The organism is Streptomyces sp. NPDC088747 (assembly GCF_044751025.1).
Classification (GTDB): domain Bacteria; phylum Actinomycetota; class Actinomycetes; order Streptomycetales; family Streptomycetaceae; genus Streptomyces.
In genome coordinates this window covers 1-56,632 of sequence record NZ_JBIVKZ010000003.1, presented here as the reverse complement: position 1 = coordinate 56,632, position 56,632 = coordinate 1, and the positions used below count along the sequence as shown (strand labels likewise).

Sequence of the window (56,632 nt, the reverse complement as noted above, 5' to 3'; positions counted from 1 at the left end):
CGACCCGCTTGCGCGCGGAGGCGAGCAGTTCCTCGCTCTGCTCGCGGGCCCGCTCCCGCTCCTGGTCGGCTTCCTGGCGCGCCGAACCGAGCAGTTCCTCGGCCTCGCGGCGGCGCCGGAGCGCCTCCTCCTGCGCGGCGGCCAGCGCCTCGGCACCCTCGGCCGCCAGCCGCTCGGCCGCGGCCTGTGCCTCCGCCCGTACCCGGTCCGCGCTGTCCTGCGCCTCCGACTTCAGCCGCTCGGCCTCCGCCGCGGCCTCCGAACGCAGCCGTACGGCGATGTTCTCGCCCTCGGCCCGTGACGTGGACGCGTCCGCCGCGGCCTCGTCACGCAGCCGCTCCGCCTCCGCCTCGGCCTGTGCCCGGAGCGTACGGATCCGCTCGGCGGCCTCCGAACGCAGCCGGTCCGTCTCCTCCGCGGCCTCGCGGCGCAGCCGCTCGGCCTCCTCGCGGGCCTCGCCCAGCGCCTGCTCCGCCGTGGCGAGCCGCTGCTCGGCCTCGGTGTGCAGCCGGGTCAGCCCCTCGGCCGCCTCCTCGCGGCGGGCCGCTATGGCACGTTCGGTCTCCTCGCGCAGCGCCTCCGCGGCCCGCTCGGCGTCCGCCCTGACGCCCTCGACCTGCTCCTCGGCCTCGGCGCGGTGCCGCTCCGCCTCCGTGCGGGTGCGCTCAAGGGTCTCCTCGGCCTGCCGGCGCAGCGTCGTGGCGCGCTCGATGGCCTCGGTGCGGACCCGCTCGCTGTCGGTCGTGGCCAGGGAGCGCAGCTCGTCGGCGTCGACCTTGGCCTTGGCGAGCAGTTCCTCGGCGGTCTTGGCCGCTTCCTCGATCTGCTGGACGGCCTCGCGCCGGGCCTCGCTGCGGATGCGCTCGCCCTCGGCGTTCGCCTCGCCACGCAGCTGCTCGGCCTCGCCGCGCAGCCGGCGCGCCTCCTCCTGGAGCTCGACCGTCTTGGCGCGGTACTCCTTGGTGTCGTCCTTCGCCGTGCCCTTGAGCTGCTCGGCGATGTCGTGCGCCTCGGCGCGCAGCCGGTCCGCCTCGGCCTCGGCCTTGCTGCGGATCCGCTCGGCCTCCTCGGCGGCGGCCTTGGTGGTCGTCTTGGCTTCCTCGGACGCCCTGTTCAGCACGTCCTCGGCGGTACGGGCCGCCTTGGCGAGCTGGGACGCGGTCTCCTCGGCGGTGAGACTCCGGGCGTTCTCCTCGGCCTCCGAGACGATCTTCTCGGCCTTGGCCTTGGCCTCCGCGACGACCTGTTCGGCGTCCGCCTTGGTGGTCTCGGCCTCCTGGTTGGCCTCGCTGACCAGCCGGGCGACCTGCTCCTTGGCCGTACGCATGCGCTGTTCGTTCGCCGACTCGGCGCCGGCCAGCGTCTTGGCCGCGGTCTCCTTCGCCTCGGCGAGGGTCTTCTCCGCCTCGGCCCGCGCCTCGCGCAGGGCAGCCTCGGCCTCCGCCGCGCGCTGCTCGGCGGTCCGGCTCAGCTCGGTGGCCTGGCGGCGGGCGGAGTCCGACTCGGTCGCCGTGGAGCTGCGCAGCCGCTCGGCGTGGTCGGTGGCCTCCTGGGCCTGGGTGGACGCCGCGTTCAGCAGCCGCTCGGCGTCCGTGCGGGCCCGGCGCAGCAGCGCCTCGGCCTCGGCGCGGGCCGCCTCGGCGTCCGCGTTCAGCCGCTGGCGTGCCTCGGTGGCGACCCGCTCGGCCTCCGCACGGGCGGCGGCCAGCGCCTGCTCGGCCTCGGTACGCGACTCCTCAAGGAGCCGGCGGGCCTGCTGCTCGGTGCGGGCGCGCAACTGCTCGGCCCACGCCACGTTCTCGTTGACGTGCGACTCGACGGTCTGGCGGCGCTCGCTCAGCTCCTGGTCGAGCTGCTGGCGACGGGTGACCGCCTCCTGATGGAGCTCCGCCTGGAGGCGGGCGGCCTGCTCGGCGTGCTCCTGGAGGATGCGCTGAGTCTGCGCGCGGGCCTGGCTCATCTCGCGCTCGGCGTCGGCGCGCAGCTGGTCGGCCTGGATCTGCGCATTACGAAGGAGCTGCTCGGCCTGGTAGCCGAGGTCACCGCCGTCGTAGGCAGGCCGGGTCGCCAGACTGCGGCGCGCCTCGTGCAGCTTGGCGCGCAGCACCTCGACTTGATAGCCGAGGTCCTCGGCGTGCTGGACGGCCTTCTCCCGCTCGGTCTTCAGCCGCTCCATCTCGGCCTCGAACCGAGAGAGGTGGTCGACGTCAGCCGCCGGCTCTCGCTCCTGGCGTTCGTAGCCCCGCACTGCGCGGTCCCATCCGTCCCCTGGTCGCAAGTCTCTCCAAACGAACCCCGTCCATCCGCCGGACGGGGCCCCCGGGGAATGGTGTCAGATCACCGGCGGAGCGCGGGCCGCTGCCCCGACGCTCGTCCCGCCCGTCCCCCGAAAACCTGGACCCCGGCCCTCGAATCCCGTTCACAAGGACCCGGGCCGCCCCGAAGAGGCGGCGGCCGTCACCAACCCTACCGGCCCATATGTACGAGGGTCAGTGCTCAGGTGACTCAACTGGCGCCGAAGTGACCAGTTCTGTCAGGACACCATGGCAATCCTTTGGGTGCAGGAACGTGATCCGGGAGCCCATCGAGCCGCGCCGGGGCTCGTCGTACAACACTCGTACCCCTTTGTCCCTGATGTCCGCCGCGTCGGTGTCGACGTCCGCCGTGCCGAAGGCGATGTGATGGACCCCCTCACCGTTCTTGGCCAGCCACTTCCCGACGGCGGAATCCTCGCGGGTGGGTTCGAGCAGCTGGAGATAGGAGGCGCCGCCGTCGGACGTCTCGTTGATCTTGAGCATGGCCTCCCGGACGCCCTGCTCCTCGTTGACCTCGGAGTGGAAGACCTCGAAGCCGTACGTGGCCCGGTAGAACTCGACGGTCCGGTCGAGGTCGAAACAGGCGATCCCGATGTGGTCGATTCGCGTCAGCATGGAGTCAGTGCAGCGCTCCTGAGGTGGTTACGCAACGTGCGCGCGATCACACTCCGGGCCGGATGACGGGTGGCCTACCGCTCAGTACATTCAGGTAAACCCTCGTTCACTCCTCAGCTGTGCAGCTGAAAGGGGATCGCACCTCATGTCTGGAACGAACAGCAGTACCTCGGTGATCGTCGCGGGCGCCAGGACGCCCATGGGACGGTTGCTGGGCTCGCTGAAGTCCTTCTCCGGGGCCGACCTCGGCGGCTTCGCGATCAAGGCCGCCCTCGACCGTGCGGGTATCGGTGGCGACCAGGTGCAGTACGTGATCATGGGCCAGGTGCTCCAGGCCGGGGCAGGGCAGATCCCGGCACGCCAGGCCGCGGTCAAGGCGGGCATCCCGATGAGCGTCCCGGCGCTCACCATCAACAAGGTGTGCCTCTCGGGCCTCGACGCCATCGCGCTCGCCGATCAGCTCATCCGTGCAGGTGAGTTCGAGATCGTCGTCGCGGGCGGCCAGGAGTCCATGACGAACGCCCCCCACCTCCTCCCGAAGTCCCGCGAGGGCCACAAGTACGGCGCGATCGAGATGCTCGACGCCATGGCGTACGACGGCCTGACCGACGCCTTCGAGAACATCGCCATGGGCGAGTCGACGGAGAAGCACAACACCCGGCTCGGCATCGCCCGTCCCGAGCAGGACGAGATCGCCGCCCTCTCGCACCAGCGCGCGGCGGCCGCCCAGAAGGACGGCATCTTCGAGGCGGAGATCACGCCGGTGGAGATCCCGCAGCGCAAGGGCGAGCCCGTCGTCTTCAGCCAGGACGAGGGCATCCGCGCCGAGACGACCGCCCAGTCGCTGGGCAAGCTGCGTCCCGCCTTCACCAAGGAGGGCACGATCACGGCCGGCTCGGCGTCCCAGATCTCGGACGGGGCCGCCGCCGTCGTCGTCATGAGCAAGGCGAAGGCGCAGGAGCTGGGCCTTGAGTGGATCGCCGAGATCGGCGCCCACGGGAACGTCGCCGGGCCGGACAACTCGCTCCAGTCGCAGCCGTCCAACGCCATCCGGCACGCCCTCACCAAGGAGGGCCTGGAGGTCTCCGACCTCGACCTCATCGAGATCAACGAGGCCTTCGCCGCGGTCGCCGTGCAGTCAATGAAGGACCTCGGCGTGTCCACCGACAAGGTGAACGTCAACGGCGGGGCCATCGCGCTGGGTCACCCGATCGGGATGTCCGGCGCCCGGCTCGTACTCCACCTGGCCCTGGAGCTGAAGCGGCGGGGCGGCGGTGTCGGCGCCGCCGCGCTGTGCGGTGGCGGCGGGCAGGGTGACGCGCTGATCGTGCGGGTACCCAAGGGCTGACACCTTCCGGCCTTCTCGTACGACCCGAACGGAGCTGTGATGCAGGACGTCCCCACGCTGGTGGCCCAGGCCAGGGAAGGCCGGCCGCGGGCCGTGGCCCGGCTGATCTCCCTGGTGGAGGGGGCGTCCGAGCAGCTCCGTGAGGTCATGGCCGCGCTGGCACCGCTCGCCGGCAACGCGTACGTCGTTGGCCTCACCGGGTCGCCCGGCGTGGGCAAGTCGACGTCCACGTCGGCGCTCGTGACGGCCTACCGGCGGCAGGGCAGGCGGGTCGGCGTCCTCGCCGTCGACCCGTCCTCGCCGTTCTCCGGAGGCGCCCTGCTCGGCGACCGCGTGCGGATGTCCGAGCACGCCTCCGACCCCGGCGTCTACATCCGCTCCATGGCGACCCGGGGCCACCTCGGCGGACTCGCCTGGGCGGCACCCCAGGCGATCCGCGTCCTGGACGCGGCGGGCATCGACGTGATCCTGGTCGAGACGGTCGGCGTCGGGCAGTCCGAGGTCGAGATCGCCTCGCAGGCCGACACGTCCGTGGTGCTCCTCGCCCCCGGCATGGGGGACGGGATCCAGGCGGCGAAGGCGGGCATCCTGGAGATCGGCGACGTGTACGTCGTCAACAAGGCCGACCGGGACGGCGCCGACGCGACCGCCCGCGAGCTGAACCACATGCTCGGGCTCGGGGAGTCCCGTGGGCCCGGGGACTGGCGGCCGCCGATCGTCAAGACCGTCGCCGCGCGCGGGGAGGGCATCGACGAGGTCGTCGAGGCGCTGGAGAAGCACCGGGCGTGGATGGAGGAGCACGGGGTGCTCGCCGAGCGGCGGCGCGCCCGCGCGTCCCGCGAGGTCGAGACCATCGCCGTCACCACCCTGCGCCGGCGCATCGGCGACCTCCACGGCGACCGCCGCCTCAGCGCCCTCGCCGACCGCATCGTCGCCGGCGAACTCGACCCCTACCGCGCGGCGGACTCCCTGGTGGAGGGGCTTACGGAGGCGTAGGACAGGCCTTTCTCGCCCCCTCCGCCCCTTCCCGTCCCGTTCCTGGGGGCTGCCGCCCCCAGACCCCCGCTTCGCGCTGGCGCGCTCGTCCTCAATCGCCGGACGGGCTAGGAAATAGCCCCTCCGGCGTTTGAGGAGCGGGGGTTCGGGGGCGGAGCCCCCGAGTACGGGACGGGAAGGGGCGGAGGGGGCGAAGAACGCCTTCTGGTCAACCGTCAGCACCCGCTGGTAAGTTGGGCCGCATGTTCCTCCTCATGGCATAGGGCGGGCCAAGACCCGCGACAGCGTCGCGGCACCCCGCGCCCCCTACCGCCCTCTCACCGAGGAACATCCTCATGCCCGCGAAAACCTCGCGGCGGCCCTCCTACGCCGCCGTCCTCCGCATCCCCCATGCCCGCCGCACCTTCACCGCCGCCCTCGTCGGCAGACTGTCGTACGGCATGGTCTCCCTGGCCATCCTGCTGACCGTGACCCGGGCGACCGGGTCGTACGCCGTGGCCGGCACGGTCCTCGCGCTGTTCGGCGCCATGAGCGTGTTCCTGTCGCCCGCGAGGGCGGCCCTGATCGACCGGCACGGCCCCCGCCGTGCCCTGATCCCCATGGCGTCGCTGTACGCGGCGCTCCTCGCCGGCTTCGCCGCGGCCGCCTGGCGCCCGGGAGCACCGGCGGTGGTACTCGGCGCGCTGGCCGTGGCCGCGGGAGCCTGTACGCCCCCACTGGGCCCGACGATGCGCGCCGTCTGGGGCGAGGTCGTCGAGGACCGGCTGCTGTTGCAGCGGGCGTACAGCCTGGACGGCGTGGCGGAGGAGATCCTCTTCGTCTCCGGGCCGCTGCTGGTGGGCGGCGTGCTGAAGTTCGCGTCCCCGGCCGCCGCGGTCGCGCTCAGCGCGGCGCTGGTGTGGACGGGCACCCTCGCGTTCGTCCTGTCGCCGGTCGTGGCGGGCGTACGGCCCGCCGAGGTGAAGCCCCGGCGCTCCCGGGGCAGGCTGCGCGGCGGACGCGCCCTCGCGCAGCCGGTCGCCGTCGCGGCGGGCGTCGGACTGGCGCTCGGCGCCGTGGACCTGCTGGTGATCGCCTTCGCCGAACAGCGCCATCACGGCGACGACGTGGTGGCCTGGGTACTCGCCGCCCTGTCCGCGGGCAGCGCGCTCGGCGGTCTGCTGAACGGCGCCGTCGACTGGCGTACGTCCGCCCGGCGACGGCTGCCGCTGATGGCGGGCGGCGTGGGACTCGCCCTGCTGGCCGCCGCACTGGCGCCCGGCCTCGGCACCCTGACGGTCGCCGTGGCCTGCGCCGGCTTCTTCGTGGCGCCGGCGCTGACCACGTCCTACCTGATCGCGGACGAGTCGGCGCTCCCCGGTTTCCGCACCCAGGCGGGCGCCTGGGTCAACACCGCCGTGAACGCCGGGAGTTCGGCCGGCGCCGCGGGGGTGGGCCTGCTGGTGGGCCAACTGTCCCTGGGCTGGTGCTTCGCGGGCGCGGGCGCCGCGGCACTCCTCGTGGCGCTGGTCTCCGCGGGCGGCGTGGGCCGCCCGGACACCGTGCCGGAGACCCCTGCCCGAGCGGAGGTCCCCGACCGGGTCTGACGGCCCGCGGCGCGGTGGTCCCTCACTCGTCGTCCGACGAGCGGTCCGCGGTGACCTGGGCGGTACGGACGTCGACCAGCCAGTCCTGGTCCGTGCCGCCGGCCGTCCGGGTCTCCGCCTCCCAGGCGGGGGAGCCGTCGTCGTCCAGTTCGACGGAGGTGACCGTGCCTCGCGCCGCGGCGGCCTTCGCGGCCTCGACGGCGGAGACGAAGCCGTCCTTGAGGGCGGCCCGCACCCGGGCGGCGTCGTCGGCGTCGTCGGCGTCGTCGTCCTCGCGCTCCGTGCCGGAGGACAGGACCTTGCCCGTGCCCGCGTCCACCCGCACGCTGTGCCAGACGCCGGTGCCACCGAGGATGTCGGCGTCCCAGGTCAGGGTGTCGCCGCGGCCGTCATCGCCGTCATCGCCGTCATCGCTGTCATCGTCTTCCAGTTCGGCCGAGGTGGCGGTGCCCGGTGTGTGCCGCAGGGCGGCGGCGAGCGCGTCGGCGGCCGTCACCTTCGCGGACTCCGCCGCGCGGTCGTCGTCCCGGCCGTCCGCACGCACGTCGTCGTCCTCGCCGTCCTCGTGCGTGTCGTCACCGTCGCGTACGTCCTCGGTCTCGCTGCCGGAGGCCGCGCCCACCGCCGGGTGCCGTGACGGCGCCCCGCCGTCGTCCGCGACCGCGAGGGCCGTCGCGGTACCGCCGCCGACCAGTGCGGCGGCCGTGACGGTGGCGATGACGAGATTGCGCTTCATGGGGTTTCCTCCCGGGTCGGATCCGTACGGCGCGATGCGGCGCCGTTCGACGCGGTCCAATCTGGACGAGGGACACTGAAGCGGGGCTGAAGCCGCCTGAAGCCTTCTTCAGGTTCGGTTTGCGACGCTGGGTCCATGCGTCTGCTGATCGTGGAGGACGAGAGACGGCTGGCGCTGTCGCTCGCCAAGGGCCTGGAGGCCGAGGGTTTCGCCGTGGACGTCGTCCACGACGGGCTGGAAGGGCTGCACCGAGCGGCCGAGGGGACGTACGACCTCGTGATCCTCGACATCATGCTGCCCGGGATGAACGGCTACCGGGTCTGTGCCGCCCTCCGCGCGGCCGGCCACGACGTGCCGATCCTGATGCTCACCGCGAAGGACGGCGAGTACGACGAGGCCGAGGGGCTCGACACCGGCGCCGACGACTACCTGACCAAGCCGTTCTCCTACGTGGTGCTGGTGGCGCGGGTGAAGGCGCTGCTGCGGCGGCGCGGGCAGGCCGGGGCCGCGCCCGTGCGGGTCGTCGGTGACCTGCGCGTCGACACCGCCGCCCGGCGCGTCTTCCGCGCCGAGGACGAAGTCGTCCTCACGGCCAAGGAGTTCGCGGTCCTCGAACAACTGGTGGTGCGCGCCGGCGAGGTGGTCTCCAAGGCCGAGATCCTCGACCACGTCTGGGACTTCGCGTACGACGGAGACCCGAACATCGTCGAGGTGTACGTCAGCACACTGCGCCGGAAGCTGGGCGCCGCCCGTATCCATACGGTTCGCGGAGCCGGTTACCGCCTGGAGTCGCGATGAGGCGCCTCCTCGGCTCCGTGCGGGCGCGGGCCACGCTGGGGGCGACCCTGGTCGTCGCCGTCGCGCTGCTCGCCGCCGGGACCGCCGTGACGCTCTCCCTGCGGTCCAACCTGAGCGGGGAGGCCGGTACGCAGGCCGAGCGGGCCGCCCGCTCGGTCGCCGCCGACCTCGCGGGCGGGCAGGCCTTCGACGGGCTGTCGCTGGACGACGACGACCGTCCCGTCCAGGTCGTCGACGAGAAGGGGACGCTGGTCGCCGCGAGCGAGGACCTGGAGCGGATCAGCGGCACGGGCGTCGCCGCCGTACGTCCACAGGCCTCAGCCGCCGCACGCGGTGACGAGGACGACGAGGGTGAGGACGAGGGCGACGACGACTCCCTCGAACCCGGTGAGATCGGCGAGGAGACCGCCTTCGGCGACGGCTCCGCCACCATCGACGGCGAGACGCGGGACTACCGGTTCGCCGCGGTGACGGTGGAGGTGCCGGGCAGGGGCACGCTCACCGTGCACGCCGGTGCGCCGCTGGCCGCCGAACAGAGCGCCGTGCGCACCGCGCTGACCGTCATGCTGATCGGGTTCCCGCTGCTTCTCGCCGTGGTGGCCGCCGTGACCTGGCGGGTGACCCGGCGCGCGCTGCGGCCCGTCGAGGGCATCCGGGGCGAGATGGCCGCCATCACGGCGTCGGAGGATCTGGGCCGGCGCGTGCCGGTGCCGGACACGCACGACGAGGTCGCCGGACTGGCGCGCACCACCAACGAGACGCTGGCCGCGCTGGAGCGGTCCGTCGAACGGCAGCGGCGGTTCGTCGCCGACGCCTCGCACGAACTCCGCAGCCCCATCGCCTCGCTCCGCACCCAGCTCGAAGTGGGCGCCGCGCACCCGGAGTTGCTCGACGTGGCGGGGGCGGTCGAGGACACCGTCAGGCTCCAGCGCCTCGCCGCCGACCTCCTGTTGCTCGCCCGGCTGGACGCGGGGGAGCGGCCGGCGGACACCCGCTTCGACCTCGGGGCGGTCGTACGGGAGGAGGCGGCGGGCCGGTCCGGGGTGACGGTCGATGCCCCGGTGGTCGAAGTGAGCGGTTCCCGTGGGCAGTTGGCGCGCGTGCTGGCCAACCTGCTGGACAACGGCCGACGGCACGCGCGGGAGAGTGTCGTGGTGAGCGTGCGGGCGGAGGGAGAGTGGGCCGTCGTCAGGGTGGCCGACGACGGGGCGGGTGTCCCGCCCAAGGAGCGCGAGCGCGTCTTCGAGCGGTTCGTGCGCCTCGACGACGCCCGCAGCCGGGACGACGGCGGGGCCGGTCTCGGCCTCGCCATCGCCCGCGACGTGGCGGTACGGCACGGCGGAACACTCACGGTCGGAGAAGCACCTGGAGGGGGCGCACTCTTCGAACTCAGGCTGCCTGGTGCCCCCTGAGGGACGCGGGGAACTACACGACCAGCTACAGCGGAGCGCTACGGCTTGCCCCGCTGCCCTCGCAGGTGGTCCGCGATCGGCGTCAGCGTCTTGTGGAGTTCCTCCAGCGCCTCCGGCGACAGCAGGTCCATGAAGTGCCGGCGCACGGACGCCACATGGTGCGGTGCGACCTTCCGCATCGTCTCCATGCCGTGGTCGGTGAGGACCGCGAACAGTCCCCGGCGGTCGGACTCGCAGTTCTCCCGGCGCACCAGCTCCGCGTTCTCCATGCGGGTGATCTGGTGCGAGAGGCGGCTCTTGGACTGAAGGGTGGCGGCGGCGAGATCGCTCATTCGCATGCGTACACCCTCCGACTCGGAGAGGTTCACGAGGATCTCGTAGTCGTTCATGGTCAGGCCGAACGGTTGCAGGTCCCTCTCGAGCTGGTACGTCAACAGCCTGTTGACCTCCAGGTGGGTGCGCCAGGCACACTGCTCCGCATTGGTCAGCCAGCGCGTGGCCGTCTCGGTCTCCATAAGTGAAGTCTACCTAAAATGTTGAAAGGCGAACTAGTGAGGGTGTGTGACTACGCGCACGCGTTCGATGTCACACTCCGCAGACTACCGCTCACAGCCCGAAGCGACGCTGGAGATCTCCGAGCTGTCCGGGAAGGCGTGGTGCCCCGGGCTGCTGTCCGTGCTGGCCCGGCACCCCGCCGCCGCCGGGCACTCCGGCCTGCTGCGGGACCGCCCCCGTGGCCTGCTCGGCCATGAGGGTCTCGGTGGACTGGAGCAGCACCGTGCCGGCCCCCACGAACTCGAACTGGTGCTCCTCGCCGGAGGCCCCGCCGATGCCCGTCATCGCACGTAGACCGCCCATGACACCTGTCATGTACCCGTGGTCGTAGTGGTGGCAGGGGGAGGGGCAGTCGGCCCAGCCCACCAGGGCCTGCGGGTCCACCCGGATTGGGGGTTCCATGAACACCACCGGGCCGTTGGAGGCGGCCACGAACTTGCCCGTTCCGATAAGGGTCAGAAAACCCGGCACGATCGACTGCTTGAGGGCGAGAGTTGGCTGAAAAGCGAGGAGGTTGCCTGAGCGAATGGTCAGGTTGCCGTTCTCCAGATCGTACGAATTCACGTCGAAGGCCCGGTCGGCGAGCAGCATCTTGCCCGAGCCCTCCGCCACGACCCAGTCGCTCGCGTGCAGAGGCGAATGGAACGACGTACGGACAAGTCGGTCGAGCCGGCCGTGTCCGATGCCGTTGAAGTCGATCGACCCGTAGTAGGCGATCATCTTGCCCTTCTGGAGGAACCACTGGCTCCCCTTGAGCTCCACGCAGAAGGTGTAGTTGTTGACGTTGTCGTCGACCGGCAGCGTCATCGGGTCGTGGACGACCGGTCCCGAAGCCCCGTATCCGCTCACAGCTTCTCCTCCGAGGCCTGGACGTACACCGCGCCGTTGCCGCTCAGCTCCAGCTGGAAGGCCTCGCCCGAGCCGCGGCCCACCATGTCGCGCCAGCCGAGCGCGGTGGACAGTTTGTTGCGGACGTCGCCGTGGTGGGCGACGTACGCCTGCGGGTCGACGTGGACCGGGCGCTGCGGGGTGATCGGGATCTCGAAAACGCCCCCGTGGGCCATCACGGCGACCGCGCCGTGCCCCTTCAGGGTGGTCGTGAAGAGTCCCTGGCCGCTCACCTGACCGCGCACCATGCCCATCACCCCGCCCTGCGAGCCCAGGAACATCGTGCCCTGCTGGAGGGCGCCGTCGAAGGCGAGCAGTCGGTCCGCCTCCACGTACAGGGTGTCGCCGGTGAGGCCGATCACCTGGATGTGGTGGCCCCCGTGCCCGAAGAGGACCGTGCCGGAGCCCTCGACGGTCATCAGCGGGGTGGTCTCGTTCGCCAGGCGGCGGCCCAGCATGGACATCACGCCGCCCTGGCCGCCCTGGATGTTGGGGGTGAAGGAGACGTCGCCCTTGTAGGCGAGCATCGCCCCGCGCTGACTGAACATCCGCTGGCCGGGCAGCACGGTCGCCTCGACCATCTTCGAGTTGATCTCACGGAAGGGCATGTCACACATCCCCCGCGATCGTGTTCCGCTCGCTGGGCTGGACGTAGACCAGGCCGTCGCCCTCGAAGCGGATCTGGAAGGCCTCGCCGCCGCCCTCGCCCATGAAGGTGCGGAAGGTCACACCCGACTGGAAGGACTGCCGCACATTGCCCTGGTGCGCGATGTACGCGCCCGGGTCGACGGTCAGCGGATACTGCGAACTCACCCGCAGCACCACCGCCGGGCCGTCGGACATGATCGCCGCCTGCCCGTGGCCCTCGACGGTCGTGGTGAACAGGCCGTTGCCCTGTGAGGCGCCGCGCATTCCCGTGAACGAGGTGCCGGTGCGCAGCCCGGCGTCCGTCACGAGCAGATTGCTCGACTCGACGTACAGCTTGTCCCCCTGGAGGTTCACGAGGTTGATCTCGGAAGCCCGGTCCGCGAACCAGCAGGTCCCGTGCCCCTTCACCTCCATCACCGTCATCTGCTCACCGGTGAGCCGCCGGGTCACCATCCCCCGTACGCCCTCACCGCCGCCGCTCATCTTCTTGAAGGCCATCTGGCCGTCGTACGCCACCATGGAGCCGTTCTTCGCCTTCACGGCATCCCCGGTCATGTCGACGGCGAGCACCTTGCTGCCTTGCAGTCGGAACATCGCCACGGGGTGAAGGTAGCCGCCGGACACCGTCCGCCAAAAGGGCCTACGGGTGGATCTCATCCCTGATCGGACCCCTAGGGGCCGGCCCGCGATCATTGCGGGGCAGTCCTTGGGGGGCTCCCGGCTTGCGCCGTCCGGCCGGGTGCCACAATGGGCCGGACGCTTGTGCCTGGGTTCACAAAGCGACATTCCTGCCGAAAGCGCATCTCCCACCGAAGGTGACCCGTGGACATAAAGACCGCCAGCGCCCTCCGCCGCCTCCGTCTGGTCTCGGCTCCCGAGGCGATCTCCTTCCTCCTCCTGCTCGTCTGCTCGGTGCTCAAGCGGACCACCGACTTCAACGCGGTGCCCGTGATGGGCGCGGTCCACGGCCTCCTCTTCGTCCTGTACGTGATCTTCTGGGCGGACGCCTGGAACCGCGCCAGGTGGAACGTGGGCACCGGCCTCCTCTACTTCGTCCTCTCCGTCCTGCCCACCGGCGGCTTCTTCGCCGAGCGCAAGCTGAGGCGTGAGGCGGAGAGCGCGGTCATCGCCTCCCGTGCCCGGCGCGAGGGCGTGGTGGAGACGTCATGATCGTCGCCTTTTCCGTGACACCGCTGGGTGTCGGCGACGACGTGGGGGAGTACGTCGCCGACGCCGTCCGGGTCGTCCGCGAGTCGGGGCTGCCCAACCGCACCGACGCGATGTTCACCTCGATCGAGGGCGAGTGGGACGAGGTGATGGCCGTGGTGAAGCGTGCCGTCGCCGTCGTCGAGGAGCGCGCGCCGCGCGTCTCGGTCGTCCTGAAGGCGGACATCCGCCCCGGTGTGACGGACGGTCTGACGTCCAAGGTGGAGACGGTGGAGCGCCACCTGTCCGCCTGAACCCCCGAAACTCCGTCGACCCCGGCCCCTTTGGGCCGGGGTTTCGTCGTGTCAGGTCCCCCGGCGCCGATTACTCCTTCGGACGCGCCCAGTTCGACACGCCACCAAATCTCCACTTGTGTATGGGTATCGGCATATTCGACCACCGGAGCGGTTCACATCACTGGAGGGCGCTGTGCGGCCCGAGGGCTACGACTACGACACCTACAGCCGTCTCGCCGGGCCGCTGACGCAGCCGCCCGGTCCGGCCTACCAGGTGCAGTACACCAAGCTCATCTCGAAAGAGCCGCACCGAATACGCGCTGTCCTGCTGATGGCCCTGGCGCCGATCCTCACCGGCGTACTCCTCGTGTACCTGGTGTGGCCGAGCCACTGGGTGGAGCGCGAGGGCGGCGCACGCTGGCTGGTCGGCCTGGACGTCGCGATGCTCATAGCCATCGGACTGATCGAGCTGTTCATGGTCGTCAACGTGGTCAGCATCGCGCACGCCACGATGGTGGCCCGGGACCCGGTACCGGTCGTCCCGCAGGAGGGGACACGGGTCGCCTTCCTCACCACGTACGTCCCCGGCAAGGAACCCCTCGCCATGGTCCGCGCCACCCTGGAGGGCGCCGTCCGGATCACCCACACCGGACCCGTGGACGTCTGGCTCCTCGACGAGGGCGACGACGAACAGGCCAAGGCCCTCTGCGCGGAACTCGGCGTCCGGCACTTCTCCCGGTCCGGGGTCCCGGAGTGGAACCGCGACAAGGGCGTCCACAAGGCCCGTACCAAACACGGCAACTACAACGCGTGGATCGCGATGCACGGCCCGGAGTACGAGTTCTTCGCCTCCGTCGACACCGACCATGTTCCGCTCCCCAACTTCCTTGAGCGGATGATGGGTTACTTCCGGGACCCGGACGTGGCGTTCGTGGTCGGGCCGCAGGTCTACGGCAACTACGAGAACCCCGTCACCAAGGCCGCCGAGTCCCAGCAGTTCCTCTTCCACGCGCTCATCCAGCGCGCCGGCAACTGCTACCGGGCGCCCATGTTCGTCGGCACCAACAACGTCGTACGCATCTCGGCCCTCCTTCAGGTCGGCGGCCTGTACGACTCCATCACCGAGGACATGGCCACCGGGTTCGAACTGCACCGCCACCGGAACCCGGGGACGGGCAGGCACTGGCGGTCCGTCTACACCCCTGACGTGCTCGCCGTCGGTGAGGGACCAGCCTCCTGGACCGACTTCTTCACCCAGCAGCTGCGCTGGTCGCGCGGGACGTACGAGACGCTGTTCAAGCAGTACTGGAAGGCGCCGTTCACGATGCCTCCCGGCCGGCTGTTCTCGTACACGATGATGCTCGTCTACTACCCGATGACGGCCGTCAACTGGCTGCTGGGGATCCTGAGTTGCTTCCTCTTCCTGTGGTTCGGCGCCTCGGGCACGCAGGTCGCCGCCTCCGTCTGGCTGATGCTCTACAGCGACGCGGCGGCCCTGCAGATCGGGCTCTACCTCTGGAACCGGCGGCACAACGTCTCCCCGCACGAACCCGAGGGGTCCGGCGGCCTCGCCGGGATGGCGATGTCGGCGCTCTCCGCGCCCATCTACCTGAAGTCGTTCGGCGAGGCCCTGACCCGGCGCCCCAGCCGTTTCGTGGTCACGCCCAAGGGCGGCGAGGCCAACCCGGACCGGCTGCTGACCTTCCGTATCCATCTCACCTGGGCGGCGCTCCTCGGTGTCTCGCTCGCCGCGTCGGTCGTCCTCGACCACACCCACGCGGCCATGCGCACCTGGGCGTTGCTGGCCATGGCCATCTCGCTGGCCCCGGTCGCGGTGTGGCTCTCCACGCTGCTCGGGGAACGCCGGGCACGGCAGGTGCCGCACACGCCGGCCGCACTGATCGCCGAGGCGGTCGAGCCCGCCCTCGCGACCAGTGGCAGCACCACCACGGTCACCAGCTCCACGACAGGAGGTAACTAGGCCATGGCCTACCAGCCCTCGCAGAAGACGAAGAAGACCGTGCTGGGCATCGGCGGCATTGTCGTACTCGCCGGCCTCAACGCCCCCGCCGCCGTCGGCTTCGCCAGCGAGACGTACTACGAGTACAAGATCGCCCAGCCCGGCTACAAGGCGAAGTACGGCTCCTGGAACCACCTCGACATCCCCGACGACTACCGCACCAACGCCATCCACGCGGCCCTGCTGCACACCGGCAAGGTGCTGATCGTCGCGGGATCGGGGAACGAGAAGCGCAAGTTCGACAAGGGCTCGTTCGACACCGTGCTGTGGGATCCGGCGACGGACACCTTCAAGAAGATCCCCACCCCGGACGACTTCTTCTGCTCGGGGCACGCCCAACTCCCCAGCGGCAGAATGCTGGTGGCCGGCGGCACCGCCCGCTACGAACTGCTCGACGGCGAGGTCGAGCGGGCCGGCGGCGGAATGCGCGTCAAGAACGAGAACCCCGACAAGGCGATGTACCTGAAGAAGGGAACCCGCTTCCGCTCACCCGCGGGCGTCGAGTACGTCAGCAAGGTCGACGTCAGGGTTCCCAAGGCCAAGCGCACCCAGAAGGTCACGTACAACAAGGCCGGCGTCATGCAGCCCTGGCGGACGAAGGTCACCGCGAGCGAGACCCGCGTCTTCGTGGAGGCCACCGAGGACGGCCCGACCTCGGCCACCGACCGATCGGCCCAGTACGAGATCGTCGGCCTGAAGGGCAAGGACGCCGACAACACGTACGGCCTGTCCGAGAAGATCACCATGGACAAGCAGGACTTCCAGGGGATCAGGGCGGCCTACGAGTTCGACCCGAAGGCCGAGAGGTACATCCCGGTCGACCCCATGCAGAAGGCCCGTTGGTATCCGACGCTCGTCGGGCTCGACGACGGGCGGGTCCTCGCGGTCTCCGGCCTCGACGACGTCGGCGTGATCGACCCCGGCGACAACGAGATCTACGACCCGAGGACCCGGAAGTGGACTCCGGGGCCCAAGCGTTACTTCCCGACGTATCCCGCACTCTTTCTCACCAAGGGCGGCAAGCTCTTCTACCCGGCGTCCAACGCCGGTTACGGGCCTGCCGAGATGGGCCGCGAGCCCGGCATCTGGGACCTGAAGACCAACAAGTTCGAGAAGGTCCCCGGGCTGCGGGACCCGGAGGAGACGGAGACCTCCGCCTCGCTGCTGCTGCCGCCCGCGCAGGACCAGAAGGTGATGATCCTCGGCGGCGGAGGTGTCGGCGAGTCCAAGAAGTCGACCCCGCGCACCGCGGTCGTCGACCTCAAGAAGGGCAGCCCCGCCTTCGAGGAAGGGCCCAACCTCCCCCAGGGCACCCGGTATCTGAACAGCGTGATCATGCCGGACGACTCGGTGTTCACCACCAACGGCTCCGAGGACTACCGCGGCCGCAGCGCCAGCAATATCCTCAAGGCGCAGTTCTACGACCCCAAGGCCAACGCCTTCCACGAGGCCGCGTCCCCGAGGGTCGGCCGCAACTACCACTCCGAGGCCCTGCTGCTGCCCGACGGCCGGGTCGCCACCTTCGGCTCCGACCCGCTCTTCGACGACCAGCAGAACACCAAGCTGGGCCACTTCGAGCAGCGCATGGAGATCTTCACCCCGCCCGCCCTGCACCGGAACAGCAAGAACCGCCCCGTGCTCGGCGACGGCCCGAAGACGCTCGACAGCAAGGGGCGGGCCACCTTCGCCACCGAACATCCCGAGCGGGTGGCCAAGGCCCGGCTGATGCGCCCGAGCGCGGTCACGCACACGACGGACGTCGAACAGCGCTCCATCGAACTCGGCCTCAGCAAAGCCGGGAACTCGGTCACCGTGGACGTGCCCAGCGACCGGGCGCTGGTGCCGCCCGGCTGGTACATGCTCTTCGTGACGGACGCGCAGGGGACGCCGTCGGTGGCCAAGTGGATCCAGGTCGAATGACGGCTGGGCTGACAGTGGGTAGTTGACGAACGGCAGGTGGCGGGTGCGGAACCTTCGTGGTTCCGCACCCGCCACCTGCCGTACGGGGCTCAGGACTTGGTGTTGCGTGCCAGCCCCAGCGCGTACTCCGGCCACCACTGTCCGGCCGCCGGTCCGCCGCGGCACTCCCCGTCCGACTCCCCGGGGCGCTTGATCCACAGATAGGCGTCGAGGACGGACTCGCCGGTCTCGGTGGTCGGCCTGGTCCCCAGCGCCCGGCCGGGCGGATTGCACCAGGCCTCGCCGCGGGCGCCGCTCAGCGGGCCGTTGCCGTTGCGGCTGCTGTCGATCACGAAGTGCTTGCCGCCGAGGTCCCCCGAGAGCTGGACGCCGTACTTCTTGGTCACCGCGTCCGTCTGGAAGTTGGAGACGTTCAGGGCGAAGCCGTCGGCGCGGGCGACCCCGGCGCGGCGCAGCGGTTCGACGAGCTTCCAGGGTTCCTCGATCCAGGCGGGGTTGCCGGCGTCGAGGTACACCTTCGTGTTGGGCTGCTGCTTCAGCCGTACGATCGCCTCCGAGAGCAACTGCTCGCGCTCCGCGTGGTATTCGCCCGGTGTGCACCCGTCCACGATGTGCGCGACGGCGTCGGGTTCGAGGATCACCAGGGCCTTGCTGTCGGCCAGCGCGTCCGCGAACCTCCCGATCCACGTCCGGTAGGCGCTCGCGTCGTCGGCCCCGCCCGCCGAGTGCTGCCCGCAGTCGCGGTGCGGAATGTTGTACGCCACGAACAGCGTCGTCCGTCCGTCGGCCGCGGCCGACGAGGTGGCCGACCTGACGATCGTCCCCGGGTCCTCGCCCGCGGGCCACAGCGCGGCCGGCTGGTCGGCGATCAGCTTCAGCGACTCGGCGTCCGCCGTGCGGCCCTGCCTGCTCCACAGTTCGATCTGCTGGGCGGCCGGACTTGCGGGGTCGACCCAGAAGGGCGACTGGGCGGGAGCCGCGTCGCGGGGTGCGCGATGGACGACGGAGGCCTCGTCGCCGCCTGGCGCGGACGCGCAGCCCATCGCGAGCCCGAGCGCCGCGAGTGCCGCGAAGGTACGGATCAGCCGGGACATCCTGCCCCCTTGGTCGAAGGTGACTATCGGTGACGATCACTATCGGTGACGATCAAGTAGCAATTCCGTGGCAATCGTTACATAGAGTGCTTAGTCGTTATGAATGCGACACCGGGGCGGTGTGGTCCGCCGGGCGTCCGGAGCTGCCCCCGGATCTCGTTCCGCGGGGCGGCCGGTCCGTCCCGCGGACCCCTTTCCGCCGGGCTTTTTGGGGCCGTGGACCGAAACCCGAGACGGGGCTGACCACGATGTGACCGGCCGGTAAGGTCTTTGGCGTGTCCAAGCCGCTCAGCCTTGCATTTGATCCCATCGCCCGTGCCGACGAGCACTGGAAGCAGCGATGGGGCTCGGTCCCGTCCATGGCGGCCATCACCTCGATCATGCGCGCGCACCAGATCCTGCTCGCCGAGGTGGACTCGGTGGTCAAGCCCTACGGGCTGACGTTCGCCCGTTACGAGGCGCTGGTGCTGCTCACGTTCTCCAAGGCGGGCGAGCTGCCGATGTCCAAGATCGGCGAGCGGCTCATGGTGCATCCGACGTCCGTGACGAACACCGTGGACCGGCTGGCGAGGTCCGGGCTCGTCGACAAGCGCCCCAACCCCAACGACGGGCGCGGCACGCTCGCCTCCATCACCGACAAGGGCCGCGAGGTCTGCGACGCGGCCACCCAGGACCTGATGGCGATGGAGTTCGGGCTCGGCGCGTACGACGCCGAGGAGTGCGGGGAGATCTTCGCGATGCTGCGGCCGCTGCGGGTCGCGGCGCGGGACTTCGACGAGGAGTAGGGCGGGGCGGCGGCTCGTGCGACGAGCCGGGGGCGCCCGAAGATCGCCCGAAACCGGTGGTTAGGCTCGTCCGCATGAAGAAGAGCGTGCTGACCCGCTACCGCGTCATGGCCTACGTCACCGGTGTGCTGCTGGTCCTGCTGTGCCTGTGCATGATCGCCAAGTATGTGCTCGACATCGACGGGGCGGCCGACGCCACCCGTGTCGTGTCCATCGCGCACGGCTGGCTGTACGTCGTGTACCTGATCTTCGCCTTCGACCTGGGCTCCAAGGCGAAGTGGCCGGTCGCCAAGCAGCTGTGGGTACTGCTCGCGGGCACCGTCCCGACGGCCGCGTTCTTCGTGGAGCGCCGCATCTCGCGCGAGCTCGAGGGCAAGATCGCGGAAGACTCCCCCGTGGTCGCCAAGGCCTGAGGGTGTCACCCCTCGCCGCGTAGTCACTGCCGCCGTACGGGCAACGTACGGCGGTCAGCCATCGACATTTACTAGGACGTCCAAGTAAATTCGAGGGTATGGACGCTGACGCCATCGAAGAGGGCCGCCGACGCTGGCAGGCCCGGTACGACGCCGCCCGCAAGCGCGAGGCGGACTTCACCACGCTCTCCGGTGATCCCGTGGAGCCGGTCTACGGGCCCCGGCCGGGAGACACGTACGAGGGCTTCGAGCGGATCGGCTGGCCGGGGGAGTACCCCTTCACCCGCGGCCTCCACCCGACCGGCTACCGAGGGCGCACCTGGACCATCCGGCAGTTCGCCGGATTCGGGAACGCCGAGCAGACCAACGAGCGCTACAAGAAGATCCTCGCCAACGGCGGCGGCGGCCTGTCCGTCGCCTTCGACATGCCCACCCTGATGGGGCGCGACTCCGACGACCCGCGCTCGCTCGGCGAGGTCGGGCACTGTGGGGTGGCGATCGACTCGGCGGCCGACATGGAGGTCCTCTTCCAGGACATCCCGCTCGGCGACGTCACGACGTCGATGACGATCAGCGGCCCGGCGGTCCCGGTCTTCTGCATGTACCTGGTCGCGGCCGAGCGGCAGGGTGTCGACCCGGCGCTGCTCAACGGCACCCTCCAGACCGACATCTTCAAGGAGTACATCGCGCAGAAGGAGTGGCTCTTCCAGCCCGAGCCGCACCTGCGCCTCATCGGGGACCTGATGGAGCACTGCGCGGACAGGATCCCCGCGTACAAACCGCTTTCCGTCTCCGGCTACCACATCCGGGAGGCCGGCTCCACGGCCGCGCAGGAGCTGGCCTACACGCTCGCCGACGGTTTCGGGTACGTCGAGCTCGGCCTGTCCCGCGGACTCGACGTGGACGTCTTCGCACCCGGCCTGAGCTTCTTCTTCGACGCGCACCTCGACTTCTTCGAGGAGATCGCCAAGTTCCGCGCCGCGCGCCGGATCTGGGCCCGCTGGATGCGCGACGTGTACGGCGCCACCTCCGACAAGGCGCAGTGGCTCCGCTTCCACACACAGACGGCCGGGGTCTCACTGACCGCCCAGCAGCCGTACAACAACGTGGTCCGTACGGCGGTGGAGGCGCTGTCGGCGGTCCTGGGCGGCACCAACTCGCTGCACACGAACGCCCTGGACGAGACGCTGGCGCTGCCCTCGGAGCAGGCCGCGGAGATCGCCCTGCGCACCCAGCAGGTGCTGATGGAGGAGACGGGCGTCGCCAACGTGGCCGACCCGCTGGGCGGTTCCTGGTACGTCGAGCAGCTCACCGACCGGATCGAGGCCGACGCGGAGAGGATCTTCGAGGAGATCAGGGAGCGGGGGCTGCGCGCCCACCCGGACGGACGGCACCCGATCGGTCCGATCACCTCGGGAATCCTGCGGGGCATCGAGGACGGCTGGTTCACCGGCGAGATCGCCGAGTCCGCGTTCCAGTACCAGCGCTCCCTGGAGAAGGGCGACAAGCGGGTCGTGGGAGTCAACGTCCACCACGGCTCCGTCACCGGTGACCTGGAGATCCTCCGGGTCAGCCACGAGGTGGAGCGCGACCAGGTGGCGATCCTGGGCTCCCGCAGAACCGCCCGCGACGAGCCCGCCGTACGCGCCGCCCTGACCGCCATGCTCACGGCTGCCCGGGACGGCTCCAACATGATCGAGCCGATGCTGGACGCGGTGCGGGCCGAGGCGACCCTGGGCGAGATCTGCGACGTGCTGCGGGACGAGTGGGGGACGTACACGGAGCCGCCGGGGTTCTGAGGGGGCGCGGGACCGTGACCCTGCCGTGCGGAACGGCTCCCACCGCGCGGGGGAGCCGTCGCCCCGGCGTGTCCGGCTACGCCGCCGCTCCCGCCAGGCCGAGGAGCAGCACCCGGGCGAAGGAGGCCGCCCATTCGGGGTCCACGGGTTCCGCGCTGACCAGGGTGCGGTGCACCACCGCGCCCGCGACCATGTCGAAGATGAGGTCGACCGTGCGGGTCGCCGTGTCCGGGTCCCGCTCCGGGGGGAGTTCGCCGCGGAGTTGCGCGCGGGCCCGGCCCTCCAGGACCAGGCGCTTCTGGCGGTCGACGATGGAGGTGCGGATGCGTTCGCGCAGGGGTTCGTCGCGGGTGGACTCCGCGACCACCGCCATCAGGGCCGTCTTCGCCTCGGGGCGGCTCAGGATCGCCGCGAACTGGAGGACCACGCCCTCGATGTCGGCGGCGAGGGTGCCGCGGTCGGGGAGTTCGAGTTCGTCGAAGAGCTCGGCGACCGCGTCGACCACGAGTTCGTTCTTTCCCGCCCAGCGCCGGTAGAGCGTCGTCTTCGCGACCCCGGCGCGGGTCGCGACGTCCCCCAACGTCAGCTTCGACCAGCCGAGTTCGACCAGTACCGCCCGGGTCGCCTCCAGGATCGCCGCGTCCGCGGCGGCGCTGCGCGGGCGCCCCGTACGGGCGGCTGAAGTGCGACTCTGCATGCCGGTGACCATATCCGGCCGGTCGGCGCGTTTGTATACGGCGGTTCTGTGCAGCCGTGAGGGAGATCACCGGGGAAGGGTGCGCGACGGCCGCCGCGGGCAGTTACGCTACGACCCGTAGCGAAAGCTCGAACGCGGCGACAACCGCACTGGCGCCAGGTGGGGACCCGGCGCCCGGCAGTATCGATCAGGACATGACCGGTCCGGCTTTTCCAACGCTTTTCACGCGCGCGCACGGAGGGGGGAAGATGTACTCATGCAGCCACGGAACATGTCCATGAGCGGAGTCGTCGACCTCGCCGCGGTGAAGGCGGCCCAGGAGGCCAAGGCGAAGGCGGAGCAGGCGCGCGCCGAAGCGGCCAGGCAGGGTGGCGGGGGCGGAAGCGGGGGAGTCTCCCCGGCCGGCCTCGTCATCGACGTAGACGAGGCGGGCTTCGAGCGCGATGTCCTCCAGCGCTCCACCGAGGTCCCGGTCGTCATCGACTTCTGGGCCGAGTGGTGCGAGCCGTGCAAGCAGCTGAGCCCCGTGCTCGAGCGGCTGGCCGTCGAGTACAACGGACGCTTCGTCCTCGCCAAGGTCGACGTCGACGCCAATCAGATGCTGATGCAGCAGTTCGGGATCCAGGGGATTCCGGCCGTTTTCGCGGTGGTCGCCGGACAGGCGCTGCCGCTCTTCCAGGGGGCGGCGGGGGAGGCCCAGATCCGCGGGACCCTGGACCAGCTCGTACAGGTCGCCGAGGAGCGCTTCGGACTGACCGGCCTGGTCGTCGACCCGGACGCCGAGCCCGGGAGCACCCCGGCCGAGGCCGTCGAGCCGCCGGCCGGACCGCACGACGCCCTCCTGGAGGCCGCCGTACAGGCGCTGGACGCGGGCGACTTCGGCGGTGCCGTACAGGCCTACAAGAACGTGCTCAGTGACGACCCCGGCAACACCGAGGCGAAACTGGGTCTCGCGCAGGCCGAGTTGCTGCACCGGGTGGCGGGCGCCGATCCGCAGCAGGTGCGCAAGGACGCCGCGGAGAGGCCGGATGACGCGCAGGCGCAGATCGCCGCGGCCGACCTGGACCTTGTGGGCGGGCATGTCGAGGACGCGTTCGGGCGGCTCACCGACACGGTGCGGCGCACCGCGGGCGCCGACCGGGACGCCGTACGGGTGCGGCTGCTGGAGCTCTTCGAGGTGGTGGGCGCCGACGACCCGCGGGTGATCGCCGCACGCAGGGCGCTGGCGCGGGCCCTGTTCTGAGCAGTGGCTGTACCCGGTCCGTTGACCTGTTGTTAAACGCCTGGGCATGTGATGCCGGGGTGAAAGATGTGCCGCTGGGGGGAGAAGTGGCCGCGCTTTACCAAAACTTGGTAATCGCGGCCGCTGTTACTTGGAGTAAGTCAGGGCCGTTGATCTGTCGGATTCTGTCCGAGAATCAACCAGCCTGTCACCGGCCTTGGTGACACCCTGCGTTGCCGAACGATACCGGCGGGTCGTTGATCGGTTATCCGCCCGTTACTAGCGAGTAACGAACCCCCTTGCGGGGGCGGCGAGAATGCACCACGATCGGCGACGCTCGGTCCATTCCCCATACCCCGACAGCCACTCGGGTCAACGGGTTTTCTGGGTCCCCACCGAGCAGGGACGGCGGCAGTGGCGCCGTCCCTTGGGCAGGGGGGTCTTCGCCGTCAGGCGGAGCCTGTCCAGCAGGTTGTGCGTGATGTGCGTCAGGCGCGACCAGTGGTTGTCGCTCGGGGGTGATCGCCAGCGATTCGGGCTCGGTTAGCGCCTGAAGAGTACGGGCGCTCTCCTTCCCGAGGACGTAGCACTTCTCCCATCCCTGCCCGGCTGGGCCGCATTTACGGGGCAGTCAGGGCCAGGAGATGTACGTCCGAGAAGGAGGAAATATGGAGTCCCAGGTGCGTGGCGGGACGAGATGGAAGCGCTTCGCTGTGGTCATGGTGCCCAGCGTCGCCGCGGCCGCCGCGATCGGCGTCGGGCTCGCGCAGGGTGCGCTGGCCGCGTCGTTCAGCGTTTCCGGCCAGGAGTTCAAGGTCAGTGCCGGGCATCTCGAGGGCCAGGGCTTTGCCCAGTACGGCGGCATCGACAGTGGCTACACGTCGACCGACGGCAAGAACAAGACGGTTCGCCCCGTCGCGATCTCGTCGTTCAAGACCGCGCAGATCACGAACATGTGCCAGTCGGTCAAGACGGAGATTCCCCTCATAGGGAAGACGATCTACCTCCGTCTCGACGCCGGTCCGGACGCGAAGCACAAGGTCGAGGCCGAGAACCTCTACATCGACGTCGCCCAGCTCGACGCCGACGCGACGTTCAAGAACATCGACATCGGTGTTGCGGTCAAGGACATCGACAAGAACAGGAACGCTCCTGTGAAGGAGGACGGCACCTCTCTGCCGGGCGGCTTCGCCCAGCAGGCGGAGTCGGCCGACCTCACGGGCGTCGAGCAGACGGCCTGGGCGACCACGGCCGGCACGTTCAAGCTCAGCGGCCTGAAGATGCGCCTCGGTACGAGCGCCTCGATGGAGTGCTTCTGACGGTCTCCGTCACGGTGGTGCCATTGGGCGGCTGAGCCGTCCACGGGGCGGGGGAGCCTCGCTTCTCCGCCCCGCGCACCCGCCCATGCCCGCACCGGGCGTTTCGTCCCATACCTTCCGGCTTCACCACCCCCAAGGCCGAGCCGGTCCGTACTTCCACCGGACCCAGGGAGCTTTTTTCCATGAGTGCCGAGACTCCGGTCCAGAGCGCCGGGCACTTCACCCGCGCGCGTCTGCGCTTCCGTGACTGGCGGGGCAACCGGCCTTTCTGGGCCGGTCTGTTCACCCTGCTCGGCGGGGTACCGATCGCCTACTTCCCGTACGCCACCTTCAAGCTCGGCAACATGTCGCTCGCCATGGCGACCACCGCGGGTGCCGGCTCTCTGATCATCGGTGTCCTGCTGATCACGCTCGGTCTGACCATGTGGTTCCAGCAGGCGACACGCATCTTCGCCGGTGTCGCGGCGATCATCCTCGGACTGGTGTCCCTGGTGGTCTCCAACATCGGCGGCTTCATCATCGGCTTCCTGCTCTCGCTGATCGGCGGAGCCCTCTCCGTCTCCTGGATGCCCAGAGACGAGTCGGCTGAGGGTGCGAGGCCGAAGCGGTCCCGGAAGCACGGTCCTGGGGGCCATGCGAAGGACGACACCGCTCCCGCCGAGACCGCGCCCATCGCGGGCCCCGCCGACGGGGGTGCGCCGACGCCGGTTCAGCCGTACAGCGAGAGCGCCCCGGCCGACAACGGCAGTGGCCACGGGGGGTACCGTGCCGACTGACGAGGTGTCACAGGGCGGCTCGGCGGCTCAGCCCCGTATCAGAACGGGGCCGCGTCACGCCGCCCCCAAGAAGCCGCTGGCCACCAGGTTCCACATGCCCGCCGGCAAGGCGATAGCCTTCGCCGCGATGCCGACCGCGGTCCTCATGGGGATAGGTTTCACGCCGACCCTCGCGAACGCCGACGACCAGCCGAGTACCTCGAAGAGCCTCACGGCCGAGGAGTACCAGGCGTGTGTCGAGCTGCTGGACGGGGCGAAGGACGACGCGGACGCGTCGACCAGCCCGACGCCCTCCGCCTCCGCTTCGGCCAGTGCCTCCGAGTCTGCCGAGGGGCCGAGTCCTTCGGCCACGGCTCCCTCGGGTTCCGGTGAGACCCCTTCGTCGGATTCAGGTTCCGACGACGAGGCCGAGCCCAGCCCGTCGGCGACCAGGACGGCCCAGAGCAACGGCGGCGGCGTCGAGACGGCCACGCCGACTCCCTCGGCTTCCGAGAGCACCACCAACCCGCTGGACCCGCTGGGCATCGGCGACGCCATCAAGGACATCCTCACGCCCGACAAGTCGGCGAGCGCCACCCCCACGCCGTCGGCCTCCGCCTCCGCGAGCGCGAGCCCCTCGGAAAGCGCCGACGAGGGCGCCCCGAAGACCGTCACGGACAAGACCGACGAGGTCACCGAGACGGCCGAGGACACCGTGAAGGACGCCACGGACGCGGCGACCAAGGCTGCCGAGGACGCCGCGGAGGCGACCAAGGAGGCGGCGGACGAAGCGACTTCGTCCCCGAGCCCGTCCGCGAGTGCCACCACGGACGCGGCGGACTGCCCGATCTCCACGGACGAGGAGGGCAACGTCGACAACCCGGCGATCCTGCCCGACGACCCGTGGTACCTCGACGCCAGCTCGCTGCTGCTCAAGGGTGCCGACTACCAGGGCATCGTGAAGGTCAAGACCGCCAACGGCACGGTCAAGAAGGTCCTCAAGTACGTGATCTCCGGCGGCACCGACATCGGCGACCTGCACCAGCGGGTGATCGACAAGAACGCCGGCAAGACGTACAACGTGCAGGCCGGCGAGGGTACGACGTCCACCATCCGTGACGGTGACACCGTCATGTACACCGAGAGCATCTCCGGCAAGCTGTTCGGCCTCATCCCGATCACGTTCGACCCGGAGACACCCCCGCCCCTGAACATCCCCCTGATCTACTTCACCGACGTGAAGGTCGTCCAGGCGGGCCAGTTCGGCGGAACCCTCACCATCCCGGGGATGCACCAGTCCGTCACCGACTGACCCCACCCAGAACCCATCCGGGAGCCGCACAGGTACTGTGGCCCGGCCTTTCCGCTCACGCGGGGGCCGGGCCACAGTCATGAGCGGCGGTGGGATTCCGGCCGACTCCTTGATCTATAAGTGTCTGTGAATTCTGTTTAGTGCGCGTGTGCCGCCCCGCTCGCCCCATCAGTGAGGGGCAATACCTCATGTTCACTCTCGTCAACCGCTCAGTACGCCGGCGGTGATCTTCGCGGCCGCTGTTGCCGTGACTGCCGCACTGGCGGTGACGACGGCGACGTTCTCATCGACTTCGTCCTCCGCGCCGGACTCCTCCCAGGCTTCGCAGGCAGGCTGGCAACTCGGTGACTGTTACGTTGAAGAGGTCTGCACATAAGCCCGGCTACATCGTTTACACCGCATATTCGAGATGAGAGGCAATGCCGTACGACAGGCAGGAGATCTGGGTCGACTTCGGCATCAGTGGGCTCAGCAAGTGGTTCCACGGGCCCTGGAGTTCGGAGGTTTCCGAGACGGAACTCGTGGTCGCCGCCGCCGACTGGGGAGACGGGATCTACGCCCATACGCTCATGGAGGACGCACGGCGGCTTCTGGACTCCCTGCTTGAGGCCGAGACGATCGACCTGGCGTGGGGTGTGGCGACGGGTCGCAGGTACGTGGCCGCCGGTGACTCCGACGGCCGCGACTGGCTGCGCCGGATCATCGGGATCGCTCTCGACCGGATCCGGCAGGATGACGCGTCGTACGCCGCTCCGCCTCTGGCGCCCGTCCGGGACAAGGAGTTGACGGACGCCGTACTGGCGGAGTTGCGGGCGGCCGCGCCTGATCTGGAAGCCGCGATCACCCGGCAGGATGCCGGTGCGGCCACCGGCGTGGTGCCGGCTCTGGAGCAGGTCGTCACCGACGTCGACCCGGATCTCGGATTCCGGCTCTTCCGCCGCGGGATGAAGGCCTATCTGGTTCCCGTCACCGAGTCCCGATACGTCCGCTACCACGAGCTGGGCGAACGGTTCGGGTACAACGAGTTCGTCGTCGACGACGGGACGCTCCAGTCCGTACCCGACCCGGACTGACGTCCACCGGCCGATCACGAGCTGAGGGCGCCCCCTGTAACAGAGGGCGCCCTCAGTGCCGTACAAGCACCGCCGCCGATCAGGCCGTGCGGGCGCTCTCGCCCAAGTGGTGGACCCGGACCATGTTCGTGGTGCCCGGGACGCCGGGAGGGGAGCCGGCGGTCATGACGACGATGTCGCCGTCGTTGAGGACGTTGAGCGAGCGGAGCTGCTGGTCGACGAGGTCGATCATTTCGTCGGTGCTGTGGACGAAGGGGACGACGTGGGACTCGACGCCCCAGCTCAGGGTGAGCTGGTTGCGGGTGCCCTCGTCCGTGGTGAAGGCCAGGATCGGCTGGGAGGCGCGGTAGCGGGAGAGGCGGCGGGCGGTGTCGCCGGACTTGGTGAAGGCGACCAGGCCCTTGCCGCCGAGGAAGTCGGCGATCTCGCAGGCGGCGCGGGCGACCGAACCACCCTGCGTGCGCGGCTTCTTGCCGGGGACGAGCGGCTGGAGGCCCTTGGAGAGGAGCTCCTCCTCCGCGGCCACGACGATCTTCGACATCGTCTTGACCGTCTCGACCGGGTACGCGCCCACGGACGACTCGGCGGACAGCATGACCGCGTCCGCCCCGTCCAGGATCGCGTTGGCGACGTCCGACGCCTCGGCGCGCGTCGGGCGGGAGTTGGTGATCATCGACTCCATCATCTGGGTCGCGACGATCACCGGCTTGGCGTTGCGGCGGCACAGCTCGACGAGACGCTTCTGCACCATCGGCACCCGCTCCAGCGGGTACTCCACGGCCAGGTCGCCACGGGCCACCATGACGGCGTCGAAGGCCGCGACGACGCCCTCCATGTTGTCGACCGCCTGCGGCTTCTCCACCTTGGCGATGACGGGGACCCGGCGGCCCTCCTCGTCCATCACCTTGTGGACGTCGTTCACGTCGTGGGCGTCACGGACGAAGGAGAGGGCGACCATGTCGCAGCCCATGTTGAGGGCGAAGCGCAGGTCCTCGACGTCCTTGTCGGACAGCGCCGGCACGTTGACCGCCGTGCCGGGCAGGTTGATGCCCTTGTGGTCGGAGATCACGCCGCCCTCGACGACGATCGACTTGACCCGGGGGCCCTCGACCTCGACGACCCGCAGCTCGACGTTGCCGTCGTTGATGAGGATCTGGTCGCCCTTGGAGACATCGCCGGGCAGGCCCTTGTAGGTCGTGCCGCAGATCGACTTGTCGCCCGGAACGTCCTCGGTGGTGATGGTGAACTCGTCACCGCGCACCAGCTCGACGGGCCCCTCGGCGAAGGTCTCCAGACGGATCTTGGGACCCTGGAGGTCGGCGAGCACGCCGATGGCCTTGCCGGTCTCGGCCGAGGCGGCCCGGACACGGTCGTACCGGCCCTGGTGCTCGGCGTGCGTGCCGTGGCTGAAGTTGAAGCGGGCCACGTTCATGCCGGCCTCGATCAGCGCGACGAGCTGCTCGTGGGAGTCGACCGCGGGGCCGAGAGTACAGACGATTTTCGAACGGCGCATAGGGCGATCCTATCGGTTTGTTTCGCTACGGAATATTCCGTCTGGTGGAAGATACAAATGGGCGGGTACGTGCTCAGGCGTGGGCCCGCGAGGTCTCAGGCGTCGACCTCGGCGGCCCCTCCGGCGTCCGCACCGCCCACCAGTGCGTACGTCTGTGTTGCGATCTCCAGTTCCTCGTCCGTCGGCACCACGGCGACCGCCACGCGCGCGTACTGCGGCGAGATGAGCCTCGGCCCGTCCGCTCGTACGGCGTTCAAGTCGCCGTCGACCGCGAGGCCCAGCTCCTCCAGGCCCGCGATCGCCGCCTCCCGCACCGGGGCGGCGTTCTCCCCGACTCCGGCGGTGAAGGCGACGGCGTCCACCCGGCCGAGGACCGCGTAGTAGGCGCCGATGTACTTCTTCAGGCGGTGGATGTAGATGTCGAAGGCGAGCCGGGCCTGCTCGTCACCCTCGTCGACACGACGGCGGATCTCGCGCATGTCGTTGTCGCCGCACAGGCCGATCAGGCCGCTCCTCTTGTTGAGCAAAGTGTCGATCTCGTCGATGGACAATCCTCCAACACGCGTCAAATGGAAGATGACCGCCGGATCGACGTCGCCCGAGCGGGTGCCCATCACGAGCCCCTCCAGGGGCGTGAGCCCCATCGAGGTCTCCACGCACCGGCCGCCCCGCACCGCGGAGGCCGACGCCCCGTTGCCGAGGTGCAGCACGATGACGTTCACCTCCTCCGGCTCCCTGCCCAGCAGTCTGGCGGTCTCGCGGGACACGTACGCGTGCGACGTGCCGTGGAACCCGTACCGGCGGATGCGGTGCTCGTCGGCCGTCTTCACGTCGATCGCGTAGCGCGCCGCGGACTCCGGCATCGTCGTGTGGAACGCGGTGTCGAAGACGGCGACCTGGGGGAGGTCGGGGCGCAGCGCGCGGGCGGTACGGATGCCGGTGAGGTTCGCCGGGTTGTGCAGCGGCGCCACCGGGATCAGCCGCTCGATCTCGGCGAGCACGGCGTCGTCGATGACGGTGGGCTCGGTGAAGAACTTGCCGCCGTGCACCACCCGGTGGCCGATCGCGAGCAGTTCGGGGGAGTCCAGGCCCAGTCCGTCCCTGGTCAGCTCCTCGGCGACGGCCTTGAGCGCGGCGGCGTGGTCGGCGATGGGCGCCACGGTCTCGCGGGGGGCGCCGCCGAGCAGCGGGGTGTGCTTGAGCCTGCTCGTCTCGTCGCCGATGCGTTCGACGAGCCCCATGGCCAGCCGGCTGCTGTCGCGCATGTCGAGGAGCTGGTACTTGACCGACGAGGAGCCGGAGTTGAGTACGAGGACGCGGGAAGCGAGAGGGGCCGGGCGCGGCTCGTCGGGCAGGGCGGCGGTGGGCGACGGGTGGGAGCTCACGGCTGGGACACCTTCGGGTCGGGGCTCTGGGCCTGGATCGCCGTGATGGCGACGGTGTTCACGATGTCCTGGACGAGCGCGCCGCGGGACAGGTCGTTGACGGGCTTGCGCAGGCCCTGGAGGACCGGCCCGACGGCGATCGCGCCGGCCGACCGCTGCACGGCCTTGTAGGTGTTGTTGCCGGTGTTGAGGTCCGGGAAGATCAGCACGGACGCCTGCCCGGCGACCTCCGAGTCCGGCAGCTTGGTCGCCGCGACGGACGGTTCGACGGCCGCGTCGTACTGGATCGGCCCCTCGATCCGCAGGTCGGCCCGGCGCAGTCGCACCAGGTCGGTGGCCTCGCGCACCTTGTCGACGTCGGCGCCCGACCCCGACGTGCCCGTCGAGTACGACAGCATCGCGATCCGGGCCGCGACGCCGAACTGCTCGGCGGTGGCGGCCGACTGGATGGCGATGTCGCAGAGCTGCTCGGCGTCCGGGTCCGGGTTGACCGCGCAGTCGCCGTAGACGAGGACCTTGTCGGCGAGGCACATGAAGAAGACGGACGACACGATCTTGGTGTCCGGCTTGGTCTTGATGATCTCGAACGCGGGCCGGATGGTGGCGGCGGTGGAGTGCACGCAGCCCGAGACCATGCCGTCGGCGAGGCCCTCCTGCACCATCAGCGTCCCGAAGTAGTTCACGTCGGCGACGACGTCGTACGCCAGCTCGACGCTCACGCCCCGGTGCGCGCGCAGCTCGGCGTACCTCTCCGCGAAGCGGTCGCGCAGCTCGGAGGTGGCCGGGTCGATCAGCTGGGTGGCGCCCAGGTCGATGCCGAGGTCCGCGGCGGTCTTGCGGATCCGGTCGACGGGGCCGAGCAGCGTCAGGTCGCAGACGCCGCGGCGCAGCAGTACCTCGGCGGCGTGCAGCACCCGTTCCTCGGTGCCTTCGGGCAGCACGACGCGGCGCTTGTCGGAGCGGGCCCGCTCCAGGAGCTTGTGCTCGAACATCATCGGCGTGAGGCGGTCGCTGCTCGGCGCGGAGACGCGCTTGAGCAGGTCGGTCGTGTCCACGTACCGCTCGAAGAGGCCGAGCGCCGTCTCCGCCTTCCTCGGCGTCGCGGCGTTCAACTTGCCTTCCATGCCGAAGAGTTCGGTGGCGGTGGGGAAGGAGTTGCCGGCCACGGAGACGACCGGGGTGCCGGGCGCGAGGCGGGCCGCGAGGGTGAGGATCTCCTCGGTGGGCCGCTCGTCGAGGGTGAGCAGCACGCCGGCGATGGGCGGGGTGCCCGCGCTGTGCGCGGCGAGCGAGCCGATGACCAGGTCGGCGCGGTCGCCGGGGGTGACGACCAGGCAGCCGGGGGTCAGGGCGTTCAGGAAGGTCGGCAGCATCGCGCCGCCGAACACGAAGTCCAGCGCGTCTCGTGCGAGGCCCGCGTCGTCGCCCAGGAGCACCGTGCCGCCGAGGGCCTGGGTGATCTGCGCGACGGTGGGCGCGGAGAGCGCGGGCTCGTCCGGGAGGACGTAGCAGGGCACCGGGAGACGGCTTTCGAGCCGGTCGTGTATCCCGGCGCGGTCGGCGGGGGCGACCCGGTTCACCACCATCGTGAGGACGTCGCAGCCGAGTCCGTCGTACGCGCGGTAGGCGTTGCGCGTCTCGGCGAGCACCGACTCGGAGGTCTGCCCCCGGCCGCCGACGACCGGGATGACGGACGCGCCGAACTCGTTCGCCAGGCGGGCGTTGAGCGACAGTTCGTCGGGGAACTGGGTGTCGGCGAAGTCCGTGCCGAGGACGAGGACGACGTCGTAGTCACGGGCGACGCGGTGGAAACGCTCGACCAGGGTGGAGACCAGCTCGTCCGTGCCCTGCTCGGCCTGGAGCGCGGACGCCTCGTGGTAGTCCAGGCCGTACACCGTCGCCGGGTCCTGGGCGAGCCGGTAGCGGGCGCGCAGCAGCTCGAAGAGCCGGTCAGGACCGTCGTGCACCAGCGGACGGAACACCCCCACCCGGTCGACCTGCCGGGTCAGGAGTTCCATGACTCCCAGTTCGACGACCTGACGGCCGTCGCCGCGGTCGATCCCGGTCACGTACACGCTGCGCGTCACGCGTGCTCTCCATCCGTCTGTTTACGTCTTCGTCGGGAGACTGTTCTCAGCGGTTCCGGCGGTGTTTTCGGGGCTCGGTGAAATAGCCCAGTAAGGTGAGTGGAACCCTCTTGACAATACCTCTGTGGGTAGCTAGGACGCCCGCCAGACCGAAGGTCCTGGTCGGGCGTGCGGAAGCGGCGACGGCTCTCGCGGCGTGAAAGAATCGCACCGGCTCACACGAACCAGCAGCGAGCAGGAGACACAGCACGATGCGTATCGGAGTTCTCACCGCAGGCGGCGACTGTCCTGGCCTGAACGCAGTGATCCGGTCGGTCGTGCACCGAGCGGTCACCAACTTCGGGGACGAGGTCGTCGGCTTCGAGGACGGCTACGCAGGCCTGCTCGAAGGCCGCTACCGCACTCTCGACCTCGACGCCGTCAGCGGCATCCTCGCCCGCGGCGGCACCATTCTCGGCTCCTCCCGGCTCCAGCGCGACCGGCTCCGGGAGGCCTGCGAGAACGCTCAGGACATGGCCCGCGAGTTCGGTATCGACGTCCTCATCCCGATCGGCGGCGAGGGCACGCTGACCGCGGCCCGGATGCTCTCGGACTCGGGCGGCCTCCCCGTCGTCGGCGTCCCGAAGACCATCGACAACGACATCTCCGGCACGGACCGCACCTTCGGCTTCGACACGGCGGTCGGCGTCGCCACCGAGGCCATGGACCGGCTGAAGACGACCGCCGAGTCCCACCAGCGCGTGATGGTGGTCGAGGTCATGGGCCGGCACGCCGGCTGGATCGCCCTGGAGTCCGGCATGGCGGCGGGCGCGCACGGCATCTGCCTGCCGGAGCGCCCCTTCGACCCGGCCGACCTGGTGGCGATGGTCGAGGAACGCTTCGCGCGCGGCAAGAAGTTCGCCGTCATCTGCGTCGCCGAGGGCGCGCACCCGGTCGAGGCGAGCATGGACTACGGCCACGGCGCGATCGACAAGTTCGGCCACGAGCGCTTCCAGGGCATCGGCACGGCCCTCGCGTTCGAGCTGGAGCGGCGCCTCGGCAAGGAGGCCAAGCCGGTCATCCTCGGCCACATCCAGCGCGGCGGCACGCCGACCGCGTACGACCGCGTGCTCGCCACCCGCTTCGGCTGGCACGCCGTCGACGCCGCCCACCGCGGCGACTTCGGCCGGATGACGGCGCTGCGCGGCACCGACATCGAGATGGTGCCGCTGGCGGACGCGACCGCCGAGCTGAAGACGGTGCCGAAGGACCGGATGGACGAGGCGGAGTCGGTGTTCTAGCGGAGCCGGTGTTCTGGGGGAGGGGACCGGCGTGGCCGGAGCGTCGCCGGCCGTGGTCGGTACGTCTCCAGCCGACGCGGTGTCCCGCCGAGGCCCGGACTTCAGTACGTGCTTCGCTGGACCATCGACCAGAACTGGCCGACGATCCCGTCCAGGAAGTCCCGGCCCGCCTCCCCGGCTTCGGACGCGGCCGGACCCTCGCCCCAGCTCAGCGAAGCCATCATCTGCCCCTGGTAGTCGGTGTGCATCTCCTCCAGGACGTTCTCCAGGAGACGCCGGTCCAGGGGCACCGTCTTGCCGACCGGCCGCACGTACGCCTGCCAGCGCGTCGTCACCGCGCTGCGCAGCAGCTCCGCGAGCTTGTCGTCGCGCCCGGTCACCGTGATGAAGTCGGGCAGGGAGAGTTCGAGGATCTCGGCGAGCGCGGACGCCTGCCGTTCGTTGCCGCGCCACTCACCGGCCTCCTCCATCCGCTGGTAGGCGAGGAGTTCGAGGCCGACGGCGCGGGCGACGTCCTCGGTGGCGAGACCGCGGGCGACACGGTGCTCGCGCAGGGTCCTCGGCGATCCGATGAGGTCACCCTGCGAGCACCACAACACGCCCGCGAGCGCGGTGAGTTCGGGCGCGCTCGGCTCGGCGAGCCCGCGCTCCCAGGCGGCGACCAGGTCCGGGGTGACGTAGGGGAGGCCGTACGAGGCTCGCATCCCGTACGCGACGTGCTCGGGCCCCATTCCAAGCGCTGCCCGCAGTCTGCGGGCGGCCGGGGCGTTGAAGGGCGGAGTGGGCTGGTGGGCCTGCGGTCGGTGCACGCGGTCAAAGTATGGGCCGGGAGATGTGGTGACTACGGTCTGTTCGGCCACAATCACAGATTGTAGGAACATACGGTTTCAGCCGTCGGATCGCGTCGGCGGGCGATCACCCCTTGACGCGCGGACCTTACGGTAAGTAGGCCGCCGGAACCGCGCGTGCCCGCCGCGCGGAAGGGCGGCGGTCGCCTGAAGGGCAAGGTGGAAGGGCATATGCGCGCCGGGTCGGCGGGTGTACGCCGCCGGTTCTCCCGCCAGTGTGCCGCCCCGGCGGCATGTGCCGAGCCCTCTCCGGGCCCTCCGTGACCCCGTGCCGGCCGACGGCGCCCGGGTGCGCGTGCGCCGCGTGCGCGGGAGAACTTCGGCGCGATCCGGCCGTGAGCTCTTCCCGGGCCGGATCGCGCTCTGTGTCAGGCGTTCTCAGGGTGGTTGCCGGGGCCCTTGGTGCGTGGGGACAGCGGCGTGGGGGAGAGCGCTGTGTCCTCCTCGCCGGGTTCGAGCAGGGTATCGGCGGCGCCGACGATCAGCGGGTCCGGGGTGCCCACAGCCTCGACGTCCTTGTTGTCGTAGTCGACCCGCGAGAGCAGACTGCGCATGGCCTCCAGCCGGGCGCGGCGCTTGTCGTTGCTCTTCACCACGGTCCAGGGGGCGTGCTCGGTGTCGGTCGCGCGGAACATGTCGACCTTCGCCTCGGTGTAGTCGTCCCACAGGTCCAGCGACGCGAGGTCGGTGGGGGAGAGCTTCCACTGGCGTACCGGGTCGACCTGCCGGATGGCGAAGCGGGTGCGCTGCTCGGAACGGGACACCGAGAACCAGAACTTCACCAGCAGGACGCCGTCGTTGACGAGCATCCGCTCGAAGTCCGGGCACTGGCTGAAGAACAGCTCGTACTCGTCCTTCGAGCAGTAGCCCATCACCCGCTCCACGCCGACCCGGTTGTACCAGGAGCGGTCGAAGAAGACGATCTCTCCCGCCGTCGGCAGGTGCGCGATGTACCGCTGGAAGTACCACTGACCGCGTTCCCGGTCATTGGGCTTGTCCAGGGCGACCACCCGCGCACCGCGGGGGTTGAGCCGCTCGGTGAAGCGCTGGATGGTGCCGCCCTTGCCGGCCGCGTCGCGCCCTTCGCAGACGACGACCACCCGCGCGCCGGTGCTCTTGACCCACCGCTGCAGCTTGAGCATCTCGATCTGGAGAACGCGTTTGCTCTGCTCGTACTGCCTGCGGCTGACCTTGCGGTCGTAGGGGTGGTTCTCGCGCCAGGTCTTGGTGGGGCGGCCGTCCTTGTCCAGGACGATCGGCTGCTCGCGGCGGCTGTGGTCCACGGTCAGACCGTCCAGCAGCCGCTCACCGTCGAGACCCTCTCCCGCGAGGGCCTGGTCCTCGGGACCGTCCCCCGCGAGATCTTCGTCCTCGGGACCTTCCTCCGCGGGGATCTCGTCCTCGGGGCCTTCGCCTTCGGGGCCGTCGTCCTCGGGGCCGTCGTCCTCGACCGTGTCCCCCTCGGTGCTGTTCATCCGGGATCAGAAGGGCATACGGCCGCGGGTGCGGCGGCCCGCCGAGCCGCTGCGGCCGACGGCGCGCGAGCTGCTGTGGAAGGGCTTGCTGAACAGCTTGCCCAGGATGCCGGGAGCCTTGCCGCCGGCCCGGGCCCCGGCGCCGAGCGAACGCTGGGTACCGCGCTCGGGGTGGCGGGAGAGACGGGGGACGAAGAAGGCCAGCACGGCCAGGACCACACATACGCCAACAACGGCTGCGATCACCACGGGTTGCTCCTACGACTTGTCGGACTCTGACGGTGGACGAGTGCCCCGAGACAGCGTCCTCATGTGGGCCTTCGGGCGACCGATGTCCGCTCCCCGGGTACGTGTGGGGTGCAGGTATGTCCGGTCGGGCGGTGCTCGCCTACAGGAACCGGCGGATGGGGTACACGGACGTCTCCCACATGCGCTGCGCGGCGGAGCGCCGCTTCCAGCGGCCTTCCTCGATGCGTTCGCTGGCCCGCAGATCCTCGTCGTAGTGCTGGTCGAGGGTGGCGGTGAAGTCCTCGTCCAGGACGGCGAGCATGACCTCCTCGTCGTGGTCGAGGGAGCGGCGGTTGAGGTTCGTGGAGCCGATCAGGGCGGCGACCTTGTCGACGGTGATGACCTTGGCGTGCATCATCGTCGGCTGGTAGTGGAAGATGCGCACTCCGCAGGCGAGCAGGTCCTCGTAGAAGGCCTGGCCCGCCAACTGGCAGACGCGCTTGTCCGTGTGCGGTCCCGGCAGCAGGATCTCCACCTCGACACCGCGCCGGGCCGCCGCGCACAGCAGGTCGACGAAGTACGTGTCCGGGGCGAAGTAGGCGGTGGCCAGCCGGAGTCGCTCCTCGGCGGACTCGATCACCACCCGCAGCAGGGTCTGCATGTCCTGCCAGCCGAGGCTGGCCGAACCGCGCACGACCTGGACCACGGAACTGCCCGTCGACGAGTGATCGGTGAAGCGGTCGCGCTTGTCGAAGAGGGTGTCGTGGCACTCGGCCCAGTTCTGCGCGAAGGCGGCGGCGATGCCGTCCACCGCCGGGCCGCGCACCTGGACGTGGGTGTCGCGCCACTCCTGTTCGTTACGGGCGTCACCGCACCACTCCTCGGCGATGCCCACCCCGCCGGTGTACGCCGTCTCCTCGTCCACCACCAGCACCTTGCGGTGGCAGCGGTGGTTCTGCTTGAGCGGGGAGAGGTACAGGGGCTTGCGGAACCACGCCACCTCGGCGCCGGCCTGTTCCATCAGGTCCAGCAGGTCCTGCTCGATCAGCCGGCTGCCGAAGCCGTCGAGGAGCAGTCGCACCCGTACGCCGGCCCGCGCCCGATCGGCGAGCGCGGTCGCGAACTGGCGGGCTATCTCGCCGCGCCAGTACACGAACGTCATCATGTCCACGGTGTGCTCGGCGCCGCGGATGCTCTCCAGCATCGCCGCGAAGATCTCGTCACCGTTGCGCAGCGCCCGCAGGGAGTTGCCTTCCGTGGCGGCGATGCCGATCAGCCGCTCCAGACGGCGGCGCAGCCGTTGTTTCCGCTCCGCCGCCGACGGCCGCGCGGCCGTCACCGCGGCCTCTTCGGACTCACTGCACGTACTGGTCACAACTCTCCCTGTGGTTCGAAAAGCAAGAGCAGTCAAATGAGGAACGGCGAACCCTATATCCCCGATCGGAAAAATCAAACCCGCGAATCGCCGAGCGTGATCTTTCGACGGCGGGGCACCTGGTCATCGGAAGTCGATAATCGTGGTTCTCGCCGGTGGCGGGAGTGATTAGAGTCACTCGAACCGCTGGTGGGAGCTGTTTGACGGGCTGATGGGCCATGGCCGAAAAGGTCTGGCAATGTGCCGCTCGGGGAGATCGCGGCAAATTCCATCAGATTTTGTGTGCATGGCGGTGACCGTATCGGGAACCCGCCTCCCGTCAGCGAAAACACCGGAGCCTACAAGCGTCCGGGGTATTTCTGTACAGCTGAACGAAGGGATTTATCGTGACGGACATGTGGGGTTACCAGCCGACGTCGGGTCACCAGGCGGGCCTGGACCTGACGGGCTTCAAGGTGGAGGCGACCGACGGCCACATCGGCAAGGTCGACAAGCACTCCGAGGAGGTCGGCTCCGCCTACATCGTCGTCGACACCGGTGTCTGGATCTTCGGCAAGCACGTGCTGCTGCCGGCCGGCACCATCACCAGCGTGGACACCACCGAGAAGAAGGTCCACGTCGGCCGTACGAAGGAAGAGATCAAGAACTCTCCGGAGTTCGACAAGGACAAGCACACCGGGGACTCCGGCTACCACGAGCAGGTCGGTGGCTACTACGGCACCCCGCCCGTCTGACATCTGATCGGACGCCACGCGTACGCGGCGCCGGCCGGCCCCCGAGGGGGCCGGCCGGCGCCGCTTCCGGTTCTCCGGGGCGCCGCTCAGCCCTTGACGGCGCCGCCCAGCGCGAACCCTCCGCCCAGCCGCCTGGCCACCAGCACGTACAGCAGGATCACCGGCGTCGAGTAGATGATCGAGAACGCGGCCAGCTGGCCGTAGACGACGGTGCCGCGGTTTCCGAAGAAGTCGTTGATGCTCACCGACGCCGGCATCTGGTCCGGGGTCAGCAGCAGCATGAACGGGACGAAGAAGTTGCCCCACATCATCACGAACGAGAAGACCGTGACCACGGCCACTCCCGGTCCCATCAGGGGGAGCACGATCCGTATCAGCGACTGGAGCGAGGACGCGCCGTCCGTCCAGGCCGCCTCCTCCAGCTCCTTCGGCACGCCGTCCATGAAGTTCTTCATCAGCCAGATGGCGAAGGGGAGTTGGGAGGCGGCGAAGAAGAAGATCGTGCCCTGCACGGTGTCGATCAGGTTCACCTGCACGAACAGTGCGTACACCGGCACCATGATCGCCGTGATCGGCAGGCTCGTCGCGAACAGGATGGTCAGCAGGAACGGCCGGTTCAGCCGCGAACGGAAACGCGACAGCGGATAGGCGGCCAGCGTCGAGCACACCACCGTCAGCAGTGTTCCGCCGCCGCACAGGACCAGGCTGTTGAGCAGGGGTGTGAAGGTGATGTCCGGCTTCAGGACCGCGTCGAAGTTGTCCAGCGTGAGACTGTCCGGAAGCTGGACCCGCAGACCCGCGTCCGGATCGAGCGCGGACAGGACCACCCAGGCCAGCGGCAGCGCGAACGCGGCGGCCAGCACGAGGAGTCCGGCGTCCGCGGCCAGCCGCCGGGTGGAGCGGCGCCGGGACCTGAGGGGCGTACGGACGAGCTGGACCCCCATCTCAGACCTCCGTCCGCAGCAGCCGCATGTACACGACCGAGAACAGTGAGCCGACCACCAGGAGCAACAACGCCACCGCCGTCCCGTACCCGATCATGCTCTTCTGGAAGGCCTGCTCGTACATGAACAGCGGCAGGGTCTGGCTCTTGCCGCTCGGCCCGCCCCGGGTCATCACCCAGATCAGCCCGAACACCGAGAGTGTCTGCAGGGTGTTGAGCATCAGGTTCGTGCCGATCGACCGGCGGATCATCGGCAGCGTGATGTGCCACATCCGCCGCCAGCCGCCCGCCCCGTCGACCTCCGCCGCCTCCGTGATCTCCTTGGGGATCTCGTTCAGCGCGGCCGAGTAGACGAGCATCGAGAAGGCCGTCCCCCGCCACACGTTCGCGAACGACACCGCCAGGATCGGCAGCGTGAACAGCCAGTTCTGGGAGGGGAGATGGAGCCAGTCGAGGACGGCGTTCAGAGTTCCCTCGCGCCGGAAGAAGGCGTACAGCAGGAAGCCCGCGACCACCTCGGGCAGCACCCAGGCCGTGACAACGATGCCGCCGACCACCGTCCGCACCGGCTTCGACGCCCGCTGCATCAGCGCGGCCAGCGCCAGGCCGAGCGTGTTCTGCCCGACCAGCGACGACAGCACCGTGAACACCAGTGTCAGCCAGACCGCGTTGAGGAAGGCCTCGTCCTGGAACGCCGCCCGGAAGTTGTCGAGGCCGACGAACGAGGAGGACGCCTGACCCGTCAACTGAAGGTCTGTGAAGGCGATGTAGGCGCAGTAGCCGATCGGGCCCGCGAGGAAGAGGAGCAGCAGGACGGCGGCGGGGGAGACGGGGAGTGCCCGCAGGAGGGAGCGGCGGAGGCTGCCCCGGCGCGGGGCGGCGACCTTCGGGTCCGGGGTACGGACCTGGGGTGCCGTCCGCGTGCCGACGCTCACTTGGTGATCACTTGGTCGTCGGTGGCCGTCTTCAACTCCTCGTCGTAACCGCTCGCGGCCTCGTCGACCGAGCTGTCACCGGTCGTCACCCCCTCCATGGCCTCCTGGATGGCGGTCGAGACCTTCGGGTACGCCGGGTACGCGGGCCGGTAGTGCGTGCTCGCGACGAGATCCGTGAAGAACTTGATGCCGGGCTGCGCCTCCACGTACGCGGGGTCGGACGCGACGTCCTCGCGCACCGCGATACCGGAGTTGGCGATGTACCACTTCTGGGCGTTCGCCTTGGTCTGCATCGTCTCGATGAACTTGAAGGCCAGGTCCGGGTTGGACGCCTTCGCCGGGACGGCCCAGGTCCAGCCGCCCGACATGCTGACCTTGCCGGGGGCCTGGCCGTTCTGCGTCGGCATGTACGCGAGCCCGAGCTTCCGCGACCACTCGGGCCAGGCGTGGCCCGCGCCCTCCAGCCAGTCCTGCGGGAGCCAGCTGCCGTCCAGGTTGATGCCGAGCTTGCCCTCGGGCAGCAGCTCGCCCCGCACCGTCGTCGCGATGTTCGGGTCGAGGGCGTCGGAGACCTCCGGGCCCAGCTTCTCCTTGAACACCGTCTCCACGAAGCCGAGGGAGTCCTTGAAGGCCTGGCTGCCGGCGATCCACTTCTTGGACGCGGTGTCGTACAGGGGATCCGAGGAACCGTCGCCCGTGCCGTACAGCAGCATCTCGAAGCCCTGCATGGTGGCGGCCTCACCCGCGGGCTTGCCCGTGTAGATGTTCAGGGGCGTGACGCCGGGGACCTTCTCCTTGATCGCACGGGCCGCGTCCAGGACCTCGTCCCAGGTTTTCGGCTGCCAGTCCTCGGGCAGGCCCGCCTTCTTGAAGATCCCCTTGTCGAACCAGAGCCCCCGGGTGTCCGTCCCGTCCGGAACGCCGTACGTCTTCCCGTCCTGCGCCTTGGCCGCCGTCTTGGCCGTGTCGATGAACTGGTCCCAGTCCGCCCACTTGGCGAGGTATTCATCGAGTGGCTTCAAGTACCCGCTGGTGATGTCCGAGTTGATGAGGAAGGTGTCCTCATAGACCAGGTCGGGGGCGGTCTTGGGGGACCGGAGCATCTGCTGGAGCTTCGTGTAGTACTCGGAGTCCGGGGCCTTGATCGGGACGAGCTCGACCTTCTTGCCCGGGTTCGCCTTCTCGAACTGCTTCTTCATGTCGGCCAGGTAGGTGTCCATCACCTTGACCGAGTTGTCCGTGGACTGCTTGAACGAGACCTTCACGGTGTCCGGATCGCTCCCGGATCCCGATCCGCACGCGGTGAGCGTGGTGGCGGTGAGCAGGGTGACGAGGAGAAGTGGGGCGGCGGTGGGGCGCACGGGCAGGACCTCCTGCGGGCCGACGTCGTTGGTGGCCGAGATTGTCTGCCCGGTGAAGGTAAGAGGCCGGAGTATGTCAGGTCAATGACCTTGCAGCGTCTTGGCGTCGACGGAGGGGGAGGAGACGCCACCGTGTCCGAACAGGGCGTCACCGCAGGGGCTTTGGCCGCGGCGGCGACCGGTGCGCGGGTCGCTCGGCATGCGCTGTTTTCGGCCGCCGGGGGCGGTCCGGCGGACCTCGTGGCCCTCGCTCCGGCCGTTCGGCCGCCGCCGGGAACCGCACACACTCTGTGATGTCCCGATGGGACATTCGGGTGTACCGTCGAGAGCATGGACGTCGAAGACCGCAGGCAGCGCAAGGCCCGGCAGACGCGGAACGCGCTGGCGGCAGCCGCCCTCGACCTGATCCTCGAGAGCGGTCTCGACGCCGTCACCGTCGCCGCGATCGCGGAGCGTGCCGACGTCACCCGCCGCACCTTCAGCCGCTACTTCGTGGGCAAGGAGGACGCGGCACTCGACTTCGTCCGCGAGGACGGGGACCGTATCAACGCCATGCTGCGCGACCGCCCCGGCGCCGAACCCCCGCTCCTCGCCTACCGCAGGGCCGTCGGCGACTGGCTCGCCGACCAGGAGAACCCCGCCACGCATCTGCGCCCGCGCGTGAGGCGGTTGCTCGCGCTGGTGGACGCCGAGCCCGCGCTGTTCGCCGCCTACGAGCGCATCCGGGTCGACGCCCAGGAGGACTCGGTCCGGATCATCGCCGGCCGGCTCGGCCTCGAAGAAGGCGGCTCGGACATGCGCCCGGCCGTCGTCGTCGACGCCGCGGCCGGAGTGCTCAGTGCCGCCCTGCGGATCTGGGCGCGCGGCACATCGGGCCGCGACCACGAACCGGACGCCGCAGCGGACCTCGCCTCCCTCGTGGAGCGGGCCTACGACGCCCTGATGGGAGAGGCGGCACTCGCGGCCTCCCACACGGAAACCAGCACGACCAGGAAGTGATCAGCACCATGTCCATCACCACCCCCGCATCCCACGTCACCGACTACTCCACCGAGTTCTCCGGCCGCACCGCCCTCGTCACCGGCGCCGCCTCCGGTATCGGCCTGGCCACCGCCCGCCGCCTCGGCGCCGGCGGTGCCAACGTCGTGATCGCCGACCACAACGCCGAAGGCGCCGAGAAGGCCGCCGCCGAGCTCCAGGCGGAGGGCGTCCTCGCCGCCGCCGTCGCCCTGGACGTGACGCGCCCCGAATCCGTCGAAGCGGCCGTGCGGTTCGCCGTCGACACCTTCGGCGGCCTGCACCTCGCGGTGAACAACGCGGGCGTGGGCGGCCCGGTCGCCCCCACCGGCGAGTACGACATCGACGCCTACAACCGCGTCGTACGCACCAACCTCGACGGCGTCTTCCACTCGATGCGCTACGAACTCCCCGCCATCGAGGCCGCGGACGCCGGCGGCGCCATCGTGAACGTCGCCTCCATCCTCGGCTCGGTCGCCTCCGCGGGATCGTCCGCGTACGTCGCCGCCAAGCACGGGGTGGTGGGGCTGACCAAGACCGCCGCCGCGGAGTACGCCGCCAAGGGCATCCGGATCAACGTCGTCGGCCCCGGCTTCATCGACACCCCGCTGCTGCGGGAGATGGAGAAGGACCAGTACGACGGCCTCGTGGGCCTGCACCCGGCCGGCCGTCTCGGACGCCCCGAGGAGGTCGCCGAGCTGATCGCCTTCCTGCTCTCCGAGCGCGCCTCGTTCGTGCACGGCAGCTACCACCTGGTCGACGGCGCCTACACGGCCGTCTGAACCGGCGGCGGTACTCGGGCTCGGACCCCTCCGGAGGCCGGCGCCTCAGACCCCTCCGGGGGCCGAGCCCCTCACCCACCGGTACTGCAACTCCGGCCGCCCCACCTGCCCGTACTGCGGGGCCCGCGCCGCCCGCCCCGACTCCACCAGGTGTTCGAGGTAGCGCCGGGCCGTGATCCGGGAGATGCCGACCAGCTCGGCGACCCCGGCCGCCGTCAGACCCTCGGCGCAGTCGCGGAGGGCGACGGTGACGCGTTCGAGGGTCGGGGCGCTCAGCCCCTTGGGCAGCGCGGCCGGGCCCGGCGCGCGCAGCGTGGCCAGGGCGCGGTCCACCTCGTCCTGGCCGCTCGCCTCGCCCGCCGCCGCGTGGAACTCGGCGTATCTGACCAGGCGGTCGCGCAGGGTGGCGAAGGTGAAGGGCTTCAGGACGTACTGCACGACCCCGAGCGAGACCCCCTCCCGCACGACCGCCAGATCCCGCGCCGACGTCACCGCTATGACGTCCGCGTGATAGCCCGCCGCGCGCAGGGACCGGGCGAGTTGCAGGCCGTGCACGTCCGGCAGGTGCAGGTCGAGCAGCAGCAGGTCCACCGGCGTACGGTCCAGCGCGCGCCGCGCCTCCGCACCCGTGTGCGCCTTGCCGACGGCGGTGAAACCGGGCACGCGGCCGACGTACATGACGTGCGCGTCGGCGGCCACCGGGTCGTCCTCGACGACGAGTACGCGGATGGGGTCGGTCGTCATACGTCGCCTCCAGGCAAGGCGGGCCGAGCGGGCTCGGGCGGCCGGTCGTCCCGCTGTCGGGCCGGCACGGCGGATGCCCCGGCCCCGGACACCACGGCGGGCGTCCCGGACACGGGCGCCGCGGCCCTCGGCGCCGAGGACACCGTAGGCAACGGCAGCCGCGCCTCGAACTCCGCCCCGCCGCCGGCGGCCTCGGTCACCGTCAGTGTGCCGTCGTGCCTGCTCACCGCCTGCCGTACGAGAGCCAGCCCGAGGCCACGGCCGCCGGGCCCCGACGGCTTGGTCGACCAGCCGCGCTGGAAGACCGCCTCGGCGTGGGCGGGCGCCACCCCCGAACCCGTGTCGGCGACCCGCAGCACCAGCCCGTCGGCGTCCGTGTACGCCGTCACTGTGACCCGCGCCCCCACCGTCCCCTTCGCCGCGTCCACCGCGTTGTCGATCAGGTTCCCGAGGACCGTCACCAGGTCACGGGCGGACAGCGAGTCCGGCAGCAGCCCGTCGTCGATGGCGCTGTCCTGCGACACCACCAGCTCCACGCCCCGCTCGTTGGCCTGCGCGGCCTTGCCGAGGAGCAGGGCGGCGAGCACCGGTTCGCTGACCGCCGCGACCACCTGGTCGGTGAGTGTCTGGGCCAGCTCCAGTTCCGCCGTGGCGAAGTCGACGGCCTCCTCGGCGCGGCCCAGTTCGATGAGGGACACCACGGTGTGCAGCCGGTTCGCGGCCTCGTGCGCCTGCGAGCGCAGCGCCAGCGTGAAGCCCCGCTCGGAGTCCAACTCACCCATCAGCGACTGGAGTTCGGTCACGTCGCGCAGAGTCACGACGGTGCCCCGGCGCTCGCCTCCCGACACGGGGGAGGTGTTCACCACCAGGACCCGCCGCGCGGTCAGGTGCACCTCGTCCACCCGCGGCTCCGCCGAGAGCAGCGCGCCGGTCAGCGGCGCCGGCAGCCCGAGATCGGCCACGGAACGGCCGACCACGTCGCCGCCCACCCCCAGCAGCTCCCGCCCGCCGTCGTTGATCAGCGCCACCTTGAACTGTCCGTCCAGCATCAGCAGACCCTCGCGTACGGCGTGCAGCGCGGCCTGGTGGTAGTCGTGCATGTGACTCAGCTCGGCCGCGTTCATCCCGTGCGTGGAACGGCGCAGCCGCGCGTTGATGACGTACGTGCCGAGACCGCCCAGCGCCAGGGCGCCCGCCGCGACGCCGATGAGCGCCGTCACCTGGTCCTGCACCCGGGCCGTGATCGCCTCGACCTTGATGCCCGCGCTGACCAGGCCGACGATCCGGCCGTCGTCCCGGATCGGGGTGACCGCGCGGACCGAGGGACCGAGGCTGCCGGTGTAGGTCTCGGTGAAGGACCTGCCCTCAAGGGCGGGGCCGATGTGGCCGAGGAAGTGCTTGCCTATCAGCGTCTCGTCGGGGTGCGTCCAGCGGATGCCCCGCGGATCCATGATGGTGACGAAGTCCACGTCGGTGTCCCGCTGCACCTGGAGCGCGTACGGCTGGAGGGACTCCGTCGGGTCGGCGGTGCGGATCGCGTCGTGCACCGAGGGCGCGTCCGCGACCGCGCCCGCCACGGCCATGGCCTGACGGCTCGCCGCCTCCTCCGCCTGGCTGCGGTCGCTGACGTACGTGAAGACCGCGTACCCGGCGACGAGCACTGCGATCAGCACGGCCTGCATGCCGAAGAGCTGACCGGCGAGGCTGCGGGGTCGGGGGACGCGGGGGAGACGCATGCCCAACAGTCTCCCTCCCCGTATAAGCGTGAACTAAATGAACGGAAGGGTGACCGCCCTCACACGGCGGGAGATAGTCACCGCATCCCCTGGGAGTGCGCCTCCCGGACAGTCCGGGAGCCCGCCTCCCGGATCCACCCGGGAATCCGCCTCCCGGATGCCCGGAGGCGCGACTTCCGGATCCCCGGTCGTGAGCCGCACACCGGGGTCCACCGGTCGTGAGCCGCACGCCGGATGATGCCGACGACGTCGTCAAGGAGGGCAGCCGTGGCCAGCACCCCGCAAACCGCACCTGCCGCACCCGCCGCAAAGCGGGACCGCACCCACTATCTCTACATCGCCGTGATCGGCGCCGTGATCATCGGTATCGCCGTCGGTCTGATCGCACCCGACTTCGCGGTCGAGCTGAAGCCCATCGGCACCGGCTTCGTGAATCTCATCAAGATGATGATCTCGCCCATCATCTTCTGCACGATCGTGCTGGGCATCGGCTCCGTACGCAAGGCCGCCAAGGTCGGCGCCGTCGGCGGTATCGCCCTCGGATACTTCCTGGTCATGTCGCTGGTGGCGCTCTCCATCGGCCTGGTCGTCGGCAACCTCCTGGACCCGGGCACCGGCCTCCAGGTCACCGACGCCGTCAAGGAGGCCGGTCAGGGGCAGGTGTCGGACGAGGCGCTGCCGCCGGTCGAGTTCGTGCTGTCGATCATCCCGACCACGATGGTCTCCGCGTTCACCGAGGGCCAGGTCCTGCAGACCCTCCTGGTCGCGCTGCTCGCCGGATTCGCGCTCCAGGCCATGGGATCGGCCGGCGCGCCCGTCCTGCGCGGTATCGAGCACATCCAGCGGCTCGTCTTCCGCATCCTCGCCATGGTGATGTGGGCTGCCCCGCTCGGTGCCTTCGGCGCCATCGCCGCCGTCGTCGGTTCCGCCGGGGTCGACGCGCTCAAGAGCCTCGCCGTCCTGATGCTCGGCTTCTACGCCACCTGCTTCCTCTTCGTCTTCATCGTGCTCGGCGCGCTGCTGCGCATCGTCGCGGGCCTGAACATCCTCACGCTCTTCAAGTACCTGAGCCGTGAGTTCCTGCTGATCCTGTCCACCTCCTCCTCCGAGTCCGCCCTCCCGCGGGTCATCGCGAAGATGGAGCACCTGGGCGTGAGCAAGCCGGTGGTCGGCATCACCATCCCGACCGGCTACTCCTTCAACCTCGACGGCACCATGATCTACATGACCATGGCCTCCCTCTACATCGCGGACGCCCTGGGCACCCCGATGTCGCTCGGCGAGCAGATCCCGCTGCTGCTCTTCCTCCTCGTCGCCTCGAAGGGCGCGGCGGGCGTCAGCGGCGCCGGTCTCGCCACGCTGGCCGGCGGTCTCCAGTCGCACAAGCCGGCCCTCGTGGACGGCGTCGGCCTCATCGTCGGCATCGACCGCTTCATGAGCGAGGCGCGCGCCCTGACGAACTTCGCCGGCAACGCGGTCGCCACCGTGCTGATCGGTACCTGGACCAAGGAGATCGACACGGACCGGGTGAACCGCGTCCTCGCCGGTGAGTTCCCGTTCGACGAGAAGACCCTGCTGGACGACGACGATGACGCCGGTACCCCGGCCGACGCGGAGGTCCCGGAGCAGGGCGGCGAGAAGGAACTGGCCAAGGCGTGAGCGTCGCGGGTGCCCTCCTGAACGGGGCGCCCGCGAAGCCGGGGGACCGGGACATCCCCTCCCCAGGAACGCCGAGCGGCCGGGCCTTCCCCCCCTGCGACCCGGCCGCTCGGCCCCTGACGGAAAGCCGTGACCTCAGTCCCTCAGCCCGGCCACCAACTCGGTGGCCCGTGAGGCGGGTACGCCCGCCGCGGTCAGCATCGTGACCACGGCGGAGCGGCCCGCCTCCTCCGCTGCCAGCAGTCCTTCGTTCACCGCCTCCATGAGGGTGAACAGCATCTGCTCGTGCACGTGGGCGAGAACCGGCGCGGGCAGCGGGGAGGCGAACACCCCCTGTTCCAGGCCGTGTCGGAGCACCTCCGTACACGCCTCACGGACGGGCGTGAGGCGGTCGCGGATGCCCCGGGGCGTGACATCGCGCCGGGCGAGCGCGACCAGCAGCCGGTAGCGGTCGGCTATCTCCCACACGGCCAGCGTCGAGCGGGCCAGCGACTCCGCGGGATCCTCCACACCCTCCCGGCTCGCCGAGTGCGCCGCCCGCACCGCGTCCACCGCGCCGTCGAACAGCGTGCGGATCAGCGCCTCCCGGCTGGGGAAATGCCCGTACACCGTCCGTCGTACGACGCCGGCGGCCCGCGCGATCTGGTCCATGGACGCGTCGGGGTCCCGCAGTAGTTCGCCGAGCGCGACGTCCAGGATGCGGCGCCGGTTCACATCCGCGCGGCTGAGGCCGACCATGGTGCTCATACGCGCCATTCTGCCCGGCTCCCGTCCCCTTCGGCGCGGCCTCCACAAGGGCTCCACCGGCACTGAGGCCCACCACGTGGCCGGCGAGGACCGCTGGATCCTCAAGGCCGCGGATCCGTCCTTGCCTTGACGTCGGCGTCAAGGACTACCGTCGCGGTATGCGAATCGGCGAGCTGGCGGCGCGGGCCGGGACCTCCACGCGGACCCTGCGGTACTACGAGTCACGGGGGCTGCTGCCCGCGCGGCGCGGTGCGAACGGGTACCGGACGTACGACGACGGTGACCTGCGGCTGCTGCGGCAGATCAGGACGTTGCAGGACTTCGGGTTCGACCTGGAGGAGACCCGGCCCTTCGTGGAGTGCCTGCGGGCCGGGCATCCCGAGGGCGACTCCTGCCCGGCGTCGCTGGAGGTCTACCGGCGCAAGCTAGGCGAGCTCGACGCCGTGATCGACGAACTGGTGGCGGTGCGCGCGACGGTCGGCGCACAACTGGCCCGGGCGGAGCGGGCGCGTGACGAGCTCGCGGCCGATTCCGGGGTTCCGGGCGGCCCGGAACCCGTATGCGAACTGGGAGGGCGGACGCGGTGATCAAGGCAGCGGGTGTGGCCGAGGTGACGGACGGGGACTTCGAGGCGGAGGTGATCGGGTCGGAGCTGCCGGTGCTGGTGGAGTTCACGGCCGACTGGTGCCCGCCGTGCCGGCAGATGGCGCCGGTGCTGGCCGCCGTCGCCGCCGAGGAGGGGGAGCGGCTCAAGGTCGTACAGCTGGACGTGGACGCGAACCCGCTGACCACGCTCGCCTACGGCGTGCTGTCGATGCCCACCTTCATGGTGTTCCGCGGGGGCGAGCCGGTGAAGTCCATGGTGGGGTCCCGGCCCAGGCGCCGGCTCATGGAGGAACTCTCCGACGTGCTGTGACCACGCGGGCCCCGGAGAACCTGGCCGAGAACGGGAAATCCCCCGAGCGCAATTGCGCTCGGGGGATTTCCTTGCGTATATTTAATGGTTCGCGACTTCAAGAGGATGAAATCGCGAGGAAGTTCAATAGCCACAGTGTATCCGGCCGGGAGTGGAATTGTCAACCAGGGGCTCAGAAACCGACTCCACCACGAAATCCACGAAGTCCACCAAAGGATCCGACTCCAGCGCGGAATCCGTCGCGGAGTCCACCGCAGGGCTTATCGACGATGAATTGCGGATCGAGCAGGAATTCATCGACGGGGTCTACACACGCGTGGACGCGCTGCGCGGTGACACGGAGGCGGCCGTCGTCGACGCCCTCGGGCAGGGGAACACACCCATGCAGGCGCGCCTGGAGCGGGACGTGCTGGTCGCCGAGCGCTCGGGACTGCTGGCCGCGCTGAACGCCGTGGACGGTTCGCTCTGCTTCGGCCGGATCGACCTCACCTCCGGCCTGAGCCACCACATCGGCCGCATCGGCATCCGCGCCGACGACACCGAGCACACCCCGATGCTCATCGACTGGCGCGCCCCGGTCGCCCGCCCCTTCTACCTCGCCACCGGCCACACCCCGATGGGCCTGCGCAGGCGCCGGCACATCACCTCCGACGGCCGCCGCGTCACCGACCTGCACGACGAGATCCTCGACCTCGGCGACCGCGAGCGCACCGGGCACGAGGACCCAAGTGGCGACGCGGTGCTTCTCGCCGCCCTCAACTCGGCGCGCACCGGCCGGATGAGCGACATCGTCCAGACCATCCAGGCCGAGCAGGACCAGATCATCCGCGCGCCCTACCAGGGCGTGCTGGTCGTCGAGGGCGGCCCCGGCACCGGCAAGACGGCCGTCGCACTGCACCGCGCCGCCTATCTGCTCTACGAGTACCGGGAGTTGCTCGCCAAACGGGCCGTCCTGATCGTCGGCCCGAACCCCGCCTTCCTCGGCTACATCGGTGAGGTGCTGCCCTCGCTGGGCGAGACCGGCGTGCTGCTCGCGACGGTCGGCGAACTGTTCCCCGGCGTGAAGGCGACGGCCACCGACACCCCCGAAGCGGCCTCGGTGAAGGGGCGCGCCGACATGGCCGACGTCCTCGCCGCCGTCGTACGCGACCGGCAGGGCCTCCCCGACCCCGTCATCGCCATCGAGCACGACCGGGACATCCTCATGCTCGACGCCGGTCTCGTGCGGGTCGCCCGTGAACGCACCCGCGAGGCACAACTGCCGCACAACGTCGCGCGCGAGTACTTCGAGGGCCACATCCTCAACACCCTCACCGACATGCTGGCCGAGCGCATCGGCACGGACCCCTTCGACGGCTCGAACCTCCTCGACCCGAGCGACATCACGCAGATCCGTGACGAACTGGCCGAGAACCCCGAAGTCTGGGGCGCCATCGAGCAGTTGTGGCCGCGGCTGACTCCGCGGCGGCTGGTCGCGGACTTCCTCGCCGAGCCCGAGGGCTACCTGCCCGACGAGGACGCCGACGCCGTCCGCAGGGAGGTCACCCGGGAGTGGACCACCGCGGACGTCCCGCTCCTCGACGAGGCCGCCGAACTGCTCGGCGAGGACGGCAGGGTGGCCCGCGCCCTCGCCGACCAGGAGCGGCGCAACCAGGTCGCCTACGCGCAGGGCGTCCTCGACGTGTCCTACGCCTCCCGTACCTACGAGTTCGAGGACATGGACGAGGAGGAGTCCGAGGTCCTCTCCGCGCACGACATCATCGACGCCGAGCGGATGGCCGAGCGCCACGAGGAGGACGACCACCGCAGTGCCGCCGAGCGGGCGGCGGGCGACCGGACCTGGGCGTTCGGGCACATCATCGTGGACGAGGCCCAGGAGCTGTCGCCGATGGCCTGGCGGCTGCTGATGCGGCGCAGTCCCACCCGGTCCATGACGCTGGTCGGCGACCCCGCGCAGACCTCCGAGGCGGCCGGGGTCGGGTCCTGGGCGGACATCCTCGCGCCGTACGTCGAGGACCGGTGGGAGCACACCCGTCTCGCCGTCAACTACCGGACACCGTCCGAGATCATGGACCTCGCGGCGGGGGTGCTGCGGGCCGGGGATCCTGGGTTCGAGCCGCCGCGGTCCGTGCGGAGTACGGGGGTACGGCCCTGGGTGCGTGCCGTGTCCGAGGACCTTCCCGGGGCGGTGGCCAAGGCCGTGGCCGAGCTCGCTCCCGCGGAGGGGAGGCTTGCGGTGATCGCGCCTCGGGGGCTGCATGCCGCGCTTGCCGCGCGGCTCGACGGGGTCACGGCCGGGGAGTTGCCCGATCTGCATCGGGCGGTGGTGCTTCTTGAGCCTCGGCAGGCCAAGGGGCTTGAGTTCGACTCCGTGCTGGTGGTCGAGCCCGGGGGGTTCGTCACGAGTGACCTGTACGTGGCGCTCACCCGGGCCACGCAGGCGCTGGGGGTGCTCTACGCCGGGGGGCTGCCGGACGGGTTGCGGGCGGCGGCTTAGGGCTTTCTTCGCCCCCTCCGCCCCTTCCCGTCCCGTCTCTCGGGGGCTCCGCCCCCGAACCCCCGCTCCTCAAACGCCGGAGGGGCTATTTCCAGCCCGTCCGGCGATTGAGGACGAGCGCGTCAGCGCGATGCGGGGGTCTGGGGGCGGCAGCCCCCAGGAACGGGACGGGTAGGGGCGGAGGGGGCGAAAAACGGCTCAGGTCGGGCGGAGCCAGATGGTTGACAGTGGGGGGAGGGTCAGGCGGATCGCGGCGGGGCGGCCGTGGGCGGGGTGGGGTTCGGGTTTCAGGGGGTCGGGGTTGGTGACGTCGCTGCCGCCGTAGCGGAGGGAGTCGGTGTTGAGGACTTCCTGCCAGGCGGTCGCGGAGTCGGGAACGCCGATGCGGTAACCGTGCCGGACCACCGGGGAGAAGTGGGACACCGCAAGCAGCGGCGTGCCGTCGGCGGCGTACCGCATGAAGGCGAAGACGTTGTCCTCGGCGGAGTCACCGGCGATCCAGGTGAAGCCGGCGGGATCGGTGTCGAGCTCCCACAGCGCGGCCTCGCGCTGGTAGGTGCCGTTGAGATCGCGGACGAGGTCACGGACACCGCGGTGGTCGGGCTCGGCACCGTAGGCGGGGTCGAGAAGCCACCAGTCGGGCCCATGGGCCTCGGACCATTCGGCCCCCTGGGCGAACTCCTGCCCCATGAAGAGGAGTTGCTTGCCGGGGTGGGCCCACATGAAGGCGAGGTAGGCGCGCAGGGTGGCCCGCTGCTGCCACCAGTCACCGGGCATCTTGGAGACGAGCGAGCGCTTGCCGTGCACGACCTCGTCGTGGGAGATCGGCAGGACGTAGTTCTCGCTGTACGCGTACACCATCGAGAACGTCATCTCGTGGTGGTGGTACTTGCGGTGGACCGGCTCATGGGTGACGTAGTCCAGCGAGTCGTGCATCCACCCCATGTTCCACTTCAGTCCGAAACCGAGACCGCCGAAGCCCCCGGGACCGATGTGATGGGTGGCCCGGGTGACACCGTCCCAGGCGGTGGACTCCTCGGCGATGGTGACGACGCCGGGGTTGCGGCGGTAGACGGTGGCGTTCATCTCCTGGAGGAACGCGACGGCGTCGAGATTCTCGCGCCCGCCGTGCTCGTTCGGCGTCCACTGGCCGGCTTCGCGGGAGTAGTCGAGGTAGAGCATGGAGGCGACGGCGTCGACGCGGAGGCCGTCGATGTGGAACTCCTCGCACCAGTAGGTGGCGTTGGCGACGAGGAAGTTGCGGACCTCGCGGCGTCCGTAGTCGAACTCGAGGGTGCCCCAGTCGGGGTGGGCGGCGCGCAGCGGGTCCTCGTGCTCGTACAGGGGGCGTCCGTCGAACTCGGCCAATGCCCAGTCGTCGCGCGGGAAGTGCGCGGGGACCCAGTCCATGAGGACGCCGATGCCGGCCCGGTGCAGGGCGTCGACGAGGTACTTGAAGTCGTCGGGGGTGCCGAGGCGCGCGGTCGGGGCGTAGAAGCCGGTGACCTGGTAGCCCCACGACCCGCCGAAGGGATGCTCCGCCACCGGCATCAGCTCCACGTGGGTGAAGCCGAGGTCGGAGACGTACGCGGGGAGCTGCTCCGCGAGTTGACGGTACGTCAGGCCTGGCCGCCAGGAGGCGAGGTGGATCTCGTAGACCGAGAACGGCGCCTCGTGCGCGGGCCGGGCACCCCGGGCCGCCATCCACGTCTCGTCCCGCCACTCGTGGTGGGACTCGGTGATGATCGACGACGTGCTGGGCGGGACCTCGGTGCGCCGGGCCATCGGGTCCGCGCGCAGGGTCCGGGAGCCGTCGGGCCGGGTGATGTCGAACTTGTACAGCTCACCCTCGCCTATCGCGGGCACGAACAGTTCCCACACCCCGGACGAGCCGAGCGAGCGCATCGGGAACGCCGAACCGTCCCAGAAGTTGAAGGTGCCGGCCACCCGGACCCCGCGCGCGTTCGGCGCCCAGACGGTGAAACGGGTACCGGTCACGCCCTGGTGAACCATCGGCTCGGCGCCGAGCGCCCGCCACAACTGCTCGTGGCGGCCCTCGCCGAACAGATGCAGGTCCAACTCGCCGATCGCGGGCAGGAATCGGTACGCGTCCTCGGTGTCCTGGACCGTCCCCTCGTACGACACGAGCAGACGGTAGGAGGGCGGCACGTCGCGCAGGGGCAGCAGCCCCGAGAAGAAACCGTCCCCGTCGTCGTGCAGTTCGGCCCGCAGGTCGTCCGTCACGACGGTGACCGCCAGCGCGTACGGGCGGAAGGCCCGGAAGGCGACGCCGCCCGGCACGGGATGGGCCCCGAGCACCCCGTGCGGATCGTGGTGCGTGCCGTTCAACAACCGCTCACGGTCGCCGGCTTCCACCCCCGTGAACACGGGGGCGCTGTCGGCGACCTCGGCGACCTCGGCGACCTCGGAGACCTCGGCGACATCAGTGAAGGTGGCGACGTCGGCGACGGGCTGCGGCTCGGGCTCCGGTGCCTTCCTCGCGGCCTTGGCGGCCTTCTTGAGATCGGCCTTCTTGGAATCGGCCTTCTTCAGGTCCGCCTTCTTCTTCGCACCGGTCTTCTTCGGACTGTCGTCGGACGGGCGGGGCGTCACGGGCAGGGCCTCCTCTGGAGGATGAGGGACGGGAGGTTCAGGGGGTGGTGGCGTCCGTCGCGAGCCGGCGGACCGCCGCCAGCGGTACGGGCAGCCAGTCTGGGCGGTGCCGGGCCTCGTACAGCACTTCGTACACCGCCTTGTCCGTCTCGTAGGCACGCAGGAGTACGGGATCGGTGCGGGGGTCGAGCCCGGCGGCCTCCGCGTAACCGGCGCAGTACGCGGCCCGGCACGTGTCGGCCCAGCCGGGGATCTGGGGGCGGTGCGTGTGTGCCGCGTAGTCGAAGGAGCGGAGCATGCCCGCGATGTCCCGCACCGGGGGATGCGGCATCCGGCGTTCGGCGAGCGGCTTCGACGGTTCGCCCTCGAAGTCGATCAACGACCACTCCCCGGACGGCGAACGCAGGCACTGCCCGAGATGCAGATCACCGTGGACGCGCTGCGCCGTCCAGGCGCGGCCCTCGGCGGCCAGACCGGCCAGCGCCTCGAAGGCGGTGTGCAGGCCGGGAGCGTACGGACGCAGCGCGGGCACCGCCTGCGCGGCCGCCTCCAGGCGCTGGGTCATACCGTCGACGAGCGGTTTCATCTGCGCGTGGCCCAGCGTGACCGTGGGTAGCGCGCGGGCGAGCGCGAGGTGAACCTCGGCGGTGGCGCGCCCCAGCGCCCGCGCCTCGACGCCGAAGTCCACGCCCTTCGCGAGCTCGCTCAGCGCCAGCTCCCACCCGTCGCTCGCACCCCGGACGAAGGGTTGCAGCACACCGAGCGTGTACGTCTCCCCGCCCAGCTCCGCCGCTATCCACGCCGTCGGCGCCGGCACCCGCGCACAGCCCTCCCGGGCCAGCGCGAGCGGCAGCTCCAGGTCCGGGTTGGTCCCGGGCACGATCCGCCGCAGCAGCTTGAGGATGAACGTATCTCCATAGACGATCGACGAGTTGGACTGCTCCGACGTCACCAGGCGCGGGACCAGATCACTCCCGATCTCCTGGCCGGAGGCGCGCTCGAAACGCAGGTCGCCGGGGTTGGCCCGGGTGCGCAGGGCCTCCAGGAGTACGTCGGCCGGGCGCGTGTCGTGCAGCGCCTCGTAGACCGTACGGCCGGCCAGCGGCCCGTCCTCCAGATGTCCGATCAGGGCGGGAGCCAGCCGCGGCGGCAGTGCCTCGCGCACGCCGATCAGCAACTGGTAGCAGTCGCTCGGGTGCGACAGTGCGCCCGGTGCCGCGGTGAGCGGCTGATGGGCGCGCACCAGCAGATGGAGCAGGCCCAACGGCCCGTCCGACGGCAGCAGTTCGGTGGCCGACACCAGCGAGAAGCCGGTCACCGGGCGGCCCTTGCCGGCGAACCAGCGTTGCCGGGGCAGCCATTCCCGTAGGAGTGGATCCAGGGACGCGAGCAGCTCAGGGTGGGTGACCGGGGCGGTGGCAGAGTGGGTTGCCGCTTCCGACATGGCGTCGCGTCCTTTCCCCGGAGACTCAGGCACCGGGAGTCCGGAGGGCCGGAAACCCAGGGAACCGGAGATCCCGGGAGGCCGGGGGAGTCGGGGTGTTACTCATGCGTGCCCCGGGCGGGGCGGGGGAAACCGCCCCGCCTGAGTTCTACGCGGCGTCCTTACGGAGCCGGAACCAGTAGAAGCCGTGCCCGGCGAGGGTCAGCAGGTACGGCAGATCACCGATGGCGGGGAAGCGGACCCCGCCGATCAGCTCGACCGGATGCCTGCCGTTGAAGGCGCTGAGGTCGAGTTCGGTGGGTTGGGCGAAGCGGGAGAAGTTGTGGACGCACAGGACGAGGTCGTCCTTGTATTCGCGGAGGAAGGCGATGACGGCGGGGTTGGAGGAGGGGAGTTCGGTGTAGGAGCCGAGGCCGAAGGCCATGTTCTGTTTGCGGATCTCGATCATGCGTCGGGTCCAGTGGAGCAGGGAGGAGGGGCTGCTCATGGAGGCTTCGACGTTGGTGACCTGGTAGCCGTAGACGGGGTCCATGATCGTGGGGAGGAAGAGGCGGCCGGGGTCGCA

50 protein-coding genes (1 of these 50 cut by a window edge) are annotated in these 56,632 nt (G+C 70.2%); 25 read left to right on the top strand and 25 right to left on the bottom strand.

Going from position 1 to position 56,632, the window contains the following annotated elements:
* Positions 1-2,248, bottom strand: partial view of a polarized growth protein Scy gene (gene scy, locus ACIP79_RS08600; RefSeq protein WP_401221101.1) — the 5' portion only. Its footprint begins 1,601 nt before the window's first position; only the first 2,248 of its 3,849 coding nucleotides appear in the window; it begins with the start codon at positions 2,246-2,248; its stop codon lies beyond the left edge, outside the window.
* A 241-nt stretch (positions 2,249-2,489) separates the two neighbouring features.
* Entirely contained in the window at positions 2,490-2,930 is a 441-nt protein-coding gene (mce, locus tag ACIP79_RS08595; RefSeq protein ID WP_383681179.1) for a methylmalonyl-CoA epimerase, read from the bottom strand.
* A gap of 145 nt (positions 2,931-3,075) precedes the next feature.
* Between mce and ACIP79_RS08590 the strand changes: the two genes are divergently transcribed.
* The 3 genes from ACIP79_RS08590 (at position 3,076) to ACIP79_RS08580 (ending at position 6,860) form a co-directional block, all read left to right on the top strand.
* Complete coding sequence (locus tag ACIP79_RS08590) at positions 3,076-4,278, top strand: acetyl-CoA C-acetyltransferase (protein WP_401221097.1); 1,203 nt, start codon at positions 3,076-3,078, stop codon at positions 4,276-4,278.
* Between the two features lie 39 nt (positions 4,279-4,317).
* The gene (gene meaB, locus ACIP79_RS08585) at positions 4,318-5,274 is read left to right on the top strand and encodes a methylmalonyl Co-A mutase-associated GTPase MeaB (protein WP_401221094.1); all 957 of its coding nucleotides are present in this window, start codon (positions 4,318-4,320) and stop codon (positions 5,272-5,274) included.
* 335 nt (positions 5,275-5,609) lie between these two features.
* The gene (locus ACIP79_RS08580) at positions 5,610-6,860 is read left to right on the top strand and encodes an MFS transporter (RefSeq protein ID WP_401221091.1); all 1,251 of its coding nucleotides are present in this window, start codon (positions 5,610-5,612) and stop codon (positions 6,858-6,860) included.
* Between the two features lie 22 nt (positions 6,861-6,882).
* On the opposite strand, the gene ACIP79_RS08575 is transcribed toward ACIP79_RS08580, so the two are convergent.
* Positions 6,883-7,596, bottom strand: a complete 714-nt coding sequence (locus ACIP79_RS08575; RefSeq protein ID WP_401221089.1) for a PepSY domain-containing protein — start codon at positions 7,594-7,596, stop codon at positions 6,883-6,885.
* Between the two features lie 135 nt (positions 7,597-7,731).
* Between ACIP79_RS08575 and ACIP79_RS08570 the strand changes: the two genes are divergently transcribed.
* Both ACIP79_RS08570 and ACIP79_RS08565 read left to right on the top strand, forming a co-directional pair.
* Positions 7,732-8,394 (top strand): response regulator transcription factor, encoded by a 663-nt coding sequence (locus ACIP79_RS08570; RefSeq protein ID WP_401221087.1) that lies wholly within the window; start codon positions 7,732-7,734, stop codon positions 8,392-8,394.
* Positions 8,391-9,806 (top strand): sensor histidine kinase, encoded by a 1,416-nt coding sequence (locus tag ACIP79_RS08565; RefSeq protein ID WP_401221084.1) that lies wholly within the window; start codon positions 8,391-8,393, stop codon positions 9,804-9,806. Before ACIP79_RS08570 ends, ACIP79_RS08565 begins: the two co-directional genes overlap by 4 nt.
* Before the next feature lie 38 nt (positions 9,807-9,844).
* On the opposite strand, the gene ACIP79_RS08560 is transcribed toward ACIP79_RS08565, so the two are convergent.
* The 4 genes from ACIP79_RS08560 to ACIP79_RS08545 all read right to left on the bottom strand — a co-directional run bounded on the left by ACIP79_RS08560 (position 9,845) and on the right by ACIP79_RS08545 (position 12,491).
* Positions 9,845-10,321, bottom strand: coding sequence for a MarR family winged helix-turn-helix transcriptional regulator (locus ACIP79_RS08560; protein ID WP_383686868.1), 477 nt, complete (start codon positions 10,319-10,321; stop codon positions 9,845-9,847).
* A 91-nt stretch (positions 10,322-10,412) separates the two neighbouring features.
* Positions 10,413-11,210, bottom strand: a complete 798-nt coding sequence (locus ACIP79_RS08555; protein ID WP_383686866.1) for an AIM24 family protein — start codon at positions 11,208-11,210, stop codon at positions 10,413-10,415.
* Complete coding sequence (locus ACIP79_RS08550; protein ID WP_401221080.1) at positions 11,207-11,857, bottom strand: AIM24 family protein; 651 nt, start codon at positions 11,855-11,857, stop codon at positions 11,207-11,209. The genes ACIP79_RS08555 and ACIP79_RS08550 overlap by 4 nt, the downstream gene beginning before the upstream one ends.
* Before the next feature lies 1 nt (position 11,858).
* Positions 11,859-12,491 (bottom strand): AIM24 family protein, encoded by a 633-nt coding sequence (locus ACIP79_RS08545; RefSeq protein ID WP_383686877.1) that lies wholly within the window; start codon positions 12,489-12,491, stop codon positions 11,859-11,861.
* A 228-nt stretch (positions 12,492-12,719) separates the two neighbouring features.
* On the opposite strand from ACIP79_RS08545, the gene ACIP79_RS08540 reads away from it, so the two are divergent.
* The 4 genes from ACIP79_RS08540 (at position 12,720) to ACIP79_RS08525 (ending at position 17,279) form a co-directional block, all read left to right on the top strand.
* Positions 12,720-13,067, top strand: coding sequence for a DUF3817 domain-containing protein (locus tag ACIP79_RS08540; protein ID WP_401221077.1), 348 nt, complete (start codon positions 12,720-12,722; stop codon positions 13,065-13,067).
* A complete protein-coding gene (locus ACIP79_RS08535) occupies positions 13,064-13,357 on the top strand; it encodes an MTH1187 family thiamine-binding protein (protein ID WP_355853228.1) in 294 nt (97 codons plus the stop codon). Before ACIP79_RS08540 ends, ACIP79_RS08535 begins: the two co-directional genes overlap by 4 nt.
* A 175-nt stretch (positions 13,358-13,532) precedes the next feature.
* Complete coding sequence (locus tag ACIP79_RS08530) at positions 13,533-15,320, top strand: glycosyltransferase family 2 protein (protein ID WP_401221072.1); 1,788 nt, start codon at positions 13,533-13,535, stop codon at positions 15,318-15,320.
* Between the two features lie 3 nt (positions 15,321-15,323).
* On the top strand, positions 15,324-17,279 hold the full coding sequence (locus ACIP79_RS08525; RefSeq protein WP_401221070.1) for a galactose oxidase-like domain-containing protein: 1,956 nt from the start codon (positions 15,324-15,326) through the stop codon (positions 17,277-17,279).
* A gap of 89 nt (positions 17,280-17,368) precedes the next feature.
* On the opposite strand, the gene ACIP79_RS08520 is transcribed toward ACIP79_RS08525, so the two are convergent.
* Positions 17,369-18,373: a glycoside hydrolase family 6 protein gene (locus ACIP79_RS08520; protein WP_401221067.1), complete on the bottom strand. Its 1,005-nt coding sequence runs from the start codon at positions 18,371-18,373 to the stop codon at positions 17,369-17,371.
* A 275-nt stretch (positions 18,374-18,648) separates the two neighbouring features.
* On the opposite strand from ACIP79_RS08520, the gene ACIP79_RS08515 reads away from it, so the two are divergent.
* The 3 genes from ACIP79_RS08515 (at position 18,649) to ACIP79_RS08505 (ending at position 21,370) form a co-directional block, all read left to right on the top strand.
* The gene (locus tag ACIP79_RS08515; RefSeq protein WP_383683084.1) at positions 18,649-19,158 is read left to right on the top strand and encodes a MarR family winged helix-turn-helix transcriptional regulator; all 510 of its coding nucleotides are present in this window, start codon (positions 18,649-18,651) and stop codon (positions 19,156-19,158) included.
* A 74-nt stretch (positions 19,159-19,232) separates the two neighbouring features.
* Complete coding sequence (locus ACIP79_RS08510) at positions 19,233-19,571, top strand: DUF3817 domain-containing protein (RefSeq protein ID WP_383683087.1); 339 nt, start codon at positions 19,233-19,235, stop codon at positions 19,569-19,571.
* 98 nt (positions 19,572-19,669) lie between these two features.
* Positions 19,670-21,370: a methylmalonyl-CoA mutase gene (locus ACIP79_RS08505; protein ID WP_401221063.1), complete on the top strand. Its 1,701-nt coding sequence runs from the start codon at positions 19,670-19,672 to the stop codon at positions 21,368-21,370.
* A gap of 76 nt (positions 21,371-21,446) precedes the next feature.
* Here the strand turns inward: ACIP79_RS08505 and ACIP79_RS08500 are convergent, their stop codons facing one another.
* On the bottom strand, positions 21,447-22,067 hold the full coding sequence (locus tag ACIP79_RS08500; protein ID WP_401221060.1) for a TetR/AcrR family transcriptional regulator: 621 nt from the start codon (positions 22,065-22,067) through the stop codon (positions 21,447-21,449).
* Between the two features lie 256 nt (positions 22,068-22,323).
* On the opposite strand from ACIP79_RS08500, the gene ACIP79_RS08495 reads away from it, so the two are divergent.
* The 5 genes from ACIP79_RS08495 (at position 22,324) to ACIP79_RS08475 (ending at position 27,748) form a co-directional block, all read left to right on the top strand.
* A complete protein-coding gene (locus tag ACIP79_RS08495) occupies positions 22,324-23,310 on the top strand; it encodes a tetratricopeptide repeat protein (protein ID WP_401221058.1) in 987 nt (328 codons plus the stop codon).
* 647 nt (positions 23,311-23,957) lie between these two features.
* On the top strand, positions 23,958-24,608 hold the full coding sequence (locus ACIP79_RS08490) for a DUF6230 family protein (protein ID WP_383683097.1): 651 nt from the start codon (positions 23,958-23,960) through the stop codon (positions 24,606-24,608).
* Positions 24,609-24,790: 182 nt separating this feature from the next.
* A complete protein-coding gene (locus ACIP79_RS08485) occupies positions 24,791-25,384 on the top strand; it encodes a DUF6114 domain-containing protein (protein ID WP_401221054.1) in 594 nt (197 codons plus the stop codon).
* Positions 25,374-26,675: a hypothetical protein gene (locus tag ACIP79_RS08480; protein ID WP_401221051.1), complete on the top strand. Its 1,302-nt coding sequence runs from the start codon at positions 25,374-25,376 to the stop codon at positions 26,673-26,675. Before ACIP79_RS08485 ends, ACIP79_RS08480 begins: the two co-directional genes overlap by 11 nt.
* A 419-nt stretch (positions 26,676-27,094) precedes the next feature.
* Complete coding sequence (locus ACIP79_RS08475; RefSeq protein ID WP_401221048.1) at positions 27,095-27,748, top strand: hypothetical protein; 654 nt, start codon at positions 27,095-27,097, stop codon at positions 27,746-27,748.
* A gap of 79 nt (positions 27,749-27,827) precedes the next feature.
* Here the strand turns inward: ACIP79_RS08475 and pyk are convergent, their stop codons facing one another.
* From pyk to pta, 3 genes are all read right to left on the bottom strand, one after another.
* Positions 27,828-29,261: a pyruvate kinase gene (pyk, locus tag ACIP79_RS08470; protein WP_401221046.1), complete on the bottom strand. Its 1,434-nt coding sequence runs from the start codon at positions 29,259-29,261 to the stop codon at positions 27,828-27,830.
* 95 nt (positions 29,262-29,356) lie between these two features.
* Complete coding sequence (locus ACIP79_RS08465) at positions 29,357-30,616, bottom strand: acetate kinase (RefSeq protein ID WP_401222085.1); 1,260 nt, start codon at positions 30,614-30,616, stop codon at positions 29,357-29,359.
* Between the two features lie 26 nt (positions 30,617-30,642).
* A complete protein-coding gene (gene pta, locus ACIP79_RS08460) occupies positions 30,643-32,733 on the bottom strand; it encodes a phosphate acetyltransferase (RefSeq protein WP_401221043.1) in 2,091 nt (696 codons plus the stop codon).
* A 251-nt stretch (positions 32,734-32,984) separates the two neighbouring features.
* On the opposite strand from pta, the gene ACIP79_RS08455 reads away from it, so the two are divergent.
* On the top strand, positions 32,985-34,013 hold the full coding sequence (locus ACIP79_RS08455; RefSeq protein WP_401221040.1) for an ATP-dependent 6-phosphofructokinase: 1,029 nt from the start codon (positions 32,985-32,987) through the stop codon (positions 34,011-34,013).
* Between the two features lie 101 nt (positions 34,014-34,114).
* On the opposite strand, the gene ACIP79_RS08450 is transcribed toward ACIP79_RS08455, so the two are convergent.
* The 4 genes from ACIP79_RS08450 to ACIP79_RS08435 all read right to left on the bottom strand — a co-directional run bounded on the left by ACIP79_RS08450 (position 34,115) and on the right by ACIP79_RS08435 (position 37,903).
* Positions 34,115-34,744: a helix-turn-helix domain-containing protein gene (locus ACIP79_RS08450; protein WP_401222083.1), complete on the bottom strand. Its 630-nt coding sequence runs from the start codon at positions 34,742-34,744 to the stop codon at positions 34,115-34,117.
* 485 nt (positions 34,745-35,229) lie between these two features.
* Positions 35,230-36,336: a polyphosphate kinase 2 gene (gene ppk2, locus ACIP79_RS08445; protein WP_401221037.1), complete on the bottom strand. Its 1,107-nt coding sequence runs from the start codon at positions 36,334-36,336 to the stop codon at positions 35,230-35,232.
* 6 nt (positions 36,337-36,342) lie between these two features.
* A complete protein-coding gene (locus ACIP79_RS08440; RefSeq protein WP_401221034.1) occupies positions 36,343-36,585 on the bottom strand; it encodes a DUF6411 family protein in 243 nt (80 codons plus the stop codon).
* Positions 36,586-36,724: 139 nt separating this feature from the next.
* On the bottom strand, positions 36,725-37,903 hold the full coding sequence (locus tag ACIP79_RS08435) for a phosphatidylserine/phosphatidylglycerophosphate/cardiolipin synthase family protein (RefSeq protein WP_401222081.1): 1,179 nt from the start codon (positions 37,901-37,903) through the stop codon (positions 36,725-36,727).
* Positions 37,904-38,334: 431 nt separating this feature from the next.
* Here ACIP79_RS08435 and ACIP79_RS08430 point away from each other — a divergent pair, with 431 nt between their 5' ends.
* A complete protein-coding gene (locus tag ACIP79_RS08430; RefSeq protein WP_401222079.1) occupies positions 38,335-38,673 on the top strand; it encodes a PRC-barrel domain containing protein in 339 nt (112 codons plus the stop codon).
* Between the two features lie 86 nt (positions 38,674-38,759).
* Here ACIP79_RS08430 and ACIP79_RS08425 read toward each other — a convergent pair whose 3' ends face one another.
* From ACIP79_RS08425 to ACIP79_RS08415, 3 genes are read right to left on the bottom strand one after another with little or no spacing between them, the layout of a single operon-like run.
* Positions 38,760-39,617, bottom strand: coding sequence for a carbohydrate ABC transporter permease (locus ACIP79_RS08425; RefSeq protein ID WP_401221031.1), 858 nt, complete (start codon positions 39,615-39,617; stop codon positions 38,760-38,762).
* A gap of 1 nt (position 39,618) precedes the next feature.
* A complete protein-coding gene (locus tag ACIP79_RS08420) occupies positions 39,619-40,551 on the bottom strand; it encodes a carbohydrate ABC transporter permease (RefSeq protein WP_401221028.1) in 933 nt (310 codons plus the stop codon).
* Positions 40,548-41,918, bottom strand: coding sequence for an extracellular solute-binding protein (locus tag ACIP79_RS08415; RefSeq protein WP_401222077.1), 1,371 nt, complete (start codon positions 41,916-41,918; stop codon positions 40,548-40,550). Before ACIP79_RS08415 ends, ACIP79_RS08420 begins: the two co-directional genes overlap by 4 nt.
* A 324-nt stretch (positions 41,919-42,242) precedes the next feature.
* Here ACIP79_RS08415 and ACIP79_RS08410 point away from each other — a divergent pair, with 324 nt between their 5' ends.
* Positions 42,243-42,911 carry a TetR family transcriptional regulator gene (locus ACIP79_RS08410; RefSeq protein ID WP_401221025.1) on the top strand — a complete coding sequence of 223 codons (669 nt, stop codon included), beginning with the start codon at positions 42,243-42,245 and terminating at the stop codon, positions 42,909-42,911.
* Between the two features lie 8 nt (positions 42,912-42,919).
* A complete protein-coding gene (locus ACIP79_RS08405; protein WP_401221023.1) occupies positions 42,920-43,711 on the top strand; it encodes an SDR family NAD(P)-dependent oxidoreductase in 792 nt (263 codons plus the stop codon).
* Positions 43,712-43,756: 45 nt separating this feature from the next.
* Here the strand turns inward: ACIP79_RS08405 and ACIP79_RS08400 are convergent, their stop codons facing one another.
* Both ACIP79_RS08400 and ACIP79_RS08395 read right to left on the bottom strand, forming a co-directional pair.
* Positions 43,757-44,455, bottom strand: coding sequence for a response regulator (locus ACIP79_RS08400; protein ID WP_401221021.1), 699 nt, complete (start codon positions 44,453-44,455; stop codon positions 43,757-43,759).
* Positions 44,452-46,191: an ATP-binding protein gene (locus ACIP79_RS08395; protein WP_401221018.1), complete on the bottom strand. Its 1,740-nt coding sequence runs from the start codon at positions 46,189-46,191 to the stop codon at positions 44,452-44,454. Before ACIP79_RS08395 ends, ACIP79_RS08400 begins: the two co-directional genes overlap by 4 nt.
* Before the next feature lie 237 nt (positions 46,192-46,428).
* Here ACIP79_RS08395 and ACIP79_RS08390 point away from each other — a divergent pair, with 237 nt between their 5' ends.
* Entirely contained in the window at positions 46,429-47,850 is a 1,422-nt protein-coding gene (locus ACIP79_RS08390; protein WP_401222075.1) for a cation:dicarboxylate symporter family transporter, read from the top strand.
* 135 nt (positions 47,851-47,985) lie between these two features.
* Here ACIP79_RS08390 and ACIP79_RS08385 read toward each other — a convergent pair whose 3' ends face one another.
* Positions 47,986-48,606, bottom strand: a complete 621-nt coding sequence (locus tag ACIP79_RS08385; RefSeq protein WP_401221015.1) for a TetR/AcrR family transcriptional regulator — start codon at positions 48,604-48,606, stop codon at positions 47,986-47,988.
* Between the two features lie 149 nt (positions 48,607-48,755).
* Here ACIP79_RS08385 and ACIP79_RS08380 point away from each other — a divergent pair, with 149 nt between their 5' ends.
* The 3 genes from ACIP79_RS08380 to ACIP79_RS08370 all read left to right on the top strand — a co-directional run bounded on the left by ACIP79_RS08380 (position 48,756) and on the right by ACIP79_RS08370 (position 52,010).
* Positions 48,756-49,184: a MerR family transcriptional regulator gene (locus tag ACIP79_RS08380; RefSeq protein WP_401221013.1), complete on the top strand. Its 429-nt coding sequence runs from the start codon at positions 48,756-48,758 to the stop codon at positions 49,182-49,184.
* Entirely contained in the window at positions 49,181-49,513 is a 333-nt protein-coding gene (locus tag ACIP79_RS08375) for a thioredoxin family protein (RefSeq protein WP_401221010.1), read from the top strand. Before ACIP79_RS08380 ends, ACIP79_RS08375 begins: the two co-directional genes overlap by 4 nt.
* Positions 49,514-49,787: 274 nt before the next feature.
* A complete protein-coding gene (locus tag ACIP79_RS08370; protein WP_401221007.1) occupies positions 49,788-52,010 on the top strand; it encodes a HelD family protein in 2,223 nt (740 codons plus the stop codon).
* Positions 52,011-52,208: 198 nt separating this feature from the next.
* Here ACIP79_RS08370 and glgB read toward each other — a convergent pair whose 3' ends face one another.
* From glgB to ACIP79_RS08355, 3 genes are all read right to left on the bottom strand, one after another.
* Positions 52,209-54,623 (bottom strand): 1,4-alpha-glucan branching enzyme, encoded by a 2,415-nt coding sequence (gene glgB / locus ACIP79_RS08365; protein WP_401221004.1) that lies wholly within the window; start codon positions 54,621-54,623, stop codon positions 52,209-52,211.
* A 37-nt stretch (positions 54,624-54,660) separates the two neighbouring features.
* Entirely contained in the window at positions 54,661-56,067 is a 1,407-nt protein-coding gene (locus tag ACIP79_RS08360) for a maltokinase (protein ID WP_401221001.1), read from the bottom strand.
* A gap of 148 nt (positions 56,068-56,215) precedes the next feature.
* Positions 56,216-56,632 (bottom strand): alpha-glucosidase C-terminal domain-containing protein (locus ACIP79_RS08355; RefSeq protein WP_401220998.1); only part of this gene is annotated, 417 nt, incomplete at its 5' end.

Excerpts from the sequence above, each read along its gene's own strand:
- ACIP79_RS08550 (WP_401221080.1), bottom strand. The coding sequence starts at position 11,857 with ATGCCCTTCCGTGAGATCAACTCGAAGATGGTCGAGGCGACCGTGCTG.
- ACIP79_RS08565 (WP_401221084.1), top strand. The coding sequence starts at position 8,391 with ATGAGGCGCCTCCTCGGCTCCGTGCGGGCGCGGGCCACGCTGGGGGCG.
- ACIP79_RS08570 (WP_401221087.1), top strand. The coding sequence starts at position 7,732 with ATGCGTCTGCTGATCGTGGAGGACGAGAGACGGCTGGCGCTGTCGCTC.
- ACIP79_RS08410 (WP_401221025.1), top strand. The coding sequence starts at position 42,243 with ATGGACGTCGAAGACCGCAGGCAGCGCAAGGCCCGGCAGACGCGGAAC.
- ppk2 (WP_401221037.1), bottom strand. The coding sequence starts at position 36,336 with ATGAACAGCACCGAGGGGGACACGGTCGAGGACGACGGCCCCGAGGAC.
- ACIP79_RS08545 (WP_383686877.1), bottom strand. The coding sequence starts at position 12,491 with ATGTTCCGACTGCAAGGCAGCAAGGTGCTCGCCGTCGACATGACCGGG.
- ACIP79_RS08450 (WP_401222083.1), bottom strand. The coding sequence starts at position 34,744 with ATGGGGCCCGAGCACGTCGCGTACGGGATGCGAGCCTCGTACGGCCTC.
- pyk (WP_401221046.1), bottom strand. The coding sequence starts at position 29,261 with ATGCGCCGTTCGAAAATCGTCTGTACTCTCGGCCCCGCGGTCGACTCC.
- ACIP79_RS08490 (WP_383683097.1), top strand. The coding sequence starts at position 23,958 with ATGGAGTCCCAGGTGCGTGGCGGGACGAGATGGAAGCGCTTCGCTGTG.
- ACIP79_RS08510 (WP_383683087.1), top strand. The coding sequence starts at position 19,233 with ATGAAGAAGAGCGTGCTGACCCGCTACCGCGTCATGGCCTACGTCACC.
- ACIP79_RS08385 (WP_401221015.1), bottom strand. The coding sequence starts at position 48,606 with ATGGCGCGTATGAGCACCATGGTCGGCCTCAGCCGCGCGGATGTGAAC.
- ACIP79_RS08405 (WP_401221023.1), top strand. The coding sequence starts at position 42,920 with ATGTCCATCACCACCCCCGCATCCCACGTCACCGACTACTCCACCGAG.
- ACIP79_RS08580 (WP_401221091.1), top strand. The coding sequence starts at position 5,610 with ATGCCCGCGAAAACCTCGCGGCGGCCCTCCTACGCCGCCGTCCTCCGC.
- ACIP79_RS08590 (WP_401221097.1), top strand. The coding sequence starts at position 3,076 with ATGTCTGGAACGAACAGCAGTACCTCGGTGATCGTCGCGGGCGCCAGG.
- ACIP79_RS08525 (WP_401221070.1), top strand. The coding sequence starts at position 15,324 with ATGGCCTACCAGCCCTCGCAGAAGACGAAGAAGACCGTGCTGGGCATC.
- ACIP79_RS08485 (WP_401221054.1), top strand. The coding sequence starts at position 24,791 with ATGAGTGCCGAGACTCCGGTCCAGAGCGCCGGGCACTTCACCCGCGCG.
- ACIP79_RS08520 (WP_401221067.1), bottom strand. The coding sequence starts at position 18,373 with ATGTCCCGGCTGATCCGTACCTTCGCGGCACTCGCGGCGCTCGGGCTC.
- ACIP79_RS08425 (WP_401221031.1), bottom strand. The coding sequence starts at position 39,617 with ATGGGGGTCCAGCTCGTCCGTACGCCCCTCAGGTCCCGGCGCCGCTCC.
- ACIP79_RS08360 (WP_401221001.1), bottom strand. The coding sequence starts at position 56,067 with ATGTCGGAAGCGGCAACCCACTCTGCCACCGCCCCGGTCACCCACCCT.
- ACIP79_RS08455 (WP_401221040.1), top strand. The coding sequence starts at position 32,985 with ATGCGTATCGGAGTTCTCACCGCAGGCGGCGACTGTCCTGGCCTGAAC.
- ACIP79_RS08475 (WP_401221048.1), top strand. The coding sequence starts at position 27,095 with ATGCCGTACGACAGGCAGGAGATCTGGGTCGACTTCGGCATCAGTGGG.
- ACIP79_RS08380 (WP_401221013.1), top strand. The coding sequence starts at position 48,756 with ATGCGAATCGGCGAGCTGGCGGCGCGGGCCGGGACCTCCACGCGGACC.
- meaB (WP_401221094.1), top strand. The coding sequence starts at position 4,318 with ATGCAGGACGTCCCCACGCTGGTGGCCCAGGCCAGGGAAGGCCGGCCG.
- ACIP79_RS08430 (WP_401222079.1), top strand. The coding sequence starts at position 38,335 with ATGTGGGGTTACCAGCCGACGTCGGGTCACCAGGCGGGCCTGGACCTG.
- ACIP79_RS08575 (WP_401221089.1), bottom strand. The coding sequence starts at position 7,596 with ATGAAGCGCAATCTCGTCATCGCCACCGTCACGGCCGCCGCACTGGTC.
- ACIP79_RS08390 (WP_401222075.1), top strand. The coding sequence starts at position 46,429 with ATGCCGACGACGTCGTCAAGGAGGGCAGCCGTGGCCAGCACCCCGCAA.
- ACIP79_RS08505 (WP_401221063.1), top strand. The coding sequence starts at position 19,670 with ATGGACGCTGACGCCATCGAAGAGGGCCGCCGACGCTGGCAGGCCCGG.
- ACIP79_RS08400 (WP_401221021.1), bottom strand. The coding sequence starts at position 44,455 with ATGACGACCGACCCCATCCGCGTACTCGTCGTCGAGGACGACCCGGTG.
- ACIP79_RS08395 (WP_401221018.1), bottom strand. The coding sequence starts at position 46,191 with ATGCGTCTCCCCCGCGTCCCCCGACCCCGCAGCCTCGCCGGTCAGCTC.
- ACIP79_RS08535 (WP_355853228.1), top strand. The coding sequence starts at position 13,064 with ATGATCGTCGCCTTTTCCGTGACACCGCTGGGTGTCGGCGACGACGTG.
- mce (WP_383681179.1), bottom strand. The coding sequence starts at position 2,930 with ATGCTGACGCGAATCGACCACATCGGGATCGCCTGTTTCGACCTCGAC.
- ACIP79_RS08495 (WP_401221058.1), top strand. The coding sequence starts at position 22,324 with ATGCAGCCACGGAACATGTCCATGAGCGGAGTCGTCGACCTCGCCGCG.
- ACIP79_RS08500 (WP_401221060.1), bottom strand. The coding sequence starts at position 22,067 with ATGCAGAGTCGCACTTCAGCCGCCCGTACGGGGCGCCCGCGCAGCGCC.
- ACIP79_RS08560 (WP_383686868.1), bottom strand. The coding sequence starts at position 10,321 with ATGGAGACCGAGACGGCCACGCGCTGGCTGACCAATGCGGAGCAGTGT.